Source organism: Amycolatopsis sp. NPDC049253 (genome assembly GCF_040678995.1).
In the GTDB taxonomy this organism is placed as follows: domain Bacteria; phylum Actinomycetota; class Actinomycetes; order Mycobacteriales; family Pseudonocardiaceae; genus Amycolatopsis.
Window position 1 is genome coordinate 58,239 of sequence record NZ_JBFAQX010000005.1, and the last position, 41,046, is coordinate 99,284.

The 41,046-nt window shown below is 70.5% G+C and carries 40 protein-coding genes, 1 tRNA gene and 1 riboswitch; of the genes, 19 read left to right on the forward strand and 22 right to left on the reverse strand.

What is annotated here, in order from left to right:
• Positions 1 to 744 precede the first annotated feature (744 nt).
• Positions 745 to 1,662, reverse strand: coding sequence for an LLM class flavin-dependent oxidoreductase (locus tag AB0K15_RS13470; RefSeq protein WP_364049122.1), 918 nt, complete (start codon positions 1,660 to 1,662; stop codon positions 745 to 747).
• An 85-nt stretch (positions 1,663 to 1,747) separates the two neighbouring features.
• Here AB0K15_RS13470 and AB0K15_RS13475 point away from each other — a divergent pair, with 85 nt between their 5' ends.
• A complete protein-coding gene (locus AB0K15_RS13475; protein WP_364049922.1) occupies positions 1,748 to 2,551 on the forward strand; it encodes a helix-turn-helix domain-containing protein in 804 nt (267 codons plus the stop codon).
• On the opposite strand, the gene AB0K15_RS13480 is transcribed toward AB0K15_RS13475, so the two are convergent.
• Complete coding sequence (locus AB0K15_RS13480) at positions 2,493 to 2,999, reverse strand: DedA family protein (RefSeq protein ID WP_364049124.1); 507 nt, start codon at positions 2,997 to 2,999, stop codon at positions 2,493 to 2,495. The two genes, AB0K15_RS13475 and AB0K15_RS13480, sit on opposite strands and share 59 nt — an antisense overlap.
• A complete protein-coding gene (locus AB0K15_RS13485; RefSeq protein ID WP_364049126.1) occupies positions 2,971 to 3,573 on the reverse strand; it encodes a methyltransferase domain-containing protein in 603 nt (200 codons plus the stop codon). Before AB0K15_RS13485 ends, AB0K15_RS13480 begins: the two co-directional genes overlap by 29 nt.
• Positions 3,574 to 3,720: 147 nt before the next feature.
• Here AB0K15_RS13485 and AB0K15_RS13490 point away from each other — a divergent pair, with 147 nt between their 5' ends.
• Genes AB0K15_RS13490 through AB0K15_RS13500 form a run of 3 tightly spaced genes read left to right on the forward strand, consistent with a single transcriptional unit; the run spans position 3,721 to position 6,711 of the window.
• Positions 3,721 to 4,848: a histidine kinase gene (locus tag AB0K15_RS13490; protein ID WP_364049924.1), complete on the forward strand. Its 1,128-nt coding sequence runs from the start codon at positions 3,721 to 3,723 to the stop codon at positions 4,846 to 4,848.
• The gene (locus tag AB0K15_RS13495; protein ID WP_364049128.1) at positions 4,845 to 5,492 is read left to right on the forward strand and encodes a response regulator transcription factor; all 648 of its coding nucleotides are present in this window, start codon (positions 4,845 to 4,847) and stop codon (positions 5,490 to 5,492) included. The genes AB0K15_RS13490 and AB0K15_RS13495 overlap by 4 nt, the downstream gene beginning before the upstream one ends.
• A gap of 37 nt (positions 5,493 to 5,529) precedes the next feature.
• Positions 5,530 to 6,711 (forward strand): PQQ-dependent sugar dehydrogenase, encoded by a 1,182-nt coding sequence (locus tag AB0K15_RS13500; RefSeq protein ID WP_364049130.1) that lies wholly within the window; start codon positions 5,530 to 5,532, stop codon positions 6,709 to 6,711.
• Positions 6,712 to 6,759: 48 nt separating this feature from the next.
• Here the strand turns inward: AB0K15_RS13500 and AB0K15_RS13505 are convergent, their stop codons facing one another.
• Positions 6,760 to 8,391, reverse strand: coding sequence for a GMC family oxidoreductase N-terminal domain-containing protein (locus tag AB0K15_RS13505; RefSeq protein WP_364049132.1), 1,632 nt, complete (start codon positions 8,389 to 8,391; stop codon positions 6,760 to 6,762).
• 386 nt (positions 8,392 to 8,777) lie between these two features.
• Positions 8,778 to 9,497, reverse strand: coding sequence for an SDR family oxidoreductase (locus AB0K15_RS13510; protein WP_364049134.1), 720 nt, complete (start codon positions 9,495 to 9,497; stop codon positions 8,778 to 8,780).
• Between the two features lie 64 nt (positions 9,498 to 9,561).
• Between AB0K15_RS13510 and AB0K15_RS13515 the strand changes: the two genes are divergently transcribed.
• Both AB0K15_RS13515 and AB0K15_RS13520 read left to right on the forward strand, forming a co-directional pair.
• Entirely contained in the window at positions 9,562 to 10,080 is a 519-nt protein-coding gene (locus AB0K15_RS13515; protein WP_364049136.1) for an isochorismatase family protein, read from the forward strand.
• Positions 10,077 to 10,466 carry an NUDIX domain-containing protein gene (locus AB0K15_RS13520; RefSeq protein ID WP_364049138.1) on the forward strand — a complete coding sequence of 130 codons (390 nt, stop codon included), beginning with the start codon at positions 10,077 to 10,079 and terminating at the stop codon, positions 10,464 to 10,466. Before AB0K15_RS13515 ends, AB0K15_RS13520 begins: the two co-directional genes overlap by 4 nt.
• Here AB0K15_RS13520 and AB0K15_RS13525 read toward each other — a convergent pair.
• The 4 genes from AB0K15_RS13525 to AB0K15_RS13540 form a co-directional block, all read right to left on the reverse strand.
• Positions 10,463 to 10,822, reverse strand: coding sequence for a nuclear transport factor 2 family protein (locus AB0K15_RS13525; protein ID WP_364049140.1), 360 nt, complete (start codon positions 10,820 to 10,822; stop codon positions 10,463 to 10,465). The genes AB0K15_RS13520 and AB0K15_RS13525 overlap by 4 nt on opposite strands.
• A 44-nt stretch (positions 10,823 to 10,866) precedes the next feature.
• Positions 10,867 to 11,457, reverse strand: a complete 591-nt coding sequence (locus AB0K15_RS13530; protein ID WP_285974454.1) for a TetR/AcrR family transcriptional regulator — start codon at positions 11,455 to 11,457, stop codon at positions 10,867 to 10,869.
• A 102-nt stretch (positions 11,458 to 11,559) separates the two neighbouring features.
• A complete protein-coding gene (locus tag AB0K15_RS13535) occupies positions 11,560 to 12,627 on the reverse strand; it encodes a zinc-binding alcohol dehydrogenase family protein (RefSeq protein WP_364049926.1) in 1,068 nt (355 codons plus the stop codon).
• A gap of 141 nt (positions 12,628 to 12,768) precedes the next feature.
• Positions 12,769 to 13,593, reverse strand: coding sequence for an oxidoreductase (locus AB0K15_RS13540; protein WP_364049142.1), 825 nt, complete (start codon positions 13,591 to 13,593; stop codon positions 12,769 to 12,771).
• Positions 13,594 to 13,673: 80 nt separating this feature from the next.
• Here AB0K15_RS13540 and AB0K15_RS13545 point away from each other — a divergent pair, with 80 nt between their 5' ends.
• Complete coding sequence (locus AB0K15_RS13545; RefSeq protein ID WP_364049144.1) at positions 13,674 to 14,573, forward strand: LysR family transcriptional regulator; 900 nt, start codon at positions 13,674 to 13,676, stop codon at positions 14,571 to 14,573.
• 49 nt (positions 14,574 to 14,622) lie between these two features.
• Here AB0K15_RS13545 and AB0K15_RS13550 read toward each other — a convergent pair whose 3' ends face one another.
• Positions 14,623 to 15,585, reverse strand: coding sequence for an acyl-CoA desaturase (locus AB0K15_RS13550; protein WP_364049146.1), 963 nt, complete (start codon positions 15,583 to 15,585; stop codon positions 14,623 to 14,625).
• Between the two features lie 206 nt (positions 15,586 to 15,791).
• Here AB0K15_RS13550 and AB0K15_RS13555 point away from each other — a divergent pair.
• The 5 genes from AB0K15_RS13555 (at position 15,792) to AB0K15_RS13575 (ending at position 21,139) form a co-directional block, all read left to right on the forward strand.
• A tRNA-Gln gene (locus AB0K15_RS13555) sits at positions 15,792 to 15,863 on the forward strand.
• Between the two features lie 108 nt (positions 15,864 to 15,971).
• Positions 15,972 to 17,666, forward strand: a complete 1,695-nt coding sequence (locus tag AB0K15_RS13560; RefSeq protein WP_364049148.1) for a GGDEF domain-containing protein — start codon at positions 15,972 to 15,974, stop codon at positions 17,664 to 17,666.
• A gap of 48 nt (positions 17,667 to 17,714) precedes the next feature.
• On the forward strand, positions 17,715 to 19,208 hold the full coding sequence (glmU, locus tag AB0K15_RS13565) for a bifunctional UDP-N-acetylglucosamine diphosphorylase/glucosamine-1-phosphate N-acetyltransferase GlmU (protein WP_364049150.1): 1,494 nt from the start codon (positions 17,715 to 17,717) through the stop codon (positions 19,206 to 19,208).
• Positions 19,205 to 20,185 (forward strand): ribose-phosphate diphosphokinase, encoded by a 981-nt coding sequence (locus AB0K15_RS13570; RefSeq protein WP_360593936.1) that lies wholly within the window; start codon positions 19,205 to 19,207, stop codon positions 20,183 to 20,185. Before glmU ends, AB0K15_RS13570 begins: the two co-directional genes overlap by 4 nt.
• Before the next feature lie 99 nt (positions 20,186 to 20,284).
• Positions 20,285 to 21,139 carry a TIGR03621 family F420-dependent LLM class oxidoreductase gene (locus tag AB0K15_RS13575; protein WP_364049152.1) on the forward strand — a complete coding sequence of 285 codons (855 nt, stop codon included), beginning with the start codon at positions 20,285 to 20,287 and terminating at the stop codon, positions 21,137 to 21,139.
• Between the two features lie 874 nt (positions 21,140 to 22,013).
• Here AB0K15_RS13575 and AB0K15_RS13580 read toward each other — a convergent pair.
• Positions 22,014 to 22,655, reverse strand: a complete 642-nt coding sequence (locus tag AB0K15_RS13580; RefSeq protein ID WP_364049154.1) for a TetR family transcriptional regulator — start codon at positions 22,653 to 22,655, stop codon at positions 22,014 to 22,016.
• A gap of 86 nt (positions 22,656 to 22,741) precedes the next feature.
• Complete coding sequence (locus tag AB0K15_RS13585) at positions 22,742 to 22,993, reverse strand: hypothetical protein (RefSeq protein ID WP_364049156.1); 252 nt, start codon at positions 22,991 to 22,993, stop codon at positions 22,742 to 22,744.
• A 184-nt stretch (positions 22,994 to 23,177) separates the two neighbouring features.
• Here AB0K15_RS13585 and AB0K15_RS13590 point away from each other — a divergent pair, with 184 nt between their 5' ends.
• Positions 23,178 to 23,501, forward strand: a complete 324-nt coding sequence (locus AB0K15_RS13590; protein ID WP_364049158.1) for a hypothetical protein — start codon at positions 23,178 to 23,180, stop codon at positions 23,499 to 23,501.
• Positions 23,502 to 23,546: 45 nt separating this feature from the next.
• Entirely contained in the window at positions 23,547 to 24,407 is an 861-nt protein-coding gene (locus tag AB0K15_RS13595) for an alpha/beta fold hydrolase (protein ID WP_364049160.1), read from the forward strand.
• Between the two features lie 59 nt (positions 24,408 to 24,466).
• Here AB0K15_RS13595 and AB0K15_RS13600 read toward each other — a convergent pair whose 3' ends face one another.
• Together AB0K15_RS13600 and AB0K15_RS13605 are read right to left on the reverse strand one after the other, a co-directional pair.
• Positions 24,467 to 25,111 (reverse strand): NAD(P)H-binding protein, encoded by a 645-nt coding sequence (locus AB0K15_RS13600; protein ID WP_364049162.1) that lies wholly within the window; start codon positions 25,109 to 25,111, stop codon positions 24,467 to 24,469.
• A gap of 100 nt (positions 25,112 to 25,211) precedes the next feature.
• A complete protein-coding gene (locus AB0K15_RS13605) occupies positions 25,212 to 26,339 on the reverse strand; it encodes a hypothetical protein (protein ID WP_364049164.1) in 1,128 nt (375 codons plus the stop codon).
• Positions 26,340 to 26,690: 351 nt separating this feature from the next.
• On the opposite strand from AB0K15_RS13605, the gene AB0K15_RS13610 reads away from it, so the two are divergent.
• The 3 genes from AB0K15_RS13610 to AB0K15_RS13620 all read left to right on the forward strand — a co-directional run bounded on the left by AB0K15_RS13610 (position 26,691) and on the right by AB0K15_RS13620 (position 28,450).
• Positions 26,691 to 27,299 (forward strand): 50S ribosomal protein L25/general stress protein Ctc, encoded by a 609-nt coding sequence (locus AB0K15_RS13610; protein ID WP_360593924.1) that lies wholly within the window; start codon positions 26,691 to 26,693, stop codon positions 27,297 to 27,299.
• Between the two features lie 10 nt (positions 27,300 to 27,309).
• Positions 27,310 to 27,903 carry an aminoacyl-tRNA hydrolase gene (gene pth / locus AB0K15_RS13615; RefSeq protein ID WP_364049166.1) on the forward strand — a complete coding sequence of 198 codons (594 nt, stop codon included), beginning with the start codon at positions 27,310 to 27,312 and terminating at the stop codon, positions 27,901 to 27,903.
• A 181-nt stretch (positions 27,904 to 28,084) separates the two neighbouring features.
• A complete protein-coding gene (locus AB0K15_RS13620; RefSeq protein ID WP_364049168.1) occupies positions 28,085 to 28,450 on the forward strand; it encodes a DivIVA domain-containing protein in 366 nt (121 codons plus the stop codon).
• Positions 28,451 to 28,569: 119 nt separating this feature from the next.
• On the opposite strand, the gene AB0K15_RS13625 is transcribed toward AB0K15_RS13620, so the two are convergent.
• A complete protein-coding gene (locus AB0K15_RS13625) occupies positions 28,570 to 29,463 on the reverse strand; it encodes a LysR substrate-binding domain-containing protein (protein WP_364049170.1) in 894 nt (297 codons plus the stop codon).
• 71 nt (positions 29,464 to 29,534) lie between these two features.
• Between AB0K15_RS13625 and AB0K15_RS13630 the strand changes: the two genes are divergently transcribed.
• Positions 29,535 to 30,431, forward strand: coding sequence for a dihydrodipicolinate synthase family protein (locus AB0K15_RS13630; protein WP_364049172.1), 897 nt, complete (start codon positions 29,535 to 29,537; stop codon positions 30,429 to 30,431).
• Here the strand turns inward: AB0K15_RS13630 and AB0K15_RS13635 are convergent.
• From AB0K15_RS13635 to AB0K15_RS13650, 4 genes are all read right to left on the reverse strand, one after another.
• Positions 30,370 to 32,058, reverse strand: a complete 1,689-nt coding sequence (locus AB0K15_RS13635; protein ID WP_364049174.1) for a fatty acyl-AMP ligase — start codon at positions 32,056 to 32,058, stop codon at positions 30,370 to 30,372. The two genes, AB0K15_RS13630 and AB0K15_RS13635, sit on opposite strands and share 62 nt — an antisense overlap.
• 79 nt (positions 32,059 to 32,137) lie before the next feature.
• The gene (locus AB0K15_RS13640; RefSeq protein ID WP_364049176.1) at positions 32,138 to 33,910 is read right to left on the reverse strand and encodes an ABC-F family ATP-binding cassette domain-containing protein; all 1,773 of its coding nucleotides are present in this window, start codon (positions 33,908 to 33,910) and stop codon (positions 32,138 to 32,140) included.
• Between the two features lie 37 nt (positions 33,911 to 33,947).
• Positions 33,948 to 34,916 (reverse strand): 4-(cytidine 5'-diphospho)-2-C-methyl-D-erythritol kinase, encoded by a 969-nt coding sequence (locus AB0K15_RS13645; protein WP_364049178.1) that lies wholly within the window; start codon positions 34,914 to 34,916, stop codon positions 33,948 to 33,950.
• A gap of 200 nt (positions 34,917 to 35,116) precedes the next feature.
• Entirely contained in the window at positions 35,117 to 36,127 is a 1,011-nt protein-coding gene (locus AB0K15_RS13650) for an ATP-binding cassette domain-containing protein (protein ID WP_364049180.1), read from the reverse strand.
• 196 nt (positions 36,128 to 36,323) lie between these two features.
• Positions 36,324 to 36,430, reverse strand: a riboswitch (SAM riboswitch).
• A gap of 386 nt (positions 36,431 to 36,816) precedes the next feature.
• Between AB0K15_RS13650 and AB0K15_RS13655 the strand changes: the two genes are divergently transcribed.
• The gene (locus AB0K15_RS13655) at positions 36,817 to 37,401 is read left to right on the forward strand and encodes a TetR/AcrR family transcriptional regulator (RefSeq protein ID WP_364049182.1); all 585 of its coding nucleotides are present in this window, start codon (positions 36,817 to 36,819) and stop codon (positions 37,399 to 37,401) included.
• On the opposite strand, the gene rsmA is transcribed toward AB0K15_RS13655, so the two are convergent.
• From rsmA to AB0K15_RS13670, 3 genes are all read right to left on the reverse strand, one after another.
• Positions 37,392 to 38,231 carry a 16S rRNA (adenine(1518)-N(6)/adenine(1519)-N(6))-dimethyltransferase RsmA gene (gene rsmA, locus AB0K15_RS13660; protein ID WP_364049184.1) on the reverse strand — a complete coding sequence of 280 codons (840 nt, stop codon included), beginning with the start codon at positions 38,229 to 38,231 and terminating at the stop codon, positions 37,392 to 37,394. The two genes, AB0K15_RS13655 and rsmA, sit on opposite strands and share 10 nt — an antisense overlap.
• 35 nt (positions 38,232 to 38,266) lie before the next feature.
• On the reverse strand, positions 38,267 to 39,652 hold the full coding sequence (locus AB0K15_RS13665; protein ID WP_364049928.1) for a transglycosylase family protein: 1,386 nt from the start codon (positions 39,650 to 39,652) through the stop codon (positions 38,267 to 38,269).
• Positions 39,653 to 40,066: 414 nt separating this feature from the next.
• Positions 40,067 to 40,903, reverse strand: coding sequence for a TatD family hydrolase (locus AB0K15_RS13670; protein WP_364049186.1), 837 nt, complete (start codon positions 40,901 to 40,903; stop codon positions 40,067 to 40,069).
• Between the last annotated feature and the right edge of the window lie 143 nt (positions 40,904 to 41,046).

Here is a 41,046-nt window from a genome sequence, read left to right on the forward strand (position 1 = left end):
GTGGCAGGTCCTCGCGATGGCAGGGTTCGCGGTGGCAGGTCCTCGCGATGGCAGGGTTCGCGGTGGCAGGTCCTCGCGATGGCAGGGTTCGCGGTGGCAGGGTTCGCGGTGGCAGGTCCTCGCGATGGCAGGGTTCGCGGTGGCAGGTCCTCGCGATGGCAGGGTTCGCGGTGGCAGGTCCTCGCGATGGCAGGGTTCGCGGTGGCGCTGAGGTTGCTCCGGCAGGCCAGGCTGCCCGGCGTGGTCTCGACCGGGTTGCGGACTGGCCGCACGTCGGCGGTTTCCGCGGTGGTCGCGGCCCGCCTGGCAGGCTCCCTCCCAGGGGCCCTGGATCCATTCTGCCGCCACACACCGACAAAACCGGCGGCCGAGAGGACCACGTCCACAGCCGAGCACAGTTGTGGACAACCCCGGACAACAGCCGGCCAAGCACTGGACAAGTGCCGGACAACGGGGGGGACAACCGCGGCGCAACAGCTTCGCAGGGCTCCCCTAGCCCACCCGAAAAGCGTTGCGCCGCAGGGGATTCGTCGCGGCGGCGGATCGGCGCGGCCGGCCTGAGCCGGCCCGTCGCCGCGCGTCGAACCCCGGGGGGAGGGTGCGCCTCAGCCGGCGGTGCCGGCGCTGCGGGTGGTGGTGCGGTTCCAGTCGGGGTCTCCGGTGATCTTCATGGCTTCCCTTTCGTGTCAATGGATCCCCCGGGTGGGGATCCATTCACGACACGGACGGGAGGCCCCACAGGGTTCAGTGTTGCGGAAAATTGGTCGGCAAGAGTTCCGACAGCAGGCGCAGCTGGTCGGCCACCACGTCGGCGTCCAGGGCGGCGATGCGCAGCAGAATGTGGTCTGCACCAGCCAGTTCGTAGTCGCGCAAGCCGGCCGCGACGGCCTCGACCGGGCCGGTGAGCATCGTCTGGATGGTGCCGATCGCGGACAGGGGGCGGCGGTACGTGGCTTGGCAGTAGGTGTCCAGCGCCTGGCGGCCGCGCTCCGGGTCGTCGGCGACGAAGGCTGTCGCGAAGAGGGCCGGGGTGATCGGGCGGTCGGTGAGCGAGCGGATGGCGGTCAGGCCGCGGGCGTAGTCGGCGGGGTCGGGCGGGTAGGGCAGCCAGCCGTCGTAGAGGTCGGCCGTGCGGCGGAGGGCGGACGGGGTCGCGCCGGCGAGCCACAGCGGGGGGCCGCCGAGGCGGGAGGGCGCCGGGACTTCGGGGAGCCAGTCGTGGTGGAGGACCTTGCCGTGGAACGACCGGGGCGTGCCGGACCAGAGGTCGCGCCAGAGGCGGGCGACGTCGTCGAGGTGAGAGAAGCGCGTCTTGAACGACACGCCGACCAGGTCGAACTCCGGCTCGCTGAAGCCGGGGAACCCCGCGCCGAGCCCGAGCACGAGGCGGCCGCCGGAGAGCTGGTCGAGCGTGGAGATCGTGAGCGCCGCCTGCACGGGCTGCCGCAACGCGGGCAGCAGCGCGGCGGTCCCCACCGTCACGCGCTCGGTGGCCTGCGCGACGGCGGTCAGCAAGGTGAGCGGCTCGGCCCGCGCGCGGACGAGCGAATCGCCCGCCCAGACGGAGTCGAAGCCGAGGCGCTCGGCCTCGCGGGCGAGCTCGACGACGGCGGTGACGGGAAGCTGGGCCTGCCCGGCGGGCAGGAGGAGTCCGTAGTGCATGGGATCGAGACTGTTCCGCCTCGGAGCCGGCGGCAATTCCCCGGAAGGAATGGCGCGCCCGCGCGGGTTCTGCTTGCCTGGCCTCATGGACCCGGCCTTCGCCGCCGCGCTGCGCGACGCCCGCACCCGCCGCCGCCTCAGCCAGCTCGACCTGGCCCTGGCCGCCGGCACCACGCAGCGGCACGTGAGCTTCCTGGAACGCGGCCGTTCGACTCCCGGCCGCGGCATGGTCGTCCGCGTGGCCGAAGCCCTCGGCCTGCCCCTGCGCGAACGCAACGCCCTGCTCCTGGCGGCAGGCTTCGCCCCGCGCTACGCCGAGACGCCACTGGAGGACCCCCGGCTGGCCCCCGTCCTCGATTCCTTGACGGCTCTGCTCGACGGCCACCGCCCGTACCCGGCGCTGATCGTCGATCGCTACGGCACACTGGTCTCCGCGAACGATGCCTTTACTCTCCTGACGGAGGGCGTGGCCGCCGAGCTGCTGGCGCCACCCGTGAACGTCCTGCGCCTGGCGCTGCACCCCGACGGCATGGCCCCGCGCATCCACAACTTCGCCGACTGGGCGCAGCACGTGCTCGAACGCCCCCGCCAGGGCCTGCCGGATCCCCGCCAGGCCGAGCTGCTGGAGGAGCTGACGTCGTACCTGCCCGCGCCTTCGCCCCCTTCGCCGGACCACCTCGGCTTCGCCGTGCCCCTGCAGCTGTCCACCTCCCTGGGCGACCTCCGCCTGATCACCGCCATCACCCGCCTCACCACCGCGGTCGACGTGACGATCGCGGAGCTGAGCCTCGAGACGTTCCTTCCGGCCGACGCGGAGACGGCCGCTTTGCTTACGGCACAACCCATCCCGTCAGCTGTCCCGCCAGCAACTCCACCCCCGCCCACATGACGGCGGCACAAACGCTCCCCACCACGAACCGCCGGTACGGCAGGCCGGCCGACCCGGCGACGCGGGGCACCAACGTCCGCACCCCCGCCAAACACCGGCCCAGCACCACCGCCGGCAGCCCGTACCGCACGATCACCGACTCGGCCCGGTCCCAGCGCGCGGCCCCGACGCGGCGCCCCAGCCGCGAAGAACGCAACCTCGGCCCGAGCACGCGTCCCTCCCAGTACGCGACCTGGTCGCCGACAACAGCGGCGAGAACGCACACCGCCAGAGCCACCCACCAGGACAAAGTGCCCCGCTGCACGAGAAACCCCATCAGCAGCAAAGTGGACAGTGTCGGCAGCACGATTCCCGGCAGCAGAGCCGTCTCCGCCGTGATCACCAAGGCGCACACGACGTAGACGACCACCGCGGGAGCGTCAAGAAGCGGGTGCAGCAGAGCGTTCACGGGAAACCCCGGCGGAAACCGGCAACGCGGCCCGGTACACATACGCCGGTGGCAGGTTCCGCCACACCACCGGAGTCCGCTCGACCACGAAGAAGCGGCTGCGCAACAGCCGGGCGAAACGGCGGGCCGGCGGTGTCCAGGCGGTGTGCGCGTAGGCGAACGTCGTGAAGCAGCCGCGCGGGGAGAGGATCGAACAGGTCGAGTCCAGAATCTCCTGCTGACGTGCGGACGGCATGGCCGTCCAGGGCAGGCCGGAGATCACGACGTCCGGTGGGGCCAAACCCCACGAGCTCACCGACGACGCCGAGCCGCACACCACCGAGACCGTGGGAAACCGCGAACGCAGCGAAGAGGCCAGCCGGGGATTGATTTCCACCGCCGTGAAGGACGCGGACGCCGGCAGCAGAGCCAGGACCGCCGACGTGAACACTCCTGTCCCCGGCCCCAGCTCGACGACCGAAGACGCGCCCTCGAGACCGAGGCCGCGGGTCATGGCGGTGGCGAGGAAACCCGAACTCGCGGTGACGGCACCCGTCAGCATGGGGTGCCGGAAGAACTCCGTGGTGATCGACATGAACCCGAAACTAAGGACGCCGCCGGTGGCCGCGGATCGGCCGATCGGGCCGCGTGGGTCGTCCCATCGGAGGAGGCGAGGCATACCGCGGAAGGACGCGGCGAGTGGCCGGTGAGCGTTACGTTCGGAGACGTGCGAGCTCTGGTGATGTGGGTGCGCAGGCACCGCTGGACGCTAGACCTGCCGCTGTACGCCGTCTTCGTGCTGCTCGGGCCGAACATCGCTGCCGGCGACTGGTCCCTGCACCTGGTGCCGCTCGTGTTCCTGCTGCCCCTGCTCGTGCGACGACGGTGGCCGCGGACGACGGCGGCGCTGATCATCGCCGGGGTGGTGGCCGTCTACACGAACGAGGTGTGGGCGTTCGACCGCGGGCGCAGCGAGCTGGCGATGGCGGTCGTGCTGTACACGCTGGTCAAGAAGGGTGACCGGCGGTTCGCAACGTTCATCGCGGCGGCCGTGCTGGTCCTCGACTCGATGTGGGGGTTCACGTGGGGCGTCGCCACGCAGAACCCGACGTTGACGATCGTCGGCGTGCTGCCGCTGCACATCGCGGCGTGGGCGCTCGGCGAGTTCTTCCGCGCGAAGGAGCAGCTGACCGACGAGGAACGGCTGCGCGCGGACCTCGCGGTGTCCGAGCGCCAGGCGCAGGCGCGCGCAGCCGTCGCGGAGGAGCGCACGCGCATCGCGCGCGAGCTGCACGACGTGCTCGCCCACAGCATGAGCGTGATCGTGCTCAACGCCGAGGGCGCGAAGCTCGCTCGGCACCAGGACCCGGACGCCGTGGACCGCACGCTCGACAGCATCAGCCGCACCGGGCGCGGGGCGCTCGCGGAGCTGCGGCGGCTGCTCGAGGTGATGCACGCCGGTGAGCCCGCGCGCACGCCGCAGCCGACGCTGGACGAGCTGCGCGCACTCGTGGAGCAGTCCGGGCGCGACGTCGAGCTCGACGTGACCGGTGACGCCACCGACCTGCCCACCGGCGCCGCGCTGCAGGCGTACCGCATCGTCCAGGAGGCGCTGACCAACATGCTCAAACACGCTCCCGCCGACGCGTCCGCCCGGGTGCGCCTGGAGTTCACGCGCACCGAGGTGCTCGTCGAGGTGACGAACACCGGGGGCCGCGAGCCCGTGGCGGCCGGGCTGCCGTCGTCGGGGCGCGGGCTGGCCGGGATGGCGCAGCGGGTGGAGCTCTACCGCGGCAAGCTCGAGACGGGCCCGCTGGCCGACGGCGGGTTCCGCGTGCTCGCGACGCTGCGGACGGGCGTAACGCGATGACGTCGGTGCTGATCTGCGACGACCAGGAGCTGGTGCGCGTCGGGCTGCGGATGATCGTGGACAGCCAGCCGGACCTCGCCGTCGTCGCGGAGGCGGACGACGGTGCGGAGGCCGTGCGGATCGCCCGGGAACGACGGCCCGACCTGGTGCTCATGGACGTCCGCATGCCGGTGCTCGACGGCGTCGCCGCGACCGAGCGCATCTGCGCCGCCCTGCCGGACGTGCGGGTGCTGGTGATCACGACGTTCGACCTCGACGAATACGCCTACTCGGCCCTGCGCGCGGGCGCGAGCGGGTTCCTGGTGAAGGACGCGCCGTCGGACGAGATGCTGGTGGCCATCCGCGGCGTGCTGCGCGGCGACGCGATGGTGTCGCCGTCGGTCACGCGGCGGCTGCTCGACCGCTACCTGACCGGGCGGCCCGTCGAGTCGGCGAAGCTGGGTTCGCTCACCGAGCGTGAGAAGGACGTGCTCGGGCTGATCGCTCGCGGGCTGTCGAACGGCGAGATCGCGGGCAAGCTGTTCATCGGCGAGACGACGGTGAAGACCCACGTCGGGCGGGTCCTCGCCAAGCTGGGCCTGCGGGACCGGGTGCACGCGGTGGTGTTCGCGTACGAATCGGGGCTGGTCCGGCCCGGCGATTGAGACGCGAACGTCGCATTTGTCGGGCATGCTGGGTGGTATGCGCCTGCCCGGAGTCGTGCTGCTCGCGGTCGTCGCGGTGCTCGCTGCCGCTTGTTCGGGGGCGGCGAGTGCGCCGCCGCCGTTGACGAGCGCGCCTTCGTCGGCGTCTGCCACCGGGTTTCGCGTCGAGGAGGTGGCGGGCGGGCTCGAGCACGGGTGGGACATCGGGTTCCTGCCGGACGGGTCGCTGCTGGTGCCGCAGCGGCCGGGCAAGCTGGCGTTGATCCGGAATGGGCGGACCACCGAGGTGCGCGCCGATTTTTCCGACGTCCTCGTGCAGGGTGAGGGCGGGCTGATGGGGATGGTGCTCGCGGCGGATTTCGCTTCGTCGCGGGAGTTCACGACCTGCCATACGCACCAGGAGAGTGGCCGGGCCGTCGACGTCCGGCTGGTCACGTGGCGGCTCGCGCCCGATGGGGCGAGTGCGTCGAAGGTGCGGGATCTGCTGACGGGGCTGCCGGTGAACCCCAGTGGCCGCCATTCCGGCTGCCGGCCGACGTTGGCTCCGGACGGCGCGCTGCTCGTCGGGACCGGGGACACGGCGCGGTCGACGATCGCGCAGGATCGCCACAGCCTGGGCGGAAAGGTGCTGCGGATCAACGCGAAAACCGGCGAAGCCTTGCCGGACAACCCGTTCTACGCGTCCACTGATCCGCGCGAACGGCGGATCTACACCTACGGGCACCGCAACATCCAGGGCGTCGCGATCCGGCCCGGGACGGGGCAGGTGCTGACTTCCGAGCACGGGCCGACGTTCGACGACGAGGTGAACTTGATCCGGGCCGGCGCCAACTACGGCTGGGATCCGTCGAAGGGCGGCACGGATTCTTCGTACGACGAGAGCGTGCCGATGACGGACCTCACGCGGTTCCCGGACGCGGTCCGTCCACTCTGGACTTCCGGCGAGATCACCGAGGCGACTTCCGGTGACGCGTTCCTGACGGGTCCTCAATGGGGTGCCAACGAGGGGGCGTTGGCCGTGGTGGCGTTGAAGGGCCAGAAACTGCTGCTGCTGCACCTGGATTCCACGGCGAACGTCACTTCGGTGACGCTGCCGCCGGAATTCGACGACCGGTTCGGGCGGCTGCGCGCCGTCCGTTCCTCGCCGGACGGCGCGCTCTACGTGACCACCTCGAACGGTTCCGACGACAAATTGCTGCGCGTCACTCCGGGCGCCTAAGGAGGTTTCGGCAGTCACGCGTGGGTGCTGCTTCGCCGAAACGGCACTCTATTCATCATCTGCCCGAGTGCCGACCGGCGCCGGCTGTCCCGACCATGCCAGGGTAAACAGCTCCGCAGCACGCTCGGCGATGGCGATGGTGGTGGCGTGCGTGTTCGCCCGTGGGATCGTGGGCATCACCGACGCATCGACGACGAAAAGATTTCCGACGCCATGAACCGCCAGCCCAGGATCGACGACGGACAAGTCGTCGGAACCCATGCGCGCCGTTCCGGTCATGTGCCAGTACGGGCCGGCATGCCGGGTGATGTAGTTCAGCAGCGCCTGGTCGTCGGCCCACGCCTCAGGCCCCGGGCGGGCGCTGGGTTCCACCAGAGTTCGCATCGGCGGGGCCGTGAAGATCGATTGAAGGCGTCGCAGGCCCGTGACCAGCGCGTTCCGATCAGCAGCCTCTCGCAGGTAGCCGGGGTCGATCAACGGAGCAGCCGCGGGGTCGGCCGAGGCGAGGCGAACGGTCCCGCGGCTCTGGGGAGCGACGAGAGCGACATTTCCGATCACAGCCGGACCACCGTCGGCCCCCGGCGCGGAGCCGTTGGGCGAAATCGCCAGCTGCAGGTCAGGAGCGGAAAGCTCATTCGTGCTGCGCAGCACGGCAAGAGCCGGCACGGTCGAAGCGAGCGGGCCGCGGCGCAGCGTGCGGTAGGCGAGTTCAGGGTCCTCATCGAATGATGCTCGCGCATCCACGCGCAGCGGCCACGTGGTCGGCACGAGCACGTGGTCCTGCAGGCCCCGGCCAACGCCCGGCAGGTCCGCGACGACCGGAATGTCCAGGGAACGAAGCTGATCAGCATCACCGATACCGGACAGCTGGAGCACTTGGGGAGTACGGATCGCACCGGCGCTGAGAATCACCGCACGGCGGGCTCGAATCGTACTGCTCGTCCCCGCGACCCGGACACCGATCGCGGTGGATCCGGCCGTGACGATCTCGTCCACTCGCGCTCCGCTGCGAACGATCAGATTCGCCCTGCCTTCGGCAGGGCGAAGGTAACCGTCCACAACGTCATGTCGTGCGCCGTCACGGATATTCCCCTGTCCGAAGCCGACACCTTCCCGGACCGCCCCGTTCAGATCATCGCTGACGGCAAGTCCCTCGACGGCGCCCGCTCGAACGAACGCAGCCGCCGCGGGATGAATGTCGCGCGGGAAACTGACGGCCATGGGACCACCTGCGGCGTGAAACTGATCCGATGCAAGCTCGTGGTCTTCGATCCGGCGCAGGTACGGTCGCAGGCCGCGCCAACTCCAGCCGTGCGCTCCTTGGTCCTGCCACCCGTCGTAGTCCGCAGGGTGCCCCTGCAGCCAGATCAGCCCGTTCATGGCGCTACCACCGCCGATACCCCGACCTGTGGGAAGTGAGATATGGCGGTCGCCAACGTGATGTTGCACCGTTGTCTCGTCTTCGTAGGCGAAAGGTGCAGACCAGAGATTCCGGCGATGACCTGGCACGCGCACTGCCGCCCGATCGTGGGCGCCGCCGGCCTCCAACAGCAGCACCGTGCATGCGGAGTCCTCGCTCAGGCGAGCGGCGATCACGCATCCAGCAGCCCCGGCACCAACGACGATGACATCGACCTCATCGGGAAGCGACGGGTTTTCTGCGCCGTGAGAGGGGGACATCAGCAGCCTCCGGTGGTCTGGATAATGGCAATTGACGGATACTCCCGAATCGAGGCCGGGTCCGTGAGACGCACTCCGGTCAATGATGACACAGCGGCGCAGCGTGCTGACTCTGCTGAGATGGCAACTCGCGGCGGCAGCGCGACGTGAATGCGGTACCCACCAGGCGGGCACGTTCGCCGGCACCCCGCCGGGGCCCGATTGCTGTCAGCAATTTCACTCTTGTTTTCGCCCCGCAGCCACGCCACTTCGCGAGACGAATCGACCTCGACCGAATCGGCGACGTGAAGTACCGCGCTGTCCGGCGAGTCAAGCTCATCGAAAACGGTTCTATTCATACTCTTCGGACGCGAGCCGCTGGCGGGACGGACGACGCGAAGAAGCGCTCAGGAGCCCAGGTAGGCGCCGCCGTTCACGTGGATGACCTGGCCCGTCACGTAGCCCGCGCCGGGGCCGGCGAGGAACTCCACGACTTCCGCGATGTCTTCCGGGCGGCCCTCTCGTTTGTTCATCGTGTTCGAGACCAGCCTGCCGCGGCGCTCGTCGGTGAGCTTGCCGTGGAAGAACTCCGTGTCGACGATCAAGCCGGGCGCGACCACGTTCGCGGTGATCCCCCGCGGCCCCAGCACCCGGGCGATGTCCGCGTTCCAGGCCTCGACGGCGGCCTTGGCCCAGCCGTACGAACCGGCGCCGGTGTGCGCGGCGATGGAGCCGATGGTGATGATCCGGCCGTTGTCGGCGAGCCGGTCGCGCAAACCCGCCGTGACCAAGGCGGCGGTGAAGACGTTCGCGCGGAAATTGGCCGTCCAGGCGGTGTTCAGGGTGGCGAGGTCGGTGTTGTCGTCGCGGAGAAAATCGGTGTTGCCGCCGGCGTTGTTCACCAGGACCTCGACGCTTTCCGGCAATTGCGGCAAGGCCGCTTCGACGGCTTCGTGATCGCCGGCGTCGAACGTGACCGCCCGCGCGCCGAGCAGCGCCGCGGCTTCGGTGAGCACGCTCTCGCGGCGGCCGGTGATCGTCACGCGGTCGCCGGCGCGCGCGAACGCGGCCGCGATGGCGTAGCCGATTCCCGTGCCACCGCCGGTGACCACTACTTCCCGGTTCATCCCGAACTTCCTTTCCCCAGCAGACGAACACCGACCGTACCGGGACCCGCCTAGGATCTGCCGTATGAACGAGATCGACCCCGCGTCGACGGCGCTCGTGCTCGTCGACTTCCAGGAGCGGATCGTCGCGATGCCGACGACGCCGTTCGCCGGGCCCGAGGCCGCCGCCAACGCCGTGCGCCTGCGCGACGCGTTTTCCGAAGCCGGCGCGCAGATCGTGATCATCCAGGCCATGCGGCCGGGCTCCGAGGGCGCGCCGGGCAGCGACGTGATCCCGGAGCTGAAGCCGCGCAACGGCGAAAAGCTCGTGGTCAAGACCACGATCGGCGGCTTCTACAACACCGACCTGCACGCGCACCTGCGCGACGCGGGCGTGCGCACCGTCGTGTTCGGCGGCATCGCGACGGAGTTCGGCGTCGAGTCGACGCTGCGCGCGGCCGCGGACCACGGGTACTCCGTGATCGCCGTGTCGGACGCGATGACGGGTCTCTCGGACGTGTCGCACGAATCGTCGACCACGAAGATCTTCCCGCGGCTCGGCACGGTGCTCACCACGGCCGAAACCCTTGCGGCACTGGGATGATCGACAAACTGGCGTGGCTGCACGTCGTGGACGGCCGCGTGCTCGCGGCGGTGTCGGCCGGCAAGGACACGTGGTACCTGCCGGGTGGCAAACGCGAGCCCGGCGAGTCCGACGCCGAGGCGCTGGTGCGGGAGATCGCGGAGGAGCTGTCGGTCGCGCTGGACCCGTCGTCGCTCGAGCCCGCGGGCGTGTGGGAAGCGCAGGCGGACGGGCGCGCGGCGGGGACGGTCGTGCGGATGACCTGTTACACGGGCTCGTTCTCCGGCACTTTGGCGGCGTCGAGCGAGATCGCCGCCTTCGGCTGGCTGGGTTTCGAGGACCGTCCCCGGGTGTCGGCGGTCGTGCAGCTCATCTTCGACGACCTGCACGCACGCGGTTTGCTCTAGCCGAGCTGCTGCTGCATCGCCGCGGCCAGCGCGTTGAGTCCCGACAGCGGGCGCACCATCACCACGAGCTCGGTGATCTCACCGGAGTCGTTGGTGCGCAAGAAGTCGCACCCCTCCACCTCGCGGTCGCCGACGCGTGCGGTGAAGACCAGGGCGTGGCCGTCGTCGTCCGTCAGCTCCCGCTGGTACGCGAAGTCCTCGAACACGGCGAACGCCGCGCGCAGAATCGCCGCGACCTGCTCGCGCCCCTGGTAGGGCCGGTGCACGGCGGGACTCCGGAACACGGCGTCCTCGGCGAACAACGCGATGGCGGCCTCGATGTCGCGGCCTTCGATGGCTTCGCGGAAAGTCTTCATCGGATGATCGTCAGGCACTGACGCCGTTCGGACAAGTCCCCGGCTCAGCCCAGCAGCCTCGGCTTGTGCTCCAAATGCGACAACCCGTTCCAAGCCAAGTTCACCAAATGGGCCGCCACCTCGTCGCGCTTCGGCTTGCGCGCGTCGAGCCACCACTGGCCCGTCAACGCCACCATCCCGACCAGAGCCTGGGCGTACAGCGCCGACAGCTTCTCCTCGTAGCCGCGCGCCGCGAACTGCTGGGCGAGGATGTGTTCGACCTGGCCCGCGATGTCGTTCAGGACGGTGGAGAAGGTGCCCGTGGAGCTGGCCACCGGGGAGTCGCGGACGAGGATGCGGAAGCCGTCGTGGGAATCCTCGACGTAGCTGAGCAGGGCGATCGCCGCTTGTTCGAGCATGACGCGCGGGTGGCCGCCGTGGAGGGTGTTGACCATGCGGTCGAGCAGGAGCTGCGTTTCGCGGTCCACAACGACCGCGTAGATGCCTTCCTTGCCGCCGAAGTGTTCGTAGACCACGGGTTTCGAGACGTTCGCGCGGGCGGCGATCTCTTCCACCGAGGTGCCGTCGAAGCCCTTCTCGGCGAACAACGCGCGCGCGACGAGGAGCAGCTGTTGCCGGCGCTCGCTGCCCGTCATGCGGACGCGCGTCACCGGCGCCGCCGGTCGCGCGCCGGTGACCGCTGCTTCGCGCTTCGCCCTTCGTCTCCCCGCCATGCGCAGCAGGGTAGCCGCAGGGCGTCACGCCATCGGAGTGAGCACCGTTCGCGAGAAGGCGCCGCTCGAAGCCGCGGCGTGCGCGACAGCCTTGTCGACCTCGGCCAATCCGAACCGCGTCACCCGCTCCGGCGCCAGGTCGAGCGCACCCGACTCGAGGAGGCGGATGATCCCGACGTTGGCCGCGCGCGGGTACATCCACTGGCCCCGCACCGTCACCGAGTTCCGCATCAGCCACGGGTACGGCAGGGACAGCTCCGCGCCGCCGAGCATGCCGACCCCGCCCATCAGCACCACGCGGCCGTGTTCGCGCACGGTCATCGCGGCGGCGCGGGCGACGGACGCCGGGGCCCGCGGCGGGAGAAGGTCGATGACGAGGTCGACCGGACCGTTCGCGCGCATCGCCTCACGGTCCGTGTCGGCGTCGCCGCGGAGCTCGACCGGCCGCACGCGCTGGCCGAACCGCTCGGCCAGCAGGTCGAGCACCGCCCGGTTGCGGCCCGGCGCCACGACGCGGCCGGCACCCATCGCCAGCGCCACGGCCACCGCGCAGCTGCCCAGGTTGCCGGTCGCGCCGCTGACCAGCACCGTCTCTCCGGCCGCGAGGCCGCCGGCGAGCAGGCCGCCATACGGGATCACGTGCACGCTCAGCGCCGCCCACCGCACCGGATCCACACCGGCGGGCAGCGGATGGACGTTTTCCGTGGGCACACGCATGAGCTCGGCGAACGCGCCGTCGTGGAAGTACCGCGACAGGCGCGCCCCGCCCTCGCCGCGGGAGCTCCAGCCCTGCAGCGTGATGTCGGGGGTGAGGGCGTCGTCGCGGGCGCGAACGGTCGAATCGCACCACACGAGGTCACCCGGGGTCAGTTTGGTCGCGTCCGCCCCGACGCGCCGGACCCGCCCGATCCCCCCGATGCCGGGCACCACGGGCGGTTCGAGCGGATACCGCCGTTCACCGCTGAACACTTCGGCGGCGTACGGGGGCACGATCGTCGCGAGGACCTCGACGAGCACTTCGCCGTCCGGCGGATCGGGCACCTCGCCGACGACGAGCGGGGAACCGAAAGCGGTCAGGGTGGCTGCGCGCACGGGAAAGCCTTTCTGCTCAAGCACTTTCCCGAACCGTAGGACCGGGTGCAGCCATGCCGGAAGCGAAGATCAGTCAACCCGGGTGTGCGTAATCCGCATGCTCCAGGCACGACGTGAGCCGCCGGCGGGCACCCGGCCGCCTCAGGCGAACGCGGTGTCGCGCGAGCGGTCCTCCCAGGCCGTCAGATCGGCCCGCACCTGGTCGAGGTGGCCGCCGATGGCGTCGACGGCGTCCGCGCCGAGGGCCAGGCGCAGCGGGGTGTCCGGCGCGTCGAGCGCGGCGAGGATGGCGGCGGCGGCCTTGGCGGGGTCGCCGGCCTGCGTGCCGTCGGCGTCGACGACGAGCCGGCGCGTGGGGCCGACCGACTCGGCGTAGTCGGCGATCTCGCCGCTGCGGCTCGTGCTGCCCCACAGGCCGGTGCGGAACGCGCCCGGCTCGACGATCAGCACCTTGATCCCCAGGCGGCCCACCTCGTCGGCGAGCCCTTCCGACAGCCCCTCCAGCGCGAACTTCGTGCCGCTGTAGGCCGAGAACCCCGCGAACGACAGCTGCCCGCCCATGCTGCTCATCTGCACGATCGCGCCGGACCGCCGCTCGCGCATGTGCGGCAGCGCCGCGCGCACGAGGGCCGCGGGGCCGAAGACGTGCACGTCGAACAGCGACCGCAGCTCCTCGTCGGTGGTCTCCTCGAACGCGCCGACGTGGCTGCGGCCGGCGTTGTTCACCAGCACGTCGAGCCGGCCGTGCCGCGCGATCACCGACGAGACGGTCGCGTCGACCGCCGCGAGGTCCGTGACGTCGAGCGCCACCGCCTCCACCTGGTCCGGGTGTGCCGCGACGACATCGGCGAGCGTTTCGGTGCGCCGCGCCGCCGCGACCACCACGTCGCCGGCCGCCACCGCGGCCTCGGTGAGCGCGCGGCCGAAGCCGCTGTTCGCGCCGGTGATCAGCCAAACCTTGTTCATGTCCTGAACTCCTTTCGCTGTCACCGACTCTGGGCGAAAACCGCTCGCGGGTCCAAGACCTGCCGTGATAACCATTGGCTATGGACGTGCACGGTCGTGATCTGCGGTACTTCGTCACGGCCGCCGAAGAGCTCCACTTCACGCGCGCGGCCGAGCGGCTCTACGTCTCCCAGCCGGCGCTGAGCAAGCAGATCCGCATGCTCGAACGGCAGCTCGGCGCGCCGCTGTTCGACCGCGACCGCCGCGAGGTCCGGTTGACGCCGGTGGGCGAGGCCTTGCTGCCGCACGCCCGCCGGGTGCTCGCGGAGTGGGACGCGGCGCACGACGCCGTCGCACGGGCGAAGGCCGAGCAACGCGGGACGCTCGTCGTCGGCATGAGCACGAGCCCCGGCCGCGGCGGCATGCTGCCCGCGATCCGGTCGCGGTTCACCGACGAGCACCCCCACGCCCGGCTCACGCTGCGCCAGGTCGGCTGGCACGACTCCACGGCAGGGCTCGCCGACGGCTCCACCGACGTCGCCTTCGTGTGGCTCCCGGTGCCGGGCGCCGAACGCTACAGCTGGGTCGTGGTCGCCGAAGAACCCCGCCTGGTCGCGATGTCGGCCGCCCACCCGCTGGCCGGACAGTCCACAGTGGACTTCACCGACCTGCTCGACGAACCGTTCCTCGCCTTGCCCTCCGACGCCGGCCCGTTGCGCGACTACTGGCTCGCCCCGGAAGCTCGCGGCGGCCAGGCCCCCGTGATCGGCGCGGAGATCGGCAGCGCGGACGAAACCTACGAGGCCCTCGTCGACGGCCGCGGCGTCTGCCTCATCGCCGCGGGCAACGCGCCCCTGCTCACGCGCGGAGACGTCGTCGCCCTCCCGGTCCGCGGCGTGTCCCCCAGCCGCCTGGCACTCGCGTGGCGCAAGGACGACGCCCGCCCGCTGGTCCACGGCTACGCGCGCGCCGCCCGGCTGGCCACCGAGAACAAGCCCTGAAAAGAAAGCGGACCACCGAAAACCGGTGGTCCGCGAAGGAAGAAAGAACTCAGCCCTCGGAAGCGATCCGAGCCAGCCGTTGCGGAGTCGGCCAGCGCACGTCGTGCACCCAGCCGAACTTCTCGAACATCCAGATCAGGCGGGCCGACATGTCGATCTGGCCACGCTTCACGCCGTGGCGGGCCGAGGTCGGGTCGGCGTGGTGCAGGTTGTGCCAGGACTCGCCGAAGGAGAAGATCGCCAGCGGCCAGAAGTTGGCGGAGCGGTCACGCGCCGCGAAGGGGCGTTCGCCGATCATGTGGCAGACGGAGTTCACCGACCAGGTCACGTGGTGCAGCACGCAGATGCGCACGAGGCCGGCCCAGAAGAACGCGGTGAGCGCGCCCCAGAAAGACCACGAGATGAGGCCGCCCAGCACCGCCGGCAGCGCCAGGGACACGAGCGCCCACAGCCAGAACAGGTCGTCGACCTTCCGGATGGCCGAGTCCTTGACCAGGTCGGGCGCGAAGCGGGCCTGGTTGCTCTTGTCCCGCTCGAACAGCCAGCCCATGTGGGCGTGCCAGAAACCGCGGGCGATGGCCGCCGGCGAGGTGCCGAACATCCACGGCGAGTGGGGATCGCCGTCACGGTCGGAGAACGCGTGGTGGCGCCGGTGGTCGGCCACCCAGGTGATCACCGGGCCCTGGAGGGCGATGCTGCCGGCGATGGCCATCACCACGCGCAGCCACTTCTTCGCCTTGAACGAGCCGTGCGTGAAGTACCGGTGGTAGGCGACGGTGATGCCCAGACCGCTGATTCCGTAGAACACAACGAACAGGGCCACGTCGACCCAGGTCAGTCCCCAGCCCCACGCGAAAGGCACGGCGACCAGCAGGGCTACCAGCGGCGCGATCACGCCGAAGTACACCGACAGCTGCACGCCGATGCCGCGCTGACCTTCGATGATGGGCTTGGGGCCCTTCTGGGCCGGCGGATCGCCAGCCGGCTGGGAACGGTCGAGGGTGGCCGTCATACGCTTCACTTCTTCCTACGAGCCCCTGCGAAGGGTGACCTAACCTACGATGCCGTAAGTTACGGTACAGGAGGTTTCGCGCCCTGGGGAGGCCCGAAATGTCCGTTCCGCTCCGGCGCGGTTCACCTTGAGAAGTACCCCGAGCGCGGGCGCTTCACCCTCCCGCCACCACTGTCGCCGATCATCGCTATCCTGACCAGGATCGATCCGCCGTAGTGTAATCGGCAGCACTTCAGATTTTGGTTCTGACAGTTCAGGTTCGAATCCTGGCGGCGGAGCAGGCGTGTGACCAACCCGAGGCGAGGCAGCGAAGCGATGGGGGTGTGGGGCGGCTGAGCGATGAAGCGATCGACCCCGGAGCCGCCCGGCGTCCGACTCTCGTCGAGATGTCCGACGCATGGCTGGTCGGGCGCGCGCGTGAGCTGATCGCGGCCGTCCAGCGGCAGGAGTTCGACAAACAGCTCGAGATCGTCGCGATCATGGACGAGCTGCTCGAGGAAACCCTGCGCCGCGGCGAGCCCACGCTGGTGGCGCAGCTGCTGCGCGCCTCGGCGTTCGCCCGCCTGGTCACGCGCGGGCTGGCCGCCGAAGCGGAACCGCGGCTCGACGAGATGCTCGCCCACACCCGCCGCCACGGCCTGTCGCTGCTGCGTGCCGACGCGCACGCGTTGCGCGGGCGCCGGCTGGTGCTGGCCGCGCAGGAGGACGCCGCGCTCACCGAGATCGCCCGCGCGCTCGCGATCCTCGACGACTCCACCATCCCCGATCGCCAGGTCGGCGTGCGCAACTGGAACCGCATGCAGTCGATGGCGCTCATCGACTGCTGGATCGTGCTCAACCAGCTCGGCGTGTACGAAGCCGCCGAAGAGGTCATCAGCCGCGCCCACCAGGCGATCCGGGAGAGCGCGAGCCCCCACGAGATCACGCTGCAGCTGATGAACCGCGTGAAGATGCTGCTGGGCTGGGGCCTGCGGCTCGAGCGCATCGAGCGGTACGACGAGGCGGCCGAGAAGTTCCGCACCGCCGCGTCGATGGCGGTAGCGGCCGAGGGCCCGTTCGCCGAGTCGCTGTTCCCGCGCAGGGCCGGGGTCTCCGCCGTGGACCAGGTGGGCGTGCTCGCTTCCGCACTGGCGCTGCACAACCCGGCCGCGGAGCACGTGGACCGGCTCACCCAGATGCGCCACGGCCACCACTTCCCGCACGAGCAGGAGATCGTCGCCATCGCGCTCGCGCGGTGCCTCGACCGCGCCGGGCGTCGCGAAGAAGCGCTCGACGTGCTGCGCGAGACGCGCAAGGCGATGTCCGAGGACATCTCCCAGCCGTCGATGCGGCTCAACATCGCCCGCGAGCTCGCGCGGCTCGACACCGCGCCGGACCACGCGTCGGGCGCCGGCAAGTCGCTGATCGACTACGCGACCACGCTCGAAGCCGAGATGTGGACGCTGCGCGAGTCGCAGATCGCCACGCTCAACGCACGCCGCGAGCACGAACGGTTGTCGGCCGAACACGGTGCGATCACACAGCAGGCGCTGCAGGACCCGCTCACCGGCCTGCCCAACCGCCGCGCGCTCGACGAACGCCTGCGCGCGCTGGCGTCGTCGGCCGACGCGCAACCGCTCGCCGTCGCGCTCGTGGACCTCGACGGATTCAAGGGCGTCAACGACAAGCAGTCGCACGCCGAGGGAGACAACGTGCTCCGCGTCGTCGCGAGCACGTTGCGTGACGCCCTGCGCGGTGACGACGTTGTCGCGCGCTACGGCGGGGACGAGTTCATCGTCCTGCTGCCGGGCGCGCCCGCATCCGCCGCGAAGATGGCGCTGGGCCGCGCGGTGAAGTCGGTGGCAGAGCTGCCACACCACCTTTCGCACGGCGTCACCCTGTCCATCGGGCTGGTGTCGCTGCGGCCGCAGGAGCGGGCCGAGCAGGTGCTCGCGCGCGCGGACGCGGCGATGTACGAAGCAAAACGCGGTGGGGGCAACCAGGTCGCCTCCGCGAATTCGATGGCGGGCGACGCCGGCGCGAGCTGGCCCGCGGAGAGCATCCCGGCCGACCCCTCGTGGAGCGCCGAGGAGCCCACGTAGGATCGTTGCCCGTCGGAACGAGCCGGTAAATCGTTGTTGGGAGTCTCGTTGAGCGGCCCGCTGAGCACGCTGATCCTCGCCGCGGGTGAGGGCACCCGCATGCGTTCGTCCACTCCGAAGGTGCTGCACCCGATCGCCGGGCGCCCCTTGGTGGAACACGCCGTCCGCGCCGCGGCCGGACTGAACCCCGAACACCTGGTGGTGGTGATCGGCCACGGCCGCGAAGCCGTCGGTGCCGAGCTCGCGCGCGTCGGCGAGGTGCTGGGCCGCGAGGTGACCACCGCCGTGCAGGCCGAGCAGAAGGGCACCGGCCACGCTGTGTCGTGCGCGCTGCACGAGCTGCCCGCCGGCCTCACCGGCACCGTGCTCGTGAGCTACGGCGATGTGCCGCTGCTCGACACCGGGACCCTCGCCGCGCTGCTGGCCGAGCACACCGGTTCGGGCAACGCGGTCACCGTGCTCACCGCCGTGGTCGCCAACCCCGCCGGCTACGGGCGGATCGTGCGCGACGACGCCGGCGTGGTCCAGTCGATCGTCGAGCACAAGGACGCGACCCCGGCGCAGCACGAGATCACCGAGATCAACTCGGGCGTCTACGCGTTCGACGCCGCCGTGCTCGCCGACGGCCTCTCGCGGCTGTCGACGGACAACGCGCAGGGCGAGCTGTACCTCACCGACGTGCTGGGCATCGCGCACCACGACGGCAAGGGCGTCGGCGCGCTCGTGGTCGACGACCCGTGGGTCACCGAGGGCGTGAACGACCGCGTGCAGCTGGCGACGCTGGGCGCGGAGTACAACCGCCGCATCGTGCGCCGCTGGCAGCGCGAGGGCGTGACCGTGACCGACCCCCACACCACGTGGATCGAAGCGGACGTGACGCTCTCGCGCGACGTGCTGCTGGAGCCGAACACGCAGCTCAAGGGCACCACGTCGATCGGCGAGGGCTCGGTGGTCGGACCGGACACGACGCTGACCTCGGTGACCGTCGGCGCGGGCGCGTCGGTGGTGCGGGTGCACGCGGACGACTCCGAGCTGGGCGACGGCGTGAACGTCGGCCCGTACACCTACCTGCGGCCCGGCACCAAGCTGGGCGCGAAGGGCAAGCTGGGCGCGTTCGTGGAGACGAAGAACGCGCAGATCGGCACCGGCACGAAGGTGCCGCACCTCACTTATGTGGGCGATGCGACCGTCGGCGACCACAGCAACATCGGCTGCTCCAGCGTCTTCGTGAACTACGACGGCGTGAACAAGCACCACACCGTCGTGGGCTCGTATGTCCGACTCGGTGCCGACAACACACTCGTGGCGCCGGTGCGGATCGGTGACGGCGCTTACAGTGGAGCGGGTGCGGTGATCCGGGAGGACGTGCCGCCTGGTGCACTTGCGCTCTCGGCGGGGCCGCAGCGCAACGTCGAGGGCTGGGCGGTCCGGCGCAGGCCGGGCACGCCCGCGGCGGAAGCGGCGGAAGCCGCGCTCGCCGCGAGTGAGGACACCGCCGTGTCCGTGTCGGAAGCAGGAAACGACGGGGAGTCGCCAGCATGAGTCCGAAGTCAGGTACGCCGAAGAAGAATCTGATGCTCTTCTCCGGCCGGGCGCACCAGGAGCTCGCGGAAGAGGTCGCGAAGCACCTCAACGTGACCATCACCCCGCAGACCGCGCACACGTTCGCCAACGGTGAGCTGTTCGTGCGGTTCGAGGAGTCGGTGCGCGGTACCGACGCGTTCGTGATCCAGGCGCACACCACGCCCATCAACGAGTACGTGATGGAGCAGCTGATCATGGTGGACGCGCTGAAGCGCGCTTCCGCCAAGCGGATCACCGTGGTGATGCCGTTCTACCCGTACGCCCGGCAGGACAAGAAGCACAAGGGCCGCGAGCCGATCTCGGCGCGGCTCATCGCCGACCTGTTCAAGACCGCGGGCGCCGACCGCATCATGACCGTCGACCTGCACACCGCCCAGATCCAGGGCTTCTTCGACGGCCCGGTCGACCACCTGATGGCGCAGTCCGTGCTCGCCGACCACATCAAGGCGACCTACGGCGACGCGGACATCACGGTCGTCTCGCCCGACTCGGGCCGTGTTCGGCTTGCGGAGAAGTGGGCGCAGCAGCTGGGCGACCGGCCGATCGCATTCATCCACAAGACGCGCGACCCGGACAAGCCGAACCAGGCCGTGGCCAACCGCGTGGTCGGCAAGGTGCAGGGCAAGCTCTGCGTGCTGATCGACGACATGATCGACACCGGCGGCACGATCGTGAAGGCGACCGAGGCGTTGATCGAGGAAGGCGCCGCGGACGTCGTCATCGCCACGACGCACGGGATCCTGTCGGACCCGGCGACCGAGCGGCTTTCGCAGTGCAAGGCGCGCGAGGTGATCGTCACGAACTCGCTGCCGATCCCGGAGGAGAAGCGGTTCCCGGGGCTGACGGTGCTGTCGATCGCGCCGATGCTGGCGGAGGCGATCCAGCAGGTGTTCGAGGACGGTTCGGTGACCTCGCTGTTCGACGGGGCGGCCTGAGGGTTCTCGGGTTTTCCTTTTTCGCCGTCGGTGGATTTCGGTCCGCCGGCGGCGAAACTGTCTGTGCCACGCGGCGCGGCGCGGCTAGGTTCGGGCGCCATGGGGAACTTCAAGTTCGGTGTCAGTCTGCGGACTGTCGATTCGTCGTTCGTCGGCCTGTGCCGGCGGGCCGAGGAGCTGGGGTACGACGCCATCAGCGTGCCCGACCACCTGGGGGACGGGCGTCCGGCGCCCTTCCCGGCCCTGGTGGCCGCGGCGGCGGCTACCTCCCGGCCGCGGGTGGGGACGCTGGTGTCGAACCTGCCGTTCTACAACGTGGCGCTGTTCGCGCGGGACGTCGCCAATACGCATGTCCTGACCGGTGGCCGCTTCGAGCTGGGGCTGGGTTCGGGCCACATGAAGGCGGAGTTCGACGAGGCCGGGTTGCCGTGGTTGAAGGCAGCTGATCGGATCGCTTACCTGCGCGATGGCCTGGCCGAGCTGCGTGAGCGGCTCGGTGCGAACCTTCCGCCGCTGCTGATCGCGGGCAACAGCGACGGGGTGCTCTCGCTGGCCGCGTCGGACGCGGACATCGTGGGCTTCGCCGGTCTGCGGCAAGCGCCGGGCAAGCCCCCGGGGACGTTCGTGCTGGACCCGGCTTCGGACATGGACTCGCGGGTGGCGTACTTCCGGTCGCTCGCCGGCGATCGCGACATCGAGTACAACATGCTGGTCCAACGAGTGGTCGTGACCGACGACCGCCGCGCCGCCGCCGCGGAGTGGCAGGCGCTGACGGACCCGGAACCCGGCGTCGACGAGCTCCTCGAAGCTCCACAGCTGCTGCTCGGGACAGTCGACGAAATCGTCACGCAGCTCGTCGAGCGCCGGGAACGATACGGGTTCTCCTACATCACGGTGTTCGACTCGATGATGGAGACGCTGGCACCGGTGGTCGCTCGGTTGCGCGGCCGTTGACCTTGCCACGCCGGGGGTTGGGTCGATTTCCGGCGCGCCACAATAGCTTCTGCCGGGATCGCCCGATCGTCGGTACACCGCGGCAATGGTCGCCAGGGCCCGCCGGGTGCCGGAACCTGCCGCGACAATGCCGGATTCCGCCGATTGCTGTTGCGCCACAAGGTTTCTCTCCGTCATCTGCTGCGCCGGCCGGGGGCACCCATCGCGGGGCCCCGGCTTTTCCGCAACCGCCCACCCCTGTGGACAGCTCAGCTCGCGCACCGATTTTGTCGGTGCTGCTCGGTAGAATGGACATGGGGACGCCGCCCTGGGGAGGGCGGGAGCCGCTCTGCCGCGGAGGCTGCTGGACTGCGGTGACTGTTGTCCCGCAAGACGGTTCGCCGGCGGCGCGGGCAGCGGCGGGCCTGCCTGGCGCCGACCTCCACCAAGGCGACGGGGCCGGCCAGTGCCGGCGGCGTGACCCAGCCGAAGGTGGAGGGCGATGCGCCTGCGGATTTCGTCGGCCGGAGCGGGCCCCTTCGTGCAGGAAGGCCGGGCTGTTCAGCGCAGAACCATGGCAAAGGTCAGCACGAATTTGGCGTCCCGGGCGAAGTCGGCACGAGCGGGGGCCCGACGGGTAGCCGTCCGCGGTGGATCGGGTCGCAGGCGGCCGGCCAGGCATCCGCTGGGCAGGCGAGCAGCGGGTTCACCGCGGCGAACGGCCGGCTCGGTCGGCGCTGCGCGGAAGGCGTGGCCGGCCCGAGGTCCAGCGCATCTTCCGTAGACATTCACGCCCCGAGCCTCGTGCATCGGCGACGAGCCCCGGTAGCGGCGAAGAACCGAAGCGACCGCCGGAGCCGATCCGTACCGCGACCCCGGCTGCACCAGGCGGGCGTCAGTCCCCGGCCACGCTTTCCGCCGCGGAGCGCACCGCAGCCACCGCGTCGCCGGCGATCAACGTCAGGACGCGGCCCAGTAACCCCTCCGGCACGGCCTCCTCGTCGATGTCGGCCTCGACGGCCAGGCCGTTGCTCAGCGCCAGCAGGATCACCGCGAACTCTTCGGCCGGCAAGGGCAAGGTGAAGCCGAACCCCGAAGCCAAGCGCTCCAATGCGGCGGCGATCGTCCGGCGGACGGCACGGCGGCGGTCGCGCAGGGCGAGGCGGCGGTCGGCATCGTGGTGCGCCAAGGCGAAGAACTCCGCCAGCAGCCGGTGCCACACCGCGTCCGTGCGCATTTCGTGCATCAGCACCGCCGCGACGTCGGCGAGGCCGGCCGCGCCCGTGCCGGCCGAGGCGAAACTCGCGAGGCTCTCGGAAAGCCGGTGCGCCGCGTGCTCCTCCATCAGCGCCAGCACCAGCTCGTCCTTCGACGCGAAACTGGAGTAGACCGCGCCCTTCGTGAGGCCGGCGGCGGCCGCGACCTCGGTCAGCTTGGAGGCCGCGATGCCCTGGTCGCCGAAGACCCGGAACGCCGCGTCGAGGATGCGGCGGCGCGTTTCGGCGCGCGTCGGCCGCGTGCGGCCCGGTGCGGGCATCGGGGTGAATCCTCCTGATCAAGGGCTTGACTTTCGCGAAGCCAACTCAATACTTTCAGGTATCCAATACCGGGAGGTATTCGATGTCAAGCGCACAGCGGTACCACGAGAACGACACCGGGCGCGAGCGCACGTTCGCCCAGCTCCACGAGGACGTCGACCGCGTGGCTGCGCGACCACGCGGGCAAGGGCGGCAAAGTCGTGCTGCTCGCCCCCAACAGTCCGACGTGGACGATCCGCGACCTGGCGATCGCCCGCATCGGCCCGATCCGCGTGCCGATCGACCCCGCCTCGGCACCGAAACTCCCGACATGCAGCCGGATCCCGGGCCACGGCAAGCTCCGCACCCCGGTGATGTCGCCACGACCGCGTACTCCAGCGGCCGCGCTCGGCAGGCGTTTTCACGGGCTGCCACAACAATCCCCAAGAGACCATTGTGGACGGTCGAAGGCACACGGGCGACCTCGGCCGGCAAGAACCCCCACCGCCATCGAGAACAACCCGCGCCGGATCGCCGGTGCGGTGCTGCTCGGCGACCGACGGCCGTGCCCGGCGGCGAACCCGAGCGTCGATCCGGACGAGCTCCCGGTGCTCGCCGCGGAAACCGGGAGCAACACCGACAAACCCGGCCGGCACGTCGACGAACGACTGCGCTCGGTCATCGCCCGTGACGTGGCGTCGGTGGAGGCACGCTATTCTCCGCCCGAGCAAATCCGAGACTTCGCGCTCGCACCCGAGCCGTTCTCCGTCGAGTCCGGTGAGCTGACCCCGACCCTCAAGATCCGCAGGAACGTCGTCGCCCGGCGCCACGCCGTGCTGGTCGACGCGCTCTACCCCACCCCCTGAACCACCGGCAACGCCGCCGGTGACCGTGAGGAAGGACCCTTCTCCATGAGGAAACTGCGGACCAAAGCGGCCGTGCTGGCCGCCGTGGCGCTCGTGGCGGCCGCGTTCACCGCCGCACCCGCGCAGGCGGCCGGCGGCAACAACGACCCGTCGTGCCGCCCGAGCGCGGCCCACCCCCGGCCCGTGGTCTTCCTCCACGGCCTGGGCGCCACCTACTACGAGGACCTGAACTTCCTGCAGTCGGCCGTCGCGGCCAAGGGCTACTGCACCTTCAGCCAGACCTACGGCGCCTACCCGGGCTTCCCGGTCGTCGGCGGCCTGCGCCCGATCGCCGACTCGGCGGCCGAGATCAAGCAGTTCATCGGCCAGGTGCTCGCGGAGACCGGGGCGTCGCAAGTGGACGTCGTGGGCCACTCCGAGGGCGGCTTCCAGTCCCTCTACGTCACGAAAACCCAGGGCATCTCGGACAAGATCGGCTCGGTCGTGTCCATCGCGCCGCCCACGCACGGCACCACGTTCGCCGGCCTCACCAAGCTCGCGTACCTGCTCGGGCAGGGCGAGCGCGACGCCGTCGGCACGGCCCTGTCCACGCTCGGCTGCCCGGCGTGCGACGACCTGATCACCGACGGCGCCGCCGTGAAGAAGCTGACCACCGGTCCCATCGCGCAGCCCGGCGTGAAGTACACCGTGATCACCTCGCGCTACGACGAGCTCGTGACCCCCACCGACACCTCGTTCGTGCGTGAGCCGGGTGTGGTGAACGAGTACGTGCAGGACACGTGTCCGTTCGACCCGGTGGGCCACATCGGCGAGGCCTACGACCTCAACGTCTGGAACCTCGTCACCAACGCCCTCGACCCGGCGCACGCCACGAAGTTCTTCTGCACCGTCGGCTCCCCGGGCTGATCGGTGCTGCCGTGAAGGGCACCCGTGCTTGCCTCAGGGTGCCCTTCACGGACCAGACCTCAGTACGCGACGGTGAAGCGCGCCCGGCTGTGGCGCGGCTCGTCGATCTCGTCCACGAACGCGATCGCGAAATCGTCACCGCCGATCTGCGAACGGCCCTCCTCGTCGGACAGCAGCACGTTGCCACCCACGCGGAACGACCCCGTGCGCTCGCCGGCGTTCCACGCGCCGAACTCCGCCGCCGGGCTCACGTAGAACCATTCGACGTCGCCCGGCAGCTCACGCAGGGCCGCGAGGACCTCGGCGTGGCTGCTCGCCTCGGTCTTGTACTCCTCGGGGAAGTCCGGCGTGTCCAGCAGCCGCGGACCGCCCTCGGCCACCAGCAGCGACGCCGCGCCGCCCACGAACGACAGCCGCGCACCGGCCGCGCGGGCCGCGTCGGCGAGCGCCGGCAGCGCGTCGAGCAGCCGCTGCCCCTCGTCGTTCGCCCGGCCCGGGGTCGCGACCACGATCACGTCGGCCCCCTTGGTCACGTCGGCGACGAACCCGGCGTCGTGCATCGAGCCCGTGCGGGCCTCGACCTCGGCCGGCAGGCCCTCGGCCTTGCGCGCCACGCCGACGACCGCGTGCCCGCGCCGCAGCGCCTCGTCCGTGATCCGGCCACCGGCGTACCCCGTCGCCCCGAAAACCACCAGCTTGCTCATGTCCCCGCTCCTCCTGGTCGAACTCTCAGCCGACGCGAGGGTAGAGACGGGAGATCCACTACTTCAACGAAACCAACGCACCGCCGGGTAGGTGTGCAGGTCAGCCGCCGAGCTGGGCGAACGACGTCGCCAGCTTCGCCTTCGCCGCGTTCGCGTCGAAGGGCACGCGCACCTCGCCGACGGCCGTCGGCTTCGCGAGCACCTGGTAGCTGGCCGTGCGGTTGGGCAGCGAGAACTTGACCGAACACGACATGGTCAGGGTCGCGTCGGCGGCGGCGTCACCCTGTGTGGAGCAGGTCTTCGAGCCGAGCGAATCGGCGCTGATGTCGATCGTGAGCGTCACGTGCACGACCGGCTTCGAGCCCGGGCTGTTGCCGACGACGCTGTTGGTCACGTCGACGGTGGCGGTGCACGAGCCGACGAAGTCCTGGCAGTCGAGGCGGTCGTTGGTGACCACCACACTCGCCTGCGCGAGCCCGTCGAACGGCTGCCCGAGCCCGCCGACGGTGTTGTCGAAGTCGGTGTGGAACTTCTTGAGGGCGTCGCCGGTCAGCGGCTGCACCTGGAACCCGGTGCCGAGCTTCGGGCCGCCCAGCGGGTCGAGCAGGGCCGGGGCGAACGAGACCACGCGGTAGGGCTTCGCGGTCGTCACCTGCAGCGCGCCGAGGCCGCCGCCGAGCTGGTAGACCTCCGTGCCGTCCGCGAGCTTGCGCTTCACCGGGTCGGCCGTCTGGTTGAGACTCGACAACGATTTGGCCAGCCCCATCGAGAGCCGGCCCGGGGTGAACCGCGAGCCGGGGTCCATCGGCAGCTCCGTGCCGACGGTGTGCACCCAGCCGGCGCCGAACTGCGTGCTGTTTTCCTCGAGGCCGTGCGACTTCCAGTAGTCGGCGTCGGCGGAGAGGTAGAGATCGTCCCCGAGCTCGGTGACCTGCACCACGTGACCTTCGAACGGCAACGCGCCGAACCCGTCGCCGTCGCGCGTGATGCGGAAACCGAGCCCGATCGGCTTGCCCGAGGCGTCCTTCACCGTGGTGTCGAACTCGAGCGCGGGCGCCTTGCCCAGCGCGTCCAACGCGGCGTCGACGGCAGCTCGCTGCTCCGCCAGCCGGTCGGCTATCTGCTGGTCAGCGGGCGAAACCCCCGCCGAACCGACCACTGAGACCTGGCACCCCGCGAGGACGCCACCCAGCAGCACGACCGCCGCGGCGATCCATCGAGCCCGCATTCTCGCCCCTCTATTTCCGCGGGAATCATCCCATGCCCGCGGCACGCGCCTGCACCACCGGAATTGTCTCGTCACCCACCGGCAGGACCAAGGTTTAGTCGTGCGGGGCCACCCGCCGCAACCTCCTTGTCGAACGAGGGTTTACACTTCTCGAGTTGTCTCGGCGAGGCGGGTGCACCGTGTGGTGCCCAGCGTGATCGACGCGGCGGCTCGAGAAGCCCCGTGGAATGTGCACGCCTGGAAACTCGCCGCCGTACGCAGCTGATTTTCGAAGTACACCGCCCCAGCAGAGATCGACGATCCCCGCCGCCACCTGCTGCACCGATTTGTGATTTGAAGGAGTGCTACACCGTGTCCGAGGTACGTCTTACCGTCGAGCCGCGCACCGAGTTCGGCAAGGGCGCCGCGCGGCGCACCCGTCGCGCCGGCAAGATCCCCGCGGTCCTCTACGGGCACGGCTCGGACCCGCGGCACTTCGCGCTGCCGGCCCTCGAGTTCGCCCGCGTGGTCCGCGAGAACGGCAGCAACGCCGTGCTCACCCTCGACCTCGAGGGCTCCAGCGAGCTGGCGCTGACCAAGACCATCGTGGTCCACCCGCTGAAGAACTACATCGAGCACGTCGACCTGCTCGTGGTTCGCCGCGGCGAGAAGGTCACCGTGGACATCCCGGTGGTCGTGACCGGCACCGCCGGCCCGGGCGGCCTGGTGAACCAGGACCTCGACACCCTCCAGATCGAGGTCGAGGCGCTGCACATCCCGGAGCAGATCGAGGTCTCCGTCGAGGGTCTCGAGATCGGCACCCAGATCACTGCCGCGCAGGTCACCCTGCCGCAGGGCGCGGTCCTGGTGACCGACGCCGAGGCGCTGGTCGTGGCCGTGAACGAGCCGCAGCGTGAAGAGACCGGCGACGAAGAGGCCGCCGCCGAAGGCGCCGAGGCTCCCGCCGGGGACGCCGAATAAACTCACTTCCGTGAGTGAAGACCTGCCTGGGGCCGGCGAGCTGATCTTGCTCGCCGGCCTCGGTAATCCCGGGCCCCAGTACGCCGGCAACCGCCACAACGTCGGCTTCATGGTGCTCGACGAGCTGGCCACCCGTATCGGGGGCAAGTTCAAGGCGCACAAGAGCGGCGCCGAGGTGCTGGAGGGGCGGCTTTCGGGCCGTCGCGTGGTGCTGGTGAAGCCGCGTTCGTTCATGAACCTCTCCGGCGGGCCCGTGGTCGGCGCCGCCCGGTTCTTCAAGGTCGAGCCCTCGGGCGTCGTCGTGGTGCACGACGAGCTCGACGTGCCGTTCGGCGCGCTGAAGCTCAAGCTCGGCGGCGGCGACAACGGGCACAACGGCCTGCGCTCCATCACCAAGTCGCTCGGCACGCGTGAGTACTACCGCGTGCGGTTCGGCATCGGCCGTCCCCCGGGCCGCCAGGATCCCGCCGATTTCGTGCTGAAGGACTTCTCGACGGTCGAGCGCAAGGAGCTCCCGTTCGAGGTCTCCGTGGCCGCGGATGCGGCCGAAGCGCTGCTCTCGAAGGGGCTCACCGCGGCCCAGAACGAGTTTCACGCAGGTTGATCAGCCGGTTGCTCTCTGTTAGTGATCATGAGTGGCGCTGCGTAGTTTTTCCTCACTCGATGGGCGGCTTATGGGGCCCTGATCGAGTCGTCCCGGCGCGTGCGGGCTTCCCGGTGCCTCGGTGACCGGTTAGGACGGAATGCGGGAGTCCGCACACCGACCCTGAATCGGAGAATGTTTCATGTCGTTCACCGCCGAGGACCTCACCGAGGTCACCTTCGGTAACGCCCCGATCGGCCGCCGTGGCTATGCCAAACAGGAGGTCGACGAGTTCGTGCGGCGCATCGCGAAAACGATCGCCGAAGAGGACGACCTGACCGCGGCCGAAGTCCACCACGTCATGTTCAACAAGCCGCTGATCGGCAAGCGCGGCTACGACGAACGCGAGGTCGACCAGTTCCTGGACGCCGTCGAGGAACAGCTGGCCGACCTGTCCGGCCGGCGCGCTCCCGCCGTCCCCGGCGCACGCGACGAGCACGAGGCGACCGCCTCCCGGGCACCGCGTCCGGAGGTGACGGAGAACGCCGAGTCCTTCCAGGACCGGTGAGTCCTCGGGTCTCGACGCGCTGTTCCCCCGCGGCGCTCGCTTGACCTGTCACCCGACTTCTTCCTGAACCAACCCCGCCCTCCGGACTCCCAAGCCCCGAGAACACGGAACCGGCCCGCTCACCGTGGTGAGTGGGCCGGTTCCGTCTTCGCGGCCAATCCGAACGCTTCGGCGACGGCGCGAACCGCCGGGTGGTCCTCGGCGCCGGCCCGGTGGGCGAGCCGCGTGCGGCGGGACAACCCCAGGCGCGTGAGGTGGACGCCGTCCGGCCGATCGACCAGCCCGAGCTCCGGCACGAGCGCCACGCCCTGCCCGGCCGCGACGAGGGCGAGCACGGTGGCGAAGTCGTCGACCTGGTGGCGGACTCGCGGCTCGAAGCCCGCGGCGGCGCACGCGCGGTCGGTCATGCGGCGGCACATCGTGCCGGGTGTCGCGGCGATCCAGGGACTGTCGCGGTGGTGTTCGAGCGCCTCGTTTCGATGGGCCGGGGGTGACCCTTGCGCGAGGTACATCGCCTCTGTCCACAAGGGAGTCGTGGCTTCGCCTGCCGCAGGGGCGAAGTCGTATTCGTGGACGAGGGCGACGTCGAGGTTCCCGGTGCGAAGAGCGTCGGCGACGTCGGCCGGATCGAGCTCGACCAGGTGGGGTTCCAGCGTCGGATGGGCTCGGGCGAGCTCGACCAGCGCTGCCGACAGAAGCGTGCGACCGGCGCTCGGAAACGTGCCGATCCTGACCGGCCCCGCCACGCCGGCGCGGGCGCTGACCAGCTCCGCCCGCGCGCGTTCCAGCTGGGCCAGCACCGCTTCGGCGTGCCGGACCAGGGTGTGCCCCGCCGGGGTGAGCGTGACCGTGCGCCCGGTGCGTTCGAGCAACGGTAGCCCCGCTTCGCGCTCCAGCGCACTGAGCTGCTGCGACACGGCCGACGGCGTGAACGCGAACGCCTGTGCCACCGCCGCGATGGTGCCGCGGTGGGCGAGTTCGGCCAGCAGGCGCAGACGGCGCACGTCGAGCATCAGGTCAGCTTAAGCTCGAAGCCAGAAACGTGAACTGGACCTGGACGATTCGGGTGCGCCACGCTCTCCCCATGCCCGAACTGCAGGGGATCCTGGTCCCGCTGATCACCCCGTTCACCGCCGACGGCCGCATCGCGACGGACGCCCTGGAGGCCTTGGCCGAGTCCGTGCTCGACGCCGGCGCGACGGGGCTCGTCGCCCTGGGCACGACCGGTGAGCCGAGCTCACTGGACGCCGTCGAGAAGCAGCTCGTGATCGAGGTGTGCGCCGCGGCCTGCCATCCTCGTGGGGCGACATTGATCGTCGGCACGGACAACCCGGCACAGCTGACCCGCTGGCCCGACGTGACAGCCGCGTTGGTCACCGTGCCGCCCTTCACTCGCCCCGGTGAGGCCGGCGTGCTCGCCCACTTCACCCGCCTAGCCGCGACCAGCCCGGTGCCGCTGGTGATCTACCACGTGCCCTATCGCACGGCCCAGCCGCTCAGCGCCACGACCCTGCGCGCCGTGGGCTCGTTGCCGAACGTCGCCGGCGTCAAACTCGCCACCGGCACCGTGGACCACGACACGGTCTCCCTGCTCGGCGACTGCCCGCCCGACTTCGCCGTTCTCGCCGGCGACGACGTGATCGCGGGCCCGCTCCTGGCCCTCGGCGCCGCCGGCGGCATCCTCGCATCCGCCCACCTGGCCACCGCGGACTTCGTCGCCCTCCACACCGCCTGGTCTCGCGGCGATCTGGCCGCCGCGCGCGAACTCGGGCCACCCCTGGCCCGGCTCTCGGTGGCGACCTTCGCCGAACCGAACCCGACGGTCCTCAAGGGCGCCCTCCACGCCCTGGGCCGCATCCCCACGCCGGATGTGCGCCTGCCGCTCCTCCCGGCGGCGCCGGAGTCCGTGGAGTCGCTCGTCAGTGCTCTGCGTTGTGGGCGATCTTGTCCGCGTACTGCATCGCCGTCGCAGCTCGTTTGACCTTGCCCGACGGAGTCTTGGGCAGGCTGCCGGCCGGGAGGACCACCACGGCGAACGGGCGCATGTCCACCGCGTCGCGGACGCGGGCGGCGACCTGCTTCGACAGCGCGCGTTCGGCCTCCGCGTCTCCCGCCAGCTTGGACTCCACGACGACGGCGAAGCGTTCGCGGCGGCTGCCGGCGTCGAGGCGGACGGCAACGGCGTTGCCGGCGCGCACGCCTTCGACCGAGGTGGCCGCGCGTTCGATGTCGGTGGGGTACAGGTTGCGGCCACCCATGATGATGACGTCCTTGCGGCGGCCGCAGATGACGATCTGGCCGTCGATGAGGTACCCGAGGTCGCCGGTCTTCATCCAGCCGTCGGCGTCCTGGGTGTCGAGAGGGCCGTCGACGGTGAGGTAGCCCGGGGTGACGGCCGGGCCGCGGAGGCGGATTTCGCCGACTTCGCGGTCGCCCAGCAGCTCGCCCTCGGAGTTGACGATGCTCGCCTCCAGGCCGTCCAGCGGGCGGCCCAGCACGGCGAACGAGCGCACCGAGTCCGTGCCCCGCCGGGGGTCGTCCTCGGGAACCGGGACGGCGCGGTCGTCGGCCTCCAAAGCGTCGGCCTCGACGACGTCGAGCGTCAGCCCGGTGAACAGCGGCGCGAACGACACCGCCAAGGTCGCCTCGGCCATGCCGTACGCCGGGAACACGCACTCGGCCGGCATCTTGAAGCGGGCGCCCGCGTCGACGAAGGTCTGCACGGCCGTCTCGTCGATCGGCTCGGCGCCGTTGAGCGCGATGCGGAGCTTGGACAGGTCGTAGGCGTTGTCGTCCTCGACGCGGGCCATACGGCGGCCCACGATGGCGTACGCGAAGTTCGGCGCGGCCGTGGTGGTGCCGTTGTACTTGGAGATCAGCTCGGGCCAGATCAACGGCCCGGACAGGAACTCGACGGGCGTGATCTTCACCAGCTCGACGCCGAAGGTCATCGGCACCGTCAGGAAGCCGACCATGCCCATGTCGTGGAACGTCGGAAGCCACGACACCATCACGTCGACGTCGAAGTCGAACTCCGCGCGGTCGACCATGGCCTTGACGTTGGTGTAGAGGTTGCCGTAGGTGATCCGCACGGCCTTGGGATCGGCCGTCGAACCGCTGGTGAGCTGGAGCAGCGCCGTGTCGCCCTCGTCGGTGGGCACGACCTCGGCCAGCGGCTCCGCCTCGGCCAGCTCCGTGATCAGGCGGTGCTCGATGCCCTTCTCGGCCAGCACGGGCGCGAGCTGGTCGAACGGCTCGCCCAGCACCACCAGCCCGGCGCCGATCATGCCCAGCACCTTGACCGTGTCCTCGGCCCACTCGGCGAGATCCGTGCGCGCCGTCGGCTGGTGCAGCATCGTCACGCTGCCGCCGGCCAGCCACACGGCCTGCACGGTGGGCGCGATGAGCACCGGCGCCGCGGCCAGCACGGCCACCGCGCTCCCGGGCTTCAGCCCGCCCGCGACCAGGCCTCCGGCGATCTTCTTGGCCTGGTCGTGGACCTCGGCCCACGTCCGGCGCACCGGCTCCTTGGGCTCGCCCGTGACCATGCCGCGCTGCTGACCCCGCCCCGTCGCCGTCTCGACGAGCGTGTCCACGAACCGACTCATGCGCGACAGATTACTGTCTGGGTGTCAACGCTTGCCTGCGGTGGCGTGAACAGCGTCGATCGGGTCGCGGATCGGGCCGTCATTCGAGCGCTTCGGACGTCTCCAGCCACTTCGCCTCGACGTCTTCCTTCTCCGCGTGCACACCCTTCAGCTCGGTGTTCAACGCGATGAGCTTGTCCGGGTCCGTGGCCGCTTCGAGCAGTGCCGCGTGCAGCTTCTCCTCACGGGCGGCCAGCTGGTCGAGCTTGCGCTCCAGCCGTCCGAGCTCCTTCTGCGCGGCCCGGATCTCCGCGTTGCTTCGCTTGGTCTCGGCCTTCTCCGGGGCCGCCGGTGACTCGCGCCGCGGCGTCGCCTCGCGCAGCTTCGTGCGGCGGTTGAGGTACTCCTCGATGCCGCCGGGCAGGTTCGTCACGTGGCCGTCGCCGAACAGGGCCACGGTGGTGTCGCAGACGCGCTCCACGAGGTAGCGGTCGTGCGAGACCACGACCATCGTGCCGGGCCAGCCGTCGAGCAGGTCTTCGAGCTGCTGCAGGGTGTCGATGTCCAGGTCGTTGGTGGGCTCGTCGAGCAGCAGCACGTTGGGCTCGGCCATGAGCAGCCGGCACAGCTGCAGCCGGCGCCGCTCGCCACCCGACAGATCGCCGACGGGTGTCCACTGCCGTTCGGGCGGGAAGCCGAGCTTCTCGCCCAGCTGCGAAGCCGTCATCTCCTGCTTGCCGAACACCACGCGCCCGGCCACCTGCTCGATCGCCTGCAGCACGCGCAGGTCGCGCGGCAGGTCGTCGAGCTCCTGGCGCAGGTGCGCGAGCGCGACGGTCTTGCCCTCGATCCGCCGCCCGGTCTCCGGCTCGACGTCGCCGCCCAGCAGCTTGAGCAGCGAGGTCTTGCCCGAACCGTTCACGCCGACGAGACCCACGCGGTCCCCCGGCCCGATGCGCCACGTCACCTGGTCGAGCAGCGTCCGGTCACCGACGCTCAGCGTCACGTCTTCCAGCTCCAGCACCGTCTTGCCGAGGCGGCGCTTGGCGAACGCCATCAGCTCCACGGAGTCACGCAGGGGCGGCACGTCGGCGATCAGGGCCTCGGCGGCTTCCACGCGGTAGCGCGGCTTCGACGAGCGCGCCTGCGGGCCGCGGCGCAGCCACGCCAGCTCCTTGCGGGCCAGGTTCTGCCGCTTCTCCTCGGCCGTCGCGGCCAGGCGCGCCCGCTCGGCGCGCGCGAAGATCCAGTCGGCGTAACCACCTTCGTACTGCTCGACGCGCCCGTTCGCGACCTCCCAGGTGAGGCTCGCGACGGTGTCGAGGAACCACCGGTCGTGGGTCACGACCACCACGGCGATCCGGCGGGCGAGCAGGTGGTCGGCCAGCCAGCGGACACCTTCGACGTCCAGGTGGTTGGTGGGCTCGTCGAGCACCACGAGGTCGAGCTCGCCGGTCAGCGCCGCGGCCAGCGCGACGCGACGGCGTTCGCCACCGGAGAGGTTCGCGGTCGGGGTGTCGAGGCCGATGGCGGTGATGCCGAGCCCGTCCACAATGGACCGCACGCGCGCGTCGGCGGCCCATTCGTGTTCCGCGCCATAGCGTTCGAGCACGACGTCGCCGACCGTGCTGCCCGAAGGCAGCTCGGTTCGCTGGGTGACGACGGCCATGCGCAGGTCACGAACATGGCTCACACGGCCGGAATCCGGCTCGCTCAGACCCGCGAGCACCTCCAGCAAGGTCGTCTTGCCGCCTCCGTTGAGACCGACCACACCGATGCGCTGTCCTGCGGCGACGCCGAGCGAAACGCCGTCCAGCAGCGGTTTCACGCCGTACGACTTGCTCACCGACTCCAGGTTGACCAGGTTGGCCATCCGATTCAGCCGATCCTTTCCACAGTGGACTAGAAGTTCAGGCGTGCACGCGCGGTGGCGCGCCACGGGGTGCGTCGTCGCCGCCGACCAGCCGGGCGCCGGGCACCGGGCCGTGAGCGACGCGCACCGTCCGGCACACGCCGGCGCCGGACAGCTCGGCCGCCACCTCGACGGCGGCCTGCGCGTCGGCGCAGAGGAAGGCGCACGTGGGTCCCGAGCCGGACACGCAGCCGGCCAGCGCGCCCGCGTTCACGCCCGCGCGCAGCGTGCGGCGCAGACCGGGGCGCAGCGACACGGCCGCCGCCTGCAGGTCGTTGCCCAGCAGCAGCGCGAGCTGGCGCGGATCACCCGACGCGAGGGCCTCGACCACGGGCGTGTGGGAGCCGATGCGCGGCGGGTTGCCGTCGGTGCGAAGGCGGTCGAGCTCGCCGAACACCTTCGGCGTCGACAGGCCTTCGGTGTCGAACGCGAGCACCCAGTGGAACGTGTGGCGCGACAGCACCGGCACGAGCTGCTCACCGCGGCCCGTGCCGAGCGCGGTGCCGCCGTAGAGCGCGAACGGCACGTCGCTGCCGAGCTTGCCCGCGATGGCGGCCAGCTCGTCGCGCGTCACGTCGAGCTTCCACAGCGAAGCCAGGCCGACGAGCGTCGCCGCCGCGTCGGCGCTCCCGCCCGCCATGCCGCCGGCGACGGGAATGCCTTTGCGCAGCACGATCCGCACCTTCGGGTCGTCGCCCTCGGCGCGACCGGCGTAGGTGGACAGCTCCTGGGCCGCGCGCCAGGCGAGGTTGGTGGCGTCGGTGGGCACCGACCCCTCCCCCTCGCCGAAGACCTCGAGCCCCGGGTCGTCGGTGGCCGCGACGGTCACCTCGTCCGTGAGCGACAACGCCTGGAAGACGGTGACCAAGTCGTGGTAACCGTCGTCGCGCAGGTCACCGATGGCCAGGTGCAGGTTGACCTTGGCCGGGACCCGGACGGTGACTGGTGGTGGAACTACGGCGAGCACCCGTCAAGCCTACGTGGCCGGGCGCCTGGGCTCCCCACCAGGAGAAAACAGCCGTTCTCAGGACACCTGTCCCGACCTCTTGGACACGCCTTCGCTCCTCTCGGACCCCGCGTCCTACCGCAAGCAACCCCGATGCGGCGTTGGTTGCGGTCAACCAACGCCGCATCGGGGTGCGGTGGGCCTGGGGGTGAGACGAGCGGTCAGGCGGCGACGCTCTGCGCGGCCCGCACGGCCGGCGTCACGTGGGCGCCGCGGTCGGCGATCCACGCCAGCGCCGCGTCGGCCCGCTCGCCGCGGACGCCGATGCGGAAACGCGCGATCGGGGTGTCGCCGATGCGCGTGAGACCGCCGCCGATGGTGGCGACCTCCACGTCGAAGCGGCCGGCCGCCTCGGGCAGCAGGGCTCCGACCGACGCGAAGCCGATCAGCACGACGTCGGCGGACCGGTCGTACTTCGCGGCCTGCGCGCGGGCGGTCTCGATGGCCGGCAGCACCGCCTGCGCGGTCCAGCTGCCCGGCGAGGCGATGAGGTCGAGCACGTGACCGCGTTCGACGACCGCGCCGTCTTCGAGCACCGCGACGTCGTCGCAGACGCGGCGGACGACACCGGCGTCGGGGGTCGTCAGCAGCACGGTGGTGCCGAGCTCGGCGCGCGCCCGGTCGAGCACGGCGAGCACGGCGCCGGCCTCCTCGGGGGCGATGCCGGCGGTGGGGTCGTCGGCCAGCAGCACAGCCGGGCCGGCGGCGAGCGCCCTGGCCACGGCGACGCGGCGCAGCTGGCCGGGCGTGAGGTCGGCCGGCTTCTGCGCGGCCCGCGCGGTGAGGCCCACGAGGTCGAGCAGGTTGCCGACGCGGCTCTTGCGCTGCGGGCCGTCGACGCCGAGCTGCTCCAGCGGCGTGGCGATGTTGCCGGCGACGGTGCGCTCGGCGAGCAGCTCCGGCTTGGTGCCGACGACACCCAGCTGGCGGCGGACCTCACGCAGCCGGCGGCCGTCGAGCGCACCGGTGTTGAGGCCGTCGAGCCGCACGACACCGCGGTCCGGGCGCTCCTGCAAGGCGATGCAGCGGGCGAGCGTGGACTTGCCGGAGCCGGCGGGGCCCACCACGCCGAAGAGAGAGCCGGCCTGCACGTCGACGCTCACATCACGCAGCGCGGCGACCGGATTTCCGTTGAGGGGAAAGGACTTGGACACGTTTTCGACAGTGATCACGAAGAGCTCCAGGCATGAGGCGCAGCACCGTTTCCGGGCGCGCCGGGCGTCACCGAATCACCGTCCTTTTCGGACGGTGCGCAGAATTGCGGTAGAAAGGATCAGGCGATGACTGTGGAGCGTCGACACGCACATACCGTGCGGCGACCTTCATCGACGACGCGCCGCCGGGTCAACAGGAGCGGGCGGGCTACCCTCTGCATCGGAAACAGCCTCCATCGGTCCTGGCTGTAGCACCTGCCCCATGGGGAGTGGTTGCTGCGACTTCGGCGAGCCAGGTCTCTCAGTCGCTCGGGATGGACATTCTGAGTAAAGCCGATCCCATTGGGTGAACGCAAGCGCGTTGGTGCAGATCACACGAGTGGTGGTGCCCGGATACCGGGACACCCGCAGCCACATCGTGGACCCGAAAGCTCCGGCACCGAATGTCTTCCGCGCGGCTTTTCCGGCAGCCTATTCCACTGTGGACGCTGCTGATCCCTGGTGGAGCGGCGATTCCGGCGCGGGAATCTCCCGGCGGCGCACGCGTGGGTAAATGACGGTTCGGCAAGGTAGTTCGACACGGCGAGACACCCCGTCTTCCCAGCCGGACACCCACTCCGGTCCGCGAGCCGATTCCGGACGTCCGTCACATCGCAGATGATACGCGTGTATCGGATACAGTCGTACCACAACAGCGGAGGAGGACCGTGGCGCACCGGGTCGACCACGAGCAACGCCGGCGCGAGATCGCCACGGCGGTGTGGCGCATCGCGGCCGAACGCGGACTCGACTCCGTGAGCATGCGCGAGGTGGCCGCCGAGGCAGGCGTGTCGCTGCGGCTGGTGCAGTACTACTTCGAGACGAAGCACAACCTGCTCGTGCTCTCCCTGCGTTATCTGCACGAACGCGGCGAGCAGCGCACGCAGGCCCGCATCGCGGCGCAGGTCGACCAGAGCGTGCGCGGCGTGGTCCGGACGCTGCTCACCGAGCTGCTGCCGCTCGACGCCGAGCGCGAGCTGTCACTTCGCGTCCACCGCGCGTACTTCAGCCGCACCCACAGCGACCCGGCGCTGGCGAAGGTTTTCCTCCACGCCGAGACACCGATCGAGGACCTGCTCACCAGCCTGTTGCGCCGCGCGGCTCTCCCACCTGGCGTCCAGCCGCGGCAGGAAGCCAACCTGCTGGTCGCGGGCTTCACCGGCCTGGGTCTCGACGTCCTGCACGGCCGGTTCACCTCGCCCGAAGTCCTCGCGACGCTGGACTACCACCTGGCGCGGCTCTTTCAGGCTTGAGCCGCGAGCCGCACGAAGTCGTGCACGTCGAGCTGCTCGCCGCGCGTCTTCGGGTCGATGCCGGCCGCCACGAGGAGCTCACCCGCGCGATCCGCGGAACCGGCCCAGCCGGCGAGGGCCGCGCGCAGCGTCTTGCGGCGCTGGGAGAACGCGGCGTCCACGACCTCGAACAGCCGCTGCCGCTCGACACCCTCCACGGGAGTGCCGCGTTCGAAGGACACGAGCGACGAGTCGACGTTCGGCACCGGCCAGAACACCGACCGCGGCACGGCACCGACCTTGCGCGCCGGGCCGTACCAGGCGAGCTTCACGCTGGGCACCCCGTAGATGCGGCTGCCCGGACCGGCGGCCATCCGGTCGGCGACCTCGGTCTGGACCATCACCATCCCGCGCCGCAGCGACGGCAGCTCGGCCAGCAGGTGCAGCACGACCGGGACCGCGACGTTGTACGGGAGGTTCGCCACCAGCGACACGGGCTCGGCCGGCAGATCCGCCGCGCTGATCCGCAACGCGTCGGCGCCGACCACGGTCAGCTGATCCACGACGGAAGCGGCGCGTTCGGCGGCGGTGCGCGGAAGCCGCGCCGCCAGCTTCGGATCGATCTCGACCGCCACCACGCGGGCGCCGGCGTCGAGCAGACCCAGCGTCAGCGACCCCAGCCCGGGGCCGACCTCCAAGACGACGTCGCCCGGCTGAACCCCGGCCAGCTCGACGATGCGGCGAACCGTGTTGGGGTCGTGCACGAAGTTCTGGCCGAGCTTCTTCGTCGGCCGGACGTCGAGCTCGTCCGCCAGCCCGCGGATCTCGGCAGGCCCCAGCAGTTCAACCACCGGGGAAGCCTACCGAGCCGCGGGAACCGCGGAACTCAGGCCCGCTTGCCGCAGACCGGCCAGGCGCTGTAGCCACCACGCGCGTCGCGGACCTTCTCGGCGATCGCGATCTGCTGGGCGCGCGAAGCCTGGTTCGGGTAGGACGCGTACTGGTCGCCGCCGTAGGCGTCCCAGGTCTGCTTGTCGAACTGGAGGCCGCCGTAGTAGCCGTTGCCGGTGTTGATCGCCCAGTTGCCGCCGGCCTCGCACGCCGCGATGCGGTCCCACGCGGAACCGTCGCCGATCGCCGGGTCGGCGGGCTTCTTCGTGCCCACCTTGAGGATCTTCGGCTTGGCCTCGAGGAGGACCTTCACCGAGACCTGCTCGCGGGAGATCTCTTCGCCGTTCTTCTTGGTGACCTTGTAGGTCACCATCTTCTGGCCCGGGGTGCCCGGGTCCTGAACGGTGGTCTTGCCCTGCTCGAGCGTCGGGTCGTCGACCTTCTGCACGTCGGGGTCGATGGTCTCCTGCTGGTTGACCATCGAGACGCCCATGCGGCTGACGTGGACTTCGGCGCCGTCCTTGAGGGAGACGTCCAGACCGCCCTCGACCGCGTCGTCCGGGCCGAGGTTCATCTTGAAGTCGGAGAGGAACTCCTTGGTGGTCACCGCGTTCGTGGTGACCTGGCGCGGCGCGTTCGTGCCGTCGAAGAGCGTGATGTGCTTGAGGGTCTTGACCTGCACGGTCGAGCCTTCGAGCGGCAGCTCGCCGCCGGCCGGCATCGACGTCCAGGCGCCCTTGCCCATCATGTCGGCCATGCCGAGCTGGGTCATGGCCTCGCCGAGCGTGGTCGCGCGCACCCAGGACGGGCGGGACACACCGTCGACGACGAGGTTCAGCTGGCGGCCACGCTCGAGCTTGATGACGCCGCCGTCGCCGACCTCGGCCTGCGGCGAGGGCGAAAGCGAGTCGTGGGCACCGACGGAGAGGCCGGCGTCTTCGAGCACCTCGCCGACGGTGTCGCCGTAGCTGTGAACGGTGAGCTCGTGACCGTCGACGTCGACGGTCACGCTCTTGTTCATCGCCAGCGCCGCGGCACCACCGCCGCCGACGGAGATCATGACGGCGAGCACGGCACCCTTGAGGAAGCGGCGCTTCCAGGTGCGGGTGGCCTCGCGCAGGCCTTCCTCGACGGCGACCTTCTTGGCCTCCGGAGTGGCGGTGCGGTCCTCGGCGAGCTCGTCCGGGAGGGCGAGCGGCGGGAGCATGGTGGTCTCGGCGTTGATCAGCCGGATCAGCTCGTCGACGTCGACGTCGATCTCGGCCATCATCGCGTCGGCGTCAGGGCCGAGAGCGAGGAGCACGTCCTGCTCGGTCACGTACAGCTCGTCGGAAAAACCAAGGTCCCCGTATGCGGTGTCTTCGAGCTCGCGGTCGAGCACGGCCACCGAACCAGCGGAAGTGAAAAGGGTCTGCGCAGCACCACGATTCTCGGTGCTATGGCGCGAGCCACCCTGCCTACTACCAGTCACTGGGTCGTTCCCTTTCCCAGGACAGGACGTGTCACCACGACCTGTTCCTTCGTCGCGACGCACCATTCGGCGCGCCTCTCAAGTCCGACACCCCCAGCCAGCGCCATCGTCACGGTCCCGAGTCGTACCAACCTCGGTGCCGCTTCCCCGACGTGCACTGACGTGACTGTGGGCGTATCAGCCGGATCCGCGTCCGCGGTTCCGACCGGCACGATCACGGGACAGTAACGGAGGTCGCCGGGTTGCGCAAACACCCCTCGGAGTGTCGTGACCTGTGTCACTCGTCAGTGTGGGCTACTGCGCTCCCCGAACGTCGCAATCCGTTCAACCCGTTGTGACACTGGGCAATTGGTAGACGCGTTCGGCGGTGGTCCGGACCGCTTGGGCCACCTCGTGGACCGCTTCGCCCCTCAGCGCCGCGAGGTGCCGGACGGTGTAGGCGGTGCAGTAGGGCTCGTTCGGGCGCCCACGGAACGGGTGGGGGGTCAGGAACGGCGCGTCGGTCTCGGCGAGGTACTGCCCCGCCGGCGCCAGCCGGGCGGCCTCGTGGAGGCCGCGGGCGTTCTTGAAGGTGACGGTGCCGGCGAACGAGAGCACGTAGCCCTTGTCGAGGCAGCGGCGCGCGATGTGCTCGTCGCCGGAGAAGCAGTGGAAGACCACGGTGTCCGGTGCGCCCTCTTCGTCGAGGATGCGCAGCACGTCGTCGTGGGCGTCGCGGTCGTGGATCATCAACGTCTTGCCCAGGCGCTTGGCGAGGTCGATGTGCCAGCGGAACGCGTCCTGCTGGGCGTCGTGCGGCGAGTAGTCCCAGTAGTAGTCGAGGCCGGTCTCGCCGACGGCGACCACGCGCTCGGCCGACGCCAGACGCTCCACTTCGGACTTGTCGGCGTCGCCGAAGTCCTTGGTGCGCGTGGGATGCACGGCGACGGCGGCGAACACACGCTTGTCCCACGTGGACGCGTCGACGGCCCAGCGCGCCGAAGCGAGGTCGTCGGCGACCGTGACGACCCGGGCCACGCCGGCGCGCTCGGCGCGGTCGACCATGGCCGTCACGTCGGCGGCGGTCTTCGCGCCGCAGGCGTCGAGGTGGGTGTGGGCGTCCACGACCGTGGTGGGCAGGCGGTCGGGAATCGGCGGGAGTTCGCGCTTGTCTTCACCCATACCGTTGAACGTACTGCGTGACCTCACCGCCGCGTCGAGGGCGGCGGTGCGAAGCGCCCCAATGTGGCGGGGGGGGGGGGCATAGGACCCCACCGCCCAAGGGGGGGGGGGGCTCCCAACACACCCCCCCTGGGGGGTTATTG

What these genes read in the sequence shown, in the direction of transcription:
- AB0K15_RS13495 (WP_364049128.1), top strand. Translation starts at nt 4,845, where the DNA reads ATGACGTCGGTGCTGATCTGCGACGACCAGGAGCTGGTGCGCGTCGGG.
- AB0K15_RS13470 (WP_364049122.1), bottom strand. Translation starts at nt 1,662, where the DNA reads ATGCACTACGGACTCCTCCTGCCCGCCGGGCAGGCCCAGCTTCCCGTC.
- AB0K15_RS13630 (WP_364049172.1), top strand. Translation starts at nt 29,535, where the DNA reads ATGCCCGAACTGCAGGGGATCCTGGTCCCGCTGATCACCCCGTTCACC.
- AB0K15_RS13510 (WP_364049134.1), bottom strand. Translation starts at nt 9,497, where the DNA reads ATGAACCGGGAAGTAGTGGTCACCGGCGGTGGCACGGGAATCGGCTAC.
- AB0K15_RS13540 (WP_364049142.1), bottom strand. Translation starts at nt 13,593, where the DNA reads ATGAACAAGGTTTGGCTGATCACCGGCGCGAACAGCGGCTTCGGCCGC.
- AB0K15_RS13635 (WP_364049174.1), bottom strand. Translation starts at nt 32,058, where the DNA reads ATGAGTCGGTTCGTGGACACGCTCGTCGAGACGGCGACGGGGCGGGGT.
- AB0K15_RS13670 (WP_364049186.1), bottom strand. Translation starts at nt 40,903, where the DNA reads ATGGGTGAAGACAAGCGCGAACTCCCGCCGATTCCCGACCGCCTGCCC.
- AB0K15_RS13515 (WP_364049136.1), top strand. Translation starts at nt 9,562, where the DNA reads ATGAACGAGATCGACCCCGCGTCGACGGCGCTCGTGCTCGTCGACTTC.
- AB0K15_RS13525 (WP_364049140.1), bottom strand. Translation starts at nt 10,822, where the DNA reads ATGAAGACTTTCCGCGAAGCCATCGAAGGCCGCGACATCGAGGCCGCC.
- AB0K15_RS13490 (WP_364049924.1), top strand. Translation starts at nt 3,721, where the DNA reads ATGTGGGTGCGCAGGCACCGCTGGACGCTAGACCTGCCGCTGTACGCC.
- AB0K15_RS13560 (WP_364049148.1), top strand. Translation starts at nt 15,972, where the DNA reads ATGTCCGACGCATGGCTGGTCGGGCGCGCGCGTGAGCTGATCGCGGCC.
- AB0K15_RS13545 (WP_364049144.1), top strand. Translation starts at nt 13,674, where the DNA reads ATGGACGTGCACGGTCGTGATCTGCGGTACTTCGTCACGGCCGCCGAA.
- AB0K15_RS13640 (WP_364049176.1), bottom strand. Translation starts at nt 33,910, where the DNA reads ATGGCCAACCTGGTCAACCTGGAGTCGGTGAGCAAGTCGTACGGCGTG.
- AB0K15_RS13550 (WP_364049146.1), bottom strand. Translation starts at nt 15,585, where the DNA reads ATGACGGCCACCCTCGACCGTTCCCAGCCGGCTGGCGATCCGCCGGCC.
- AB0K15_RS13520 (WP_364049138.1), top strand. Translation starts at nt 10,077, where the DNA reads ATGATCGACAAACTGGCGTGGCTGCACGTCGTGGACGGCCGCGTGCTC.
- AB0K15_RS13625 (WP_364049170.1), bottom strand. Translation starts at nt 29,463, where the DNA reads ATGCTCGACGTGCGCCGTCTGCGCCTGCTGGCCGAACTCGCCCACCGC.
- AB0K15_RS13605 (WP_364049164.1), bottom strand. Translation starts at nt 26,339, where the DNA reads ATGCGGGCTCGATGGATCGCCGCGGCGGTCGTGCTGCTGGGTGGCGTC.
- AB0K15_RS13595 (WP_364049160.1), top strand. Translation starts at nt 23,547, where the DNA reads ATGAGGAAACTGCGGACCAAAGCGGCCGTGCTGGCCGCCGTGGCGCTC.
- AB0K15_RS13530 (WP_285974454.1), bottom strand. Translation starts at nt 11,457, where the DNA reads ATGACGGGCAGCGAGCGCCGGCAACAGCTGCTCCTCGTCGCGCGCGCG.
- AB0K15_RS13475 (WP_364049922.1), top strand. Translation starts at nt 1,748, where the DNA reads ATGGACCCGGCCTTCGCCGCCGCGCTGCGCGACGCCCGCACCCGCCGC.
- AB0K15_RS13575 (WP_364049152.1), top strand. Translation starts at nt 20,285, where the DNA reads ATGGGGAACTTCAAGTTCGGTGTCAGTCTGCGGACTGTCGATTCGTCG.
- AB0K15_RS13580 (WP_364049154.1), bottom strand. Translation starts at nt 22,655, where the DNA reads ATGCCCGCACCGGGCCGCACGCGGCCGACGCGCGCCGAAACGCGCCGC.
- AB0K15_RS13570 (WP_360593936.1), top strand. Translation starts at nt 19,205, where the DNA reads ATGAGTCCGAAGTCAGGTACGCCGAAGAAGAATCTGATGCTCTTCTCC.
- AB0K15_RS13600 (WP_364049162.1), bottom strand. Translation starts at nt 25,111, where the DNA reads ATGAGCAAGCTGGTGGTTTTCGGGGCGACGGGGTACGCCGGTGGCCGG.
- AB0K15_RS13620 (WP_364049168.1), top strand. Translation starts at nt 28,085, where the DNA reads ATGTCGTTCACCGCCGAGGACCTCACCGAGGTCACCTTCGGTAACGCC.
- AB0K15_RS13500 (WP_364049130.1), top strand. Translation starts at nt 5,530, where the DNA reads ATGCGCCTGCCCGGAGTCGTGCTGCTCGCGGTCGTCGCGGTGCTCGCT.
- AB0K15_RS13485 (WP_364049126.1), bottom strand. Translation starts at nt 3,573, where the DNA reads ATGTCGATCACCACGGAGTTCTTCCGGCACCCCATGCTGACGGGTGCC.
- AB0K15_RS13505 (WP_364049132.1), bottom strand. Translation starts at nt 8,391, where the DNA reads ATGTCCCCCTCTCACGGCGCAGAAAACCCGTCGCTTCCCGATGAGGTC.